Below are 56,982 nucleotides of genomic sequence, written 5' to 3'. Positions count from 1 at the left end.
CTCCTCCGCCACGGCCTCAAGGTTCGCGGGCTGGAGCTGCGGCTCTACTACCCCAAGCCCCGCTCTGCCGAGAGCGCCGCTGCCAGGAAACACGGCGAGAATCGCATTACCTTTCGCCCGCATTTCTATTTCGGCGAGACCAATCAGGAGATTGATTTCGTCTTCTTCCTCAACGGCCTGCCCATCGTGGCGCTGGAGTTGAAACACGAGAAGAACCAGACCGTGCATGACGCTGTCGCGCAGTTCGCCGCCCGCGACCACGCTCACAAGATCTTCCAGCATCCGTTCCTCTACCTCGCCGCCGACACCAGCGACGCAATGGCCGCCACCGACCCGCGCCGGGAACAGAACTTCCGCTGGCACAACACGGGCCTGACGAACACGCCGCAAACGGCGACTGAATACCCGGTGGAGTTCCTGTACCGCGAGGTGTTGGCGAAGGACCAGTTGCTCGAAGCGCTCGCTTTCTTCCTCGTCCGCGTGCCCCAGCGCGACGCGGAGGACGACAAGCCGGAGCGTCCGGCCTTCACCCTGTTCCCGCGCTATCACCAGAGCCGCACGGTGCGGAAGGTTACGGACGACATCTCGGCGCAATTCGCCGCGAAGGCCGATATCGGCCGCAAGTATCTGGTCAATCATTCGGCGGGCAGCGGCAAGACGCTGACCATGTGCTGGCTGGCGGACCGCCTCCACAGTCTGTTCAAGCCCGGCACGAGCGAGAAGCTCGTGGACCTGGTGTTCATCCTCACAGACCGGAAATCGCTCGATACGAATATCAAGGACGAGATCGAGAACTTCACTCACCTCAAGGATGTCGTTGGCCTGGCGCGGAAGGCTGAGGACCTGCCGCGGTTCCTGACGGGCCGCAAGCCGATCATCGTCACCACGCAGCAGAAGTTCGCCTGGGTGCTGGAGGAGATCGAGAAGAATTCCGAACTGAAGAAACTCCGGGTGGCTTTCCTGATTGACGAAGCCCACCGCTCGCAGGAAGGTCAGATGGGTGCGGCCATTCGATTGCCGTTCCGCAGAGCGGACGATCCTGATGCCGAGGCTCCCGAGCAAGATCTCGAAGAACAACTCGCCAGGATCATCCGCGAGCATGACCTCAATCAGATGATCGTCGCGTTCACTGCGACGCCTGCCCCGGCCACCGTCACCCTTTTCGGCGAGCCGTTCGACACCTACTCCGAGGCCGAGGCCATCGCCGAAGGCTACATCGTGGATGTGGCGGCCAGCATCATTTCCTACAAGACGCTCTACAACGCGCATTGCCCGGTCGTGCCCAAGCTGGACGAGGAGAAACTCTATCCCAAGGGGGTCGTGTCCAAGGCGCTCCAGAACGTGGCCTTCCAGGATGATGGCCTGATTCAGTACAAGGCCGAGGTGATGCTGCGCATCTTCGAGAAGGACGTGATGCCGCTCATCGGCGGACGCGCCAAGGCGATGATCGTGACCACCTCGCGCGTCGCCGGGCTGCGCTATTTCCAGATCATCAAGGAGAAGCTCAAGGAGCGCGGCGCGGCCTACAAGGCGCTCTATGCCTTCTCGGATTTCGTTCATCCGGAGACCAACGCGGCGATCTCCGAGCACGCAGTCAACGAATTGAAGGACGGTGAGTTGATCGAGCAGCGGTTCGAGGGCGACGACTACCGCCTGATGATCGTGGCCAACAAGTTCCAGACAGGTTTCGACCAGCCTCTGCTGGCCGGCATGTTCCTCGACAAGCCGGTCGCGGACCGCAACGCCATGCAGACGCTGTCGCGGCTGAACCGCTGCTACGAAGGCAAGGATCGTGTCGTGGTCGTGGACTTCACCAACAACGCCAAGGCGATCCTCAAGGCGTTCGTCAAATACCGAAAAGGCACGCCCTTCGAGCCGGAAGAGCCGGACCAGTACCTCTGCCCGAAATTGCACGCCGAGATTCTGGCTGCGGCGGTGTTCACGCAGAAGGATGCTGCTGATCTCGCAAAGCTGCTCGCGACCGGCACGGATGCCCAGGTGCAGTTCTCGGTCAACGCGCTGCGGACTCGCTTTCAGGCGAAACTCACCGACCCGGAAGAGCGCAAGGAATTCGTTTACCTGCTTGCCCGCTTCGTGAAGAGTTTTCACTTCCTCACTTGCTTCTTCACCTTTGCGCCGGAGATCAAGCAACTCGCCACGTTTGCCGAATACGTCGGCCCGCAACTCATCAAACAAGGCAGTGTGTCCGAGTTGATGAAGCAGATTCGCCAGACAGAAGTCATCAAGGCCGCTGTTGAATATCAGGGCGTAGAGAGGGGCGGTGGAACGGTCAAACTCAAACCGGGAGCTGGTAAGAAGGGCTCTGGCCCGCCCCCGAAGAAGGTGTCCGTTCAGGACATGATCGCAGAGATCCAGGCCAGGTTCGCTATCACTGACGAGGAGGCGCTCTACATCAAGCAGGTCACGGAGGAGAAAGCCGCGACCCAGCCATTCGCAGCACGGTCACCGCCCACCGGGACGACGGCATCTACCTCGAAGGCGCTTATCGCGGGCAGGTGAACGGCGAGATTCAAACCGCCTATGACGCGCGAGGACGCTACGAGGAATTGTCGGATCCGAAGTACACGGACCCCAGCGGCATCTTCGACATCATGGCGTTCACCGTGATCCAGCACCATCTGTCATTCGCGGCATGAGGCGATGAGCAAGACCATTCACCAGATGCCCGAAGCCGACCGGCCGCGAGAGAAGCTGCTCCGGAAAGGCGCGGCTGCCTTGAGCGATCGGGAACTGCTGGCGGTTCTGCTTGGGAAAGGCACGCCCGGGATGGATGTCATGACCCTCGCCGGGAAGCTGGCGCGGCTCATTGACGAGAAGGGCCTGGAAGTGAAGGCCGAAGACCTGACGCAGTTCGAAGGCGTGGGCGACGCGAAGGCCACCCTGATTCTCGCGGCGATCGAGTTCGCCCGCCGCCGCATCAAACCGGAGGGCGCTAAGATTGAAACCCCGGCCGATCTGTTGCCTCACATCCGGCACTACGCCGACCGGAAGCAGGAGCACTTTCTATGCGCCAGCATCAATGGCGCGAATGAAGTGCTGAACATCCGCGTCGTTTCGATTGGCCTGATTGACCGCAGCCCGGTTCATCCGCGCGAAGTCTTCGCGGATGCGCTGTTCGACCGTGCTTCAGCCGTCATCGTTGCCCACAATCACCCCAGCGGTGGTGTTGAACCGTCGCAAAGTGACATCAACATCACCGCTCAGCTCAAAGCGGCGGGTGAAATCGTAGGCATCGAACTGCTGGACCACATCATCTTCAACAGGATTGAATACTTCAGTTTTCTGGAAGCCGGAAAGCTGTAAGGACTCATAACGCGATAAGGCGAACCTGGATATTTTCTTGCTGAAAGATGGCGTGCTGGAGGAGTTCGCTAATCTATCCATGCCCCAAATTATCGCGCCGGACATTACGAATAACCTGGAAGATGAAACCCGACTTCGAAGAACTGGACTATTGCAATACGCCAATGGGCGAAATCACCCTGCGGCGGCGCACTGAGCCCAGGCTCCGCGTCGAGGTGTACGAAGTGAAACTTGGCGACGAGTTCCTGATGTCGAGCCTGTTCACCGATGGCGAGGTTGCGCTGGCGAGGCTCGCGCTGGCGGCATGCGAGGCCGGGCCGCTGGACGTTGCGGTCGGCGGCCTGGGACTGGGCTACACAGCGCGCGCCGTGCTGGACCATGTCGCCGTGCGCTCGTTGTTGGTGGTCGAGGCGTTGCCGGTGGTGATCGACTGGCACCGGCGCGGACTGGTGCCCCTGGGCGCCGGATTGAGCGCCGATTCTCGCTGCGAATTCCTCGTCGGCGATTTCTACGCGCGGGTGAATTCCAATGGCATCGATCCGCGGGTTCCGGACAAGCGGTTCCACGCGATCCTGCTGGACATCGATCACTCCCCCGGCCATGTGCTTTATCCGGATCACGCTGCGTTTTATTCGTCGGATGGTTTGCGCCGCCTCGCCGCCCACCTTCAGCCGCGAGGCGTTTTCGGACTGTGGTCGAATGACCCGCCGGACGAGACTTTCCAAGCGACCCTGGCCCGGGTGTTTTCTTCAGTGGAGGCGCATGTGGTCGGGTTCCATAATCCGCTGCAGGACCGCGAAGCGACGAACACGGTGTACCTGGCGTGGTGAGTGAAGGCTGGGGAAAGGTGAGGGGGCAGGTCTTGTTCTGGCAGGCGCTAACTGAAGCCCCGAACTTGCGGCCATGTGAGTCTGCATTTGGATGCATCGCGCCACAACGGAGAGCGGACATCACGGACGGGGTAAGGCAGAAAGCTTGAACATACCCAAAATGGGCATTAATATGCCCAATATGGGTACGAATGCAAAAACTCCGGTTTCCAAGGTCCGAGCAGGGACTAGCCTCGCCGACGCACTTTTTTCGTCGATCCAGCAGCGCGTCCTTGCTTATCTCTTTGGCCAACCCGAGCGCAGTTTCTTCGCCACGGAACTGATCAAGCTTGTCGGCGGCGGCTCGGGCGCCGTGCAGCGCGAACTTGCGCGTCTGGAGGACAGCGGCCTCGTGACGGTTACCAGGGTAGGGACACAGAAGCATTATCAGGCCAATCCGAAGTCCCCGATATTCTCCGAGCTTTGCGCCATTGCGCAAAAAACCGTGGGACTGGCCGAGCCATTGCGGGATGCGTTGAAGCCGTTGGCCAAACACATCTCTGCGGCATTCGTCTATGGCTCAGTCGCCAAGAAGCAGGACGCGGCGGCAAGCGACATTGATCTGATGGTGGTAAGCGGCAACCTGGCTTACGCCGATCTTTTCGCCGCGCTGGAGGATGTTTCGGCACGGCTTGGCCGGAAAGTGAATCCGACGGTGTACTCGCCGCAGGAGTTGGCAAAACGCATGAAGCAGGGCAATGCGTTCGTTACGCGGGTATGGGCACAGCCCAAAATCTGGCTCGTCGGTGGCGAAAGTGACATCGCCGCTTGAAAACTTGTGTGGCCCAAACAAGGCCCTGCGGCGGGAGCCGCTGCTCTCGACAAGTTACCGCCGCCCACTTGACGGGTAAAAGGGATGCCTGTAACCCGCCGAACACAAAAGTGCCAGGGTAGGTCTTGTTTCTTGCCGGCGTGAACTGAAGCCCGAACTGCGACCAGGTGAGTCGGATGTTGATTCATTGCACTCAGAAGCTCTTGGCGGAGATCCCGGATCGCATGATTGATCCGACCGCCTCCGGCGAGAGCTGGCACGCCAATGTATTGCGGTTCGATCGTCGCAAGTGCGTGCTATTCACGCACGACGTAACCTTGTACTCGGTATTCGTTCCGGGACTGAAGAAACCGGAGTTCGAGCATCTCGACCAAGTCTTTGGCCAGCGTCTGTTCAAGGCGCTGATGTGGGATGAATTTACCCAAATGCAGATCGAGCGGATGCTGGAAGCTTGCAGCGTGATCCGCTTCACCCGTTCCAGCAACCGAAGCGTGCTGGGTTCGATGAACGACATGCGGTTTCAAATTGGATGGCACGTGGAAGACGAAGGCGGCCTGGCGAACGTTGACCTGGCTCAATTCCACCACCGGTTGAACCGCATTCCCTTCGGTGCCATCGGCTACGGCTATCCGGTCGACAGGCTTCAGGAGTACCTGTCGCAAGCTGCAATAGACACACATAGACTGTGAAGAAACAATGAAGCAACCCCTCGTCCTTCTTCCTGGCCTGCTCTGCGACGCAGCACTATGGGAACCACAACTATCTGACCTCGCCGACATTGCCGATTTCTTTGTCGCCGACCTGACCGAGCACGAGACCATGAAGGACATGGCCGCGTCCGTGCTGCGCGATTCCCCGTGGAAGGAATTCGCGCTCGCCGGGCTGTCGATGGGCGGCTATGTCGCGCAGGAGATCGTGCGCCAAGCGCCGCAACGGGTAAAAAAGCTCGCCTTGCTCGACACACGCTCGCGTCCGGAGCAGCCCGAGGAAACCGAGCGCCGCCGTCAGTTCATGAAGCTGGCGCAGACCGAGCGCGGCTTCACGCCCGTAACCAATCGCATGCTGCCGCTGATGCTGCATCCGTCGCGGGTAAAAGACGCGCCTCTGGTAAGGGTGATCCGGGAAATGGCTGAGCGCACCGGCGTCGAGGGCTACATCCGCCAGCAGAAGGCCATCATTGCGCGGCCGGACTTCCGGCCCAACCTGCCGAAAATCCAGTGTCCCACGCTGGTGTTATGCGGCCGGCAGGACCAGCTGACTCCGCTGGAGAACAGCGAAGGAATGGCGACGGCCATTCCCGGGGCCGAATTGGTAATCGTGGAGGAGTGCGGCCACCTGTCCACCCTGGAACGCCCGCAGCGGGTCAACACGGCGCTGCGGGAGTGGCTGACTGGCTGAGCGTTCGACTACGTTTTCTTTGACTTGACCTTTTTCCTCTGCGGTGCCGGCTTGGCAGTCGTGGCTTTCCTGATCAGAGGCGTCGCCTTCTTCAGATCGTCCTCGGTGTCGAATCCGATCACCGCCGAATAGCGCTTGCCGATCACCTGTGCGACCAGGAATCCCAGGTTGATGCCGGCGTCCGCCAGCGACCCGGCTATTGCTCTTCCCAATCCCGCCCGGTTATCGCCTTCTACCACCAGGGTCGGGATGGCGGATGCGCTAAGTCCGGCGGTACCCGCAGCGGAGGTCAGTTTTCTGCCGGACACCGGGAAGATCTCGATCGCAGCGCGGCTTTCGTTGCCCGGAAACCGGTAGCCCATCACTATCTGCAGATTCGCCCCGGCCTCAGCCAGCGGTGCCAGCGTCCGGGCCAGGACTCCCGGCTGGTTGTCCACCTCTTTGCGCCAGAGAACCACTTTCTTCGTGCTGATTGCCATGTTCAATCCTCCTTCGATGCCTGTCCGAAGCCGATACCTGAATCTCGATTTATCCTTATTGTTAGATTTTTTATAGGACGACTGGGCGTCCGTTTCAAGGCGGTTCCAGGGTACTGCAATTTCCGGCTGCCGCGGCTTCGCCGAAGATCGGTGGATGAGGTCCAGTCGTTTGAGATGTTGCCGAGCCAGGGGAAGCCCCGTAGCCGCCGGACAGCGCTCGAGAGATCGACATGGTCGAGATTCAACCGCCGGTATGATGCGCGCTAATGAGCCTTCTCCGCAAAGAGGTAAAGCGCCACCGCGCGCAGGAGTACGTACGCTGGAGCGACGTGGACGCGAGCGGCAACATTCTTTGGAGCGCTTACACGCGGTTCGTCGAGTTGGCTGAAACCGAATTGTTTCGCGCGGCGGGATTCCCGTATGCAACGTTGTGGGACCGGCTGGACATCTGGCTGCCGCGCGTGCAATTCCATCTCGATTACCGGAGTCCGGCGCGACTGGACGATTTGCTCGATACGGAGATCTGGGTGGCCCGGATCGGGCGCAGTTCGATCCGGTTCGAGTTCGCCATGAGCAAGGCGGGCGCCGAAGTGGTCACGGAAGGTTACCTGGTCATCGTTGCGATCAGCCGTGCGGATGGCCGCTCCGTGGACGTGCCCAAGCTGCTGGCGGAAGCGCTGGTGTCTTACCGAACCGACCTGTGATGGCGTGCTAGGGGTTTTCTTTCAGATCGCGCAAAGCGTGCGTGGCGAAGGGGTTGGCGCATAAAGTTCTTCGACCAGTGTCGCGCGATGTTCCAGAACCGCTCTCTGGTTGATGGAACCTTTGTCGGTGACCTCGGAGGCGTCGATGGAAGGCGGAACGTCGAGCAGCAGCACACGCCGGATTCGCGTCGTGCCGCCAGTGGCTTCAATGGCAAGCTGATCGAGCAGCGCCTGGAAGCGCGTTCGCAGCAGATCGTGCACGACGATCTCGGACGCGCCGGCCTGTTTCTGCAGGCCGCACAGAGCACAGCATTCTTCCAGCCGCGGGAACACGAGCAGAGCGACGTAGTCGCGGTCGTGACCCGCGACGACGACGTCCTGTACGAACGGTGCCGCCGCAGCGAGAAACCGCGTGCGCAGCGGGCCGACACTCACCCAGCTTCCGCTGGACAGCTTGAAGTCTTCGGCCAGGCGGCCGTCGAACATCAGCCCCTTCTCCGGATGATCCGGATCGTCGAAACGCACGGCATCGCCCATCCGGTAGTAGCCTTCGTCGTCGAACGCCGCGCGTGTGAGTTCCGGTTGCTTCCAATAACCGGGCGTGATGTTCGGTCCGCGAAAACGGGCTTCGAACTTGTCGCCCGCAGGCGCGAGCTTCATCTCCTGGCCGGCGACAGGCAGGCCGATCATGCCGGCGCGCCCCGATTCCCAGTTTGCACAAGTTGCCAGTGGCGCGGTTTCGGTTGCGCCCAGCCCGGTGATCCAGAGAATGCGTTCACCGCAGGTCTGTACCGCGAGTTCTTCGAATGCATCCCACACCGGTTGTGGCAGTCCGGCCCCGGCATAAAACAGCATGCCGACGCGGCTGAAAAACTTCTCGCGCAACGCCGGTTCGCGCTTCAGATAGGTGGCCAGTTCCTCGAAACCGCGCGGCACGTTGAAATAGACGGTGGGTGCGATCTCGCGCAGGTTGCGCACGGTGTTTTCGAACAGACCGGGCACCGGCCGTCCGTCGTCGATATACAGCGTGCCGCCGTTGTAAAGCACCAGTCCGAAATTGTGATTGCTGCCGAAGGTGTGGTTCCACGGCAGCCAGTCGACCAGAACAGGGGGAACCTCGCGCAGGCACGGCAGGGTCGTCGCCAGCATTTCCTGGTTGCTGCATAGCATGCGCTGGGTGTTGATCACGCCCTTCGGCTGCCCGGTCGATCCGGAGGTGAACAGGATTTTGGCCACAGTGTCCGGATTTACCGTGGCATAGGCATCATCGACTCCGTTGCCGGCGGGTTGCTTGAGCAGTGCGTCGAACAACGTGACGTGGCGATTCGCGGGTGCCACCTCGGTTACAACCAGTTCGCAGCCTGGCGGCACGGCCGCGGCGATGGCCTTGGCGTAACGTTTGCCGTTTGCGGTGAATACCAGTCCCGGCTGGAGCAATTCAAGGATGTAACGCAGCTTGGCGTGGTCCGTCGAGACCAGCGAGTACGCGGGGGAGATCGGTGCATACGGCACGCCGACGTGCATTGCCGCGAGCGCGAGCAGCGCGTGCTCCAGGTCGTTCCCGGACAGGATCGCGAGCGGCCGTTGTGCGCACAGACCGCGATCGAGCAGCGCCTGGCCGAGGGTGCGCACCAGAGCGAGCGTCTGAGCGTAGGCGAGCGTACGCCATGTTCCGCCCGCATCGCGCTTGGCAAGGAATATTTTCCCGGGAGTTTCGCGTGCCCAGTGCACGAGGCGCTCGTTGAGCTTGGCCGGATGGGGGCCGAGCGCGTGCGGCGAACGGATCAGGATCGCGCCGTCGTTCCGGCGATCGAGGACCGTATCCGATGGACCCAGGGCGATCTTGCGGATCGGGAAGTGCTTCGCCGACATTGCCGGGCTGCCGCCGTCTCCGATCGCGTGTAGCGGAGTCATCTATTCAACGCGCGGCGTGCGGGCTGCCGGCGGTGGGCTCGCGCAGGCGCAACGCCATGCGCAGGGCGGTTTCGCGTCGGCGATAGTAGCCGACCGTCCAGCCGACTTCCTCGAAACCCAGGCAACGATAGAAATGCTGCGCTTCCACGTTGCTTGCACGCAACTCGAGTTTGACCACGGCAATACCCGCGGTCAGCGCGCTTTCCTTGAGCCAGTCGAACAGATGGCGGCCAATGCCGCGCCGGCGATGTGATGGATCGACAGCGAGCAGTGCCAGATGCGCGGCTTCCTCGCCAAAGTCCATGATCGCGAAGCCGATGATGCGCCTGCCTTCGCGCGCAACCAGTACCAGCGCCTCGGCATCGCGGATCGATCGCAGTACGCGTGTCGCTGTCCATGACCAGCCCAGCCCGGTTTCGATCAGGTCGCGCGACATCCGCGCGATTCCAAGCGCGTCCGTCTCCGCGGCGAGCTCGAATGTGACGCTGCCTGCGGTGGATCCGGTCACGTCAGGAATATCCAGTAGAACAGTCCGCCGAGTATCGCGTATTTGAGGGCGTAGTGAATGAAAGTCTCGTCTAACAGCACGTCTTCGCCGTCCTTCCAGAAGTAAGGCTCTCCGTCGATTTCCGGAGCGACCACGACGGCGGGCGGCACGCGAGGCGCCCGCTGTCTGGGGTCAGAAATTAACAATTCACAGTCTAGCGTGTCGGCGTGCCTCGATCCAAGCGTGATGGAAACCGCAGCGGCCTCGTGCTACCGGAGCAGATCCTTCACCAGGATATCGTGGCGGCCGACCTTCACCGCGAGGAAGACTTCCCTCAGCAACATCCACAACGACCCGATCAGCGCAAACATGGCCAGGATGAACAAGGTGCCAATCAACCTGGCGATATCGACTGTGACAAATACGCCAAGGAAGGCGCTGGCAACCAGCAGGCAAATGAACAAGGCGCAGACGATGGCCAGCACGATCGCGTGGTAGATCAGACTGATGCGGCGGGCCAGTAGTTCCAGCTCGTAGAGATCCTCCTTCCCGGGCTGTTCGCCTTCGGGAAGGCTTTTGCGCAGGCGTTCTTCGAGTACCCGCCGCCGGTCGACGATGCGGCCGAGCCGGTTGTTGAGCGCCGAGAGGATGGTGCCGATGGCGGTGAGAAGGAACACCGGCGCCACGGCTAGCTGAATGATGCGGGTGATGTCGGATACGTGTTCCATGTGGGTTTATCCATGACAGCTTCGGACGATGACGTTCACAGCGGTTCGAAGGCCAGGTTCTGCATCAGCATCGCGGCATCCTGCGAAAACTGGGGGTCGACGTCTTCGGGAAAATGCCGGTGCGAGTACGCCATGTTGATTCCACGCAACGAATCCTTCGGGTGCGGGCAGATGAGCGTCAGTGTTTCCAGCATCATGTTGACCGGCGAGCCGGTGCCGTCCGTCGTGGTTCGCTCGGCCGCTTCAACGCGCGAGAGCGCGCAAGCCTGGCCATGGATTTTCTGCTGGCCGACTTCGAGCTTGAACACCCTGTAGCGCTTCGGATCGAGTTCCTTGCGCTGTGTGGATTCCACATGCCGCACCAGTTCATCCGTAGATTCGGCCGGCGGCAGCTTGATGATCGTCGCCTGCATCGTGAACGTTTCCCCGGAGAAGCGGCCCGGCTTGCCAATGACCGTCACGTCCGGACTCTGTTTGGCGATAATCCATTCCTTTTCGTTGGGCGGGGCGATGGAAAAACCGTCCATCATGATTCGTGGCGGTTCTTTCGGTTGCGAAGCGCAGGCGCCGAGCAGCGCCAAGAGTATCCAGGCAATCCATCCGTGCAGTTTCATTTTCAGGGACATCTCCGGTTCCAGTGTGTCGCAATCGTTTTCAAACGATGGCGTGGCACGGCGCTCAAGGCGATGCCCGGCATGCCGTTATTCCGGTATTGAAAAGGCGGAATATTATGCAGCACCCCGAGCCCATGACCAGCACGACCCATCTTCCAGGCACGCAGTCCCCAGCCCGGCGCACGGTGCCATCCTACCCCCAGATCGTCAAGATCATGAATCTGGTCAGCAAGGAAGTGGAAATCGCCGAAATCGAGGACCAGTTCAAGGCCGATCCGGTGATTTCCTACCGGCTGATGACTTACATCAATTCCGCCGCCATGGGCTTCCCCCGCGAGATCAAGTCCTGCCGCCAGGTGATTACTATCCTCGGCTACCATCAGTTGTATCGCTGGCTGACCATGCTGCTGGTGACCGCCGACCAGCGCGCCGGACGCTCGGTCACCGGCATGAATGCCATCATCCGCGGTCGCTTCATGGAGCTGCTCGGCAAAGTTCATTTTGGCAAGCCGCAGGCCGATGACTTGTTCGTGGTCGGCGTATTTTCGCTGCTGGATGTCCTGTTCGATGAGCCCATGGAAAAGCTCCTGGAACCGCTGAACATCGCCGCCACAATGCGCGATGCCCTGGTCAAAAGGGACGGACCCTACATGCCGCTGCTGTTGCTCGCCGAAGCCATCGAGAAGGCCGACGAAGCGCGCATTGACACCATTCACCGGGGCCTTCGCATCAATATCGAGACCGTCCACGATACCTACACCGACGCCCTCGCCTGGGCGGAAAAATTCGTCTGAAGGTTAGCACGGATGAAACCGTGCGCGGTGGCCGCGGTTTTCCGACCAGAAGAGCAAGTTTGTACAAGCCCGCGCGCGTCAACTGCGGGCAACATCCGACCGATGCCGATAATCCGGGCCTGATTCCACCGATTTGCTATAGGATTACGCCCACACAAAACACAAGCATCCATTCCGCGGCGAGCGCCAGATCCCGTTCGATCTCGTCCTGTCGTCAGCATCGTGGTGCATTACGTAAAAACGAGAATGTGCTCTCCCGATGGCGATCGCATTGCCACGGGAGCCGGCAAGCCTTCCTGAGCAGATTTTTATGCGGATTCCCGTTCGCTGCACTGCCATGTTGCTGATGGCCGCCGCCATGACCACCGTTGCTGCGCGCGCGCTCGCCGAAGATGCCAAGGTGTTCGAACTCGAACCCGAGTACGTCTACGGCAGGGATCGCCGGCCGCAGATCGGCTACCGCAAGCCCGAGGTATTCGATCCTCTGTCCGACCGCCTCTATCAATCCGGCTATCGGAATTTCGCGCCGACCGCGATTCCGGACGAGCTGAAGACGGTGCCGGCGATGGAACGCGTCCAGAAAATGCGCCGCATCCTCGCCTGTGCCGATGCCTGGTTCTGGCCGTTTTCGCGAACCGCACACAATAATGAGCCGGCCGGCATCGAGATCGAAATCCTGCAGGCGATCGCCAAAAGGCATGGCTGGGACGTCAGCATCGCCTGGGTCAACACCGGCATGCGTTTCGGCGTCGGCGTTACCTTCGGTACCTCCGTCGACAAAGGCATCTGCGACATTTTTCTCGGACTCACGATCACCAACGACGACCATCACATGCCGAGGCACAAGATGGCGTTCACAAGGCCGTTCATGAGCACGGGCTACGTGCTGGTGACCCAGGGACCTGCGAGCGACGTGAAGACGCTCGACGATGCCAAGGCGCAGAACGTCAAAGTCGGCGTTCCGGCGTACTCGCCAATGAGCGAATACGCCGACGAGCACGACATCCCGCACGCAACCTTCTTCCAGAATTATCAGGTCATCGACGCGCTGATCAAGGGGCAGGTCAATGCCGCGATGATCTGGTCGGGCTCGATTTCGCAGGCGAAACTCGAACATCCGGAAGCGGAGTTCGAGATGGTGAAGGGCTACCGGCCTCCGGACGAGATGCGCTTCGACAACGCCTGGGGCATCAAGGAAAAGGAAGTCGAGCTGCTGAAGTTCATCGACGAGGAATTCGCGGCGATGTTGAAAAGCGGGGAAACCAGGCGTATTTCCGAGCGCTACGGCGTGCCGTTCTATCCGCCGATCGAACAGTGAACGGTGACCAGTGAACAGTGAACAGTGAATGGTGAATAGTGAAAGACAATGGCTCCACGAGTCGCGTTTTCTAAATCACTGAATCACCAAATCACAGTTCGCCCAGATCAAACAGGGAGAGAGCAACAATGATGGACAAACTGATTCAACTGAGCGTGATGTCCGGCGGCCTGCTGCCGCTGATGGGCGTGCTGCTGCTGATCACACTGGCGGTGATCGTCGAGCGCTCGTACTTCTTCTTCAAAGTGCTGAAGTCCGGCGAGGCCATGGAGCACGACCTGCAACTGGTCGAATACCAGAACTGGGAGAAGCTCGAACAGCTCGCCACGCACTACGACGGCTCGCTGCAACGATCGATCATCACATCGGCGCTGGCCTCGCGCGGCGAGGATGCCCTGACCATGGACCGGCATATCGACGAAGCGATCATGTGGCAACTGCCGAAAATCGATCGCCTGATCTGGGTGCTCGATACGTCCGTCACGCTGGCGCCGCTGATGGGCCTGCTCGGCACGATCATCGGCATGGTCCACGCCTTCGACATCCTCGGTACCGCAGGCTCGAGCGGCGCGGCGACGCAGATGGTGACGGGTGGCATCGCCGAGGCGCTGGTCGCCACCGGTGCCGGCCTGTTCATCGCCATCTTCGCGGTGCTGTTCCTGAATCACTTCAACAAGCGCGTGAGGCTGGCCGTGCACCAGATGGATCTGCTCAAGGTCATGGTGCTGAACCGTCTCTATGGCGGCGGATCGACGCACCAGGGCATGCCGGTGCGCGAGGCGCACAGCAGCGGGGTTGCGGCGATACGCGGGAGGGCGTCATGAGCGCACGCACCCGGTCCGCCTACTTCGAAGCGAACCGGCCGCGCGTGGAAGTGATTCCGATGATCGACATCATGATGTTCCTGCTGGTGTTCTTCGTCGTGATCTCTCTGCGCATGATCGCCGGCACCGGCGTGCCGATGGAAATACCGAGTTCCAAGACCACGCAGACGATCAAGTCCTCCACCGTTACCGTCGGCATCACCAAGACCGGCGAGGCCGTCATCGACGGCAAACCCGTCACCCAGGAAGAACTGAAAACGAAGCTCGTCGAGTTGAAAAAGCAGAAACCGGTCGACGTAGTGCTGGCCGGCGACAAGGACGTTCCGCTGCAGTCGCTGTTGCAGGTGATGGATGCGGTTCGCGGCGCCGGCATCTCGTCGGTCGGCATCGCCGCGAAGGCGGAAAAGAAGTGATTCCAGCAGGCGGTCGCGGCCGATGAGCGCCACAGTCGTAAGCCGGGGTCCGCTGTGGGCGCAACCCGGGGACGCCGAGCAGCAGACGCTGCCGCTGTGGCGCGCGCTGCTGATTGCGCTCGGCATGGAGATCATCCTGCCGTTCCTGCTGCTGGGCGTGAACTGGTCGGTGCTGCAATTCTGGCAGGAGCCGCCGCCGGAGCCGGTGATGTCGGTGCGCCTCGAGCAACCCCCGCTCGAGGAAATACCGCCGCCGGAGCCGCCGAAAAAGCAGAAGCCCAGGCCCGAGCGCGAGATCAAGCAGATACCGATCGTCGTGCCGAAGCCGCTGCCGAACGAGGTGCAGGCGAAGATCGTGCTGCCGAAGCTCGAGCCGAAACCGAAGCCCGAGCCTAGACCGAAGGAAGAAGAGAAACCGCCCGAGCCGGTGCCCGAACCGAAACCGGAGGCGCAGCCGCTGCCGTCCGTGTTCCGCGACGTCAAGCCGGTGAAGAAAATAAAGCCGAAGTATCCGCCCGACGCCGAGGCGAAGCACATCGAGGGCCGGGTGCGGGTGCGGCTGACCGTCGAAGTCAACGGCAGCGTGAGCGATGCCAAGATCCTGGCTGCGGACCCGCCAGGCGTGTTCGACGCGGCGGTCATGGAGGCGGTGGTTCAGTACATATTCAAGCGCGACGGCACCAGCTACCAGGCCGACCAGGAAATCATCTTCAAGCTCGATTGAAGCGGAGCAGTGCCGGGCAAGAATGTCCGGATGCACTTCAGGAGGGCTGCTGTTTAGTTGGCCGGCTTGTCTGAGCGGTACTCCGAGAATATGCCCAGTTCGACGTGGCGATCCACCTTGCCGAAACCGGCACCCTCGAGCGTGTGCATCACTTGCGACGGCGGTGCGCAAGCCGCGATGGTGTCCCAGTAATAATTCCACAGTACCGGTGTTTCCGAGTTGCGCGAGGTCAACCGGGCAAGCCAGGGCACAACGCCGCGCAGATAGCCTTTCAGCAGCGTCGCGTGAAATTTTTTATCGGGATGGGTGATCTCGAGGATGCAGTAGCGTCCGCCGGGCCGCAACACGCGGGCACATTCTACGAATGCGACCGACAGATCCGCAATATGCCGCAACGCATAGCCCATCGTTAAGAAATCGAAGCTGGCATCGGCGAACGGCAGGTGTTCGACGCCGCCTCGCACCAGCTTCACGCCGGCGGGTACCCGCGCATTCTGCAGCATGCCGGGGCTCGGATCGATGCCGGTGACCAGTTCGGGGGCGGCGACGATGCGCGCGACCTGGCGCGACACCAGCCCGGTGCCGACGCCGATGTCGAGCACTTTCATGCCGGGCTTCAGTCCCGCGCGCAACAGAGCGGCGCCGCGATACCACGATCCGGACCCCAACCCGACGAAACGCTCGATGCGATCATAGTCCGCAGCGGTGCCGTCGAACATGCGCCGCACCCAGTTGCGGCGTTGCGCTTCGTCCGGATAGTACTCGGTCAGCGGGGGGTGGGGTGCGTGCAGGACGTCGGCGGCAGAACCGCTTCGATCGACCATCGGAAAGCTCCGGTCCGCGTTTGGATGCCGGCAGCTTGCCTGACTATGCAGCGGCAGTCGACCCTTCTTTGCGGTGTCGCAAATGAACGGCGGCCCGCGAGGGCCGCCGGAGGGGCAGGGGAATCTGATGCCGGATCAGCCGGCCGGTTGGCCGATGGCGCCGTGGGGCGCGTGGGTTTCGATCGCCTTTGGTATGGCCGTCGCGTACTTTCCGCAGCCGAACAGCACGCCCGCCACGCCCAGATAAGCGAGCGCGACCACCGGCGATTGGGCCAAGCCGATTGCCTCGCCGTGCATGAAGCCGAAGAACGTGAATGCCGCACCGATCAGTGCGAACACCGCCGCTTTGGAGAATGCGCGGTCGATCACGAATACCGCGATCGAAGTCAGCACCAGGCCGCCAAGGATGGCGCCACCACCGATCACCTGAAGTCCGTGGTAGAGGACGCCGACCTGACCGAGTTTGTCGAGTCCGACGGCTGCGGCATTGGTGCCGGCCGCGCCCAGCGCGCCATCGATCTGCAGCTTGCCCCATGCCGCCACATGCGGTACCAGGCCGAGAATGATCGCCGGTGCATGGCTGCGCGGCGTTTCCTGGAAAGCTTGCGAGCCGATCAGCATGCCGATGTAGAGCAGGATCGGCGCGATCGCAACGACTGGAATCAGGGCCATCATGACCGAGATGATGCCGAACCAGGCCAGCAGGATCACCATGATGCCGGTCGCGGCGGAATAACCGATGCGGCCGCCAATGGACTTCCAGCCGGGATGGCCGATGTAGACGGCGAGGATGAAAGGGTTGCCCATCAGGCAGCCGATCAGGCTGATGATGCCGTCGGCGGTCAGTACGCGCGTGGTGGGAAAACTGTCGCCGGCCGCGGAGGCACTTTCGACGTTGTCGATGGCTTCCACCAGATCATAGATGCCGAACGGGATGGCGGTCACCAGTATGATGCCGAGAAATTCGAAACCGGCGAACACGTGACCGAATGCCGGCATGGGAATGGAGAAACCGAAATTCGAAACCGAGCCGGCGAGCTTGTCGAGGCTCATGCCGCCATAATTCAGGCCCAATGCGGTGGAACCCCAGGCGATCAGCGTGCCGACGGCGATGGCGACCAGGCCCGCCGGAATGCCCTTGAAGTAACGCACGCCGCCAAGCCAACTGACCATGATGATCGCGAAACAGACGATGCCGATCAGCGGTGTCATGAACATTTCCAGCGCCGGGCGCATCGAGATGAATGCGATGGATACGCCGGCCAGCGTGCCGAGCAGCGCGGCACGCGGCGTGACTTTGCGTATCCAGGGCGCGACGAAGCCGCCGATCATGAGCACGAAGCTCTGAATGAATACCCAGGTCAGTCCGGCTTCCCAGCCCTTGATCGGATCGCCGGTCTTCAGTGCGATCGGCAACATGATGACGAATACCACGACGAACATGTGCGGCACGCTGGTGCCCGACGGCAGCGCGGTGACATCGTTTCGGCCGGTCTTCTTCGCCAGTTGATAGGCGAGCCAGGCGTAGTACATGGTGCTCATGAACAGCATCAGGCCGCAAGCCGGAAGGATGCGACCGAAGACGATGTCGTCGGGCATCTTCAGCACGAATCGCAACAGTCCGGTGAGAACGAGCAGGTTGAGCAAAATATTGGTGCCGAAACCGAAGAAGGCGTTCCAGTCCCCGGGCACCCAGATGGCAGGCTTGCTTGCGTTCATGATCGGCTCCCTATGGTTGCGCAGCGCGCGTTGAGGCATGACAGCGCAATAAGCGGACCAACGATCGGCGGACATCGGGATTTCCGCCGGAACGCTTTTAATTCAGGACATTGACGGCGATACATGATCCGGGGGCCGGACCATTCCGGCACCGGAACAGTGAGTGGACTGCTCGAAGCCAGTGCACGGCCGGAGCCGCACAGTCACGCGAGCGGCGTCGAATCCCTTTCAGGATTTAAGCGCGCTGGCCAGCAGCGCGGGCATGGGTAGCTCGACTCGTCCGTCGGCATGCGAATACTTGCTGGTTTCGCGTTCCACTGCCGCGCGGATCTTCGCCAGATTGTCCGGCGTCTGCGCGCGCAGCAGGGCGGCGGTGCGAACGGTGCTCGCGCTGATGCCGTCGAAGAAAGCGGCGGGCGAGGGGAAGCGCCATACCTGCGGAACCTCGGTCATTTTCACCTGCCCGAAGCCGGCCGCGGCGATTGTCTTGCTGCATTCCGCGACGTCGCTGAAACGGAAGAACGGCGGCCCGGGTGGCAGCTTTGCATCGGTGCTGCCGTGCTGCTCGACCGCGCGCATGACGATGCCGAAGCCAGCGGCCTTGTCCGGACCCGCCCAGACGGTGAGGCCGAAACGTCCGCCGCTGTGCAGAACGCGGAACGCCTCGCGCAACGCGCGATCCGGATCGGGAAAATGAAGGATGCCGAAACCGATCACGACCGCATCGAAGCTCGCATCGGGAAACGGAAGATTGCCGGCATCGCCTTCGCGGAAGCTGATGCCCGGATGAAGCGCGGAGGCTTCGGCGATCATCGCCGAAGAAAAATCCAGTCCGGTGACCCTTGCGCCGCGCCGCGCGGCTGCGGCGGCGATGTAGCCGGGGCCGGTGGCGATGTCGAGCAGAGCATCGCCGGCATGCACATCCACGGCGTCGAGCAAAGGCTCGATGCATTGCGCGGTCAGCGTGCCGAAATAATCCTCGTAAAGCTTGACCACGCTCTGCCAGGCGCGGTGTTCGAATTCCCGGAAAGTGGCGGGAGCGGCGTCGGCGGGTTTCATGTTTTCCGATGCTATGTGGCGGGTACGAAAAATCATCCACGATTATCCCGGGGAATTCGGCGCAAAGCTATCGGGCGCAGGAAAACCTGCGCCTGGAATGGCTTTCCGGTTTGCGTTTTCCTTGTTGCGGACGATATTTGGCGCAGGCCATTGCTTTTGGCGATGACCAGCAAGTCTTTCGGTGCAACGAACTGCATCACGGCTTCGAGGGCTTCAAGCGAGGAATACGGCGAGGGTGTGACCGCCGGCAGATCCGTTCCCGGCAATTGAACGACGGTGACGAGGACGCCGCCTGGATTCAGAAAATCACGCATTCTGCCGAGCGTCACTTCGACATTCACGTACTCCAGAACCAGTGCCGCATACATCAGGTCGACCGATGCGAATGCGACTGCGTCGGTCTGAATGTCGCCCTCGACGAGTTCCAGCCGCTCGAATTTCGCTCCGAATCGCGCGCGAACTTCATTCAGGTATTGGCCATTCAGATCCACGCCGACGACACGCCGGGTCACTTCAGGAGCAATTCGCTCGAATCCGTTACCGCCGGCACAGCCGAGCATCGCCAGTGACCGGGGCTTGTGGATTTCCAGTTGCCCGGCAAAAACGTCGGCCAGCAATCGCGCCTGCGCGACTTCCGGCAACGCCATGTGGCCTTCATAATCGGAAAGCGGAATGCCCAGCCATGGATTTTTCATGCGAGAGCCCGGGTTCTTCCCAGAGGAAGACCTACGCGGTGCGCCGGGCGTCCGCTGCCATCATGAAATTCTTTCGCAGCAACAACGGGTCGGAGATGTTCTTGAACGGCGCGCTGTGCACACCGGTGCCGGATATCACGACGGAACCGAAATTGAACAGGCGACCGAGGACGCTCTGGTCGACCTGGATGCTTTCAATTTTTTCCAGGAACATTTCGATGGTGCGGCGCTGGATCAGTCCCGTTTTGGCGATGACGCGCTTGTTCGTGATCGCCAGCTCGGTGGTCGCGTAAACGATCCAGGCCCAAAGCCAGAACAGCAGTCCCATGCCGTAGACGGGGAGCAACAGCGCTCCGAGCAGAATGAAAGGCCACAGCGACCATTTGCTGATCCTGGCGCGATACATCACCCGCTCGTCATTGATCAATACGTCGTCGACGTAGGAACTCATGGTCGTTCCCGAAGAAAACAGAATAATGCCGATGAAACGTGCTCACCGGCAACGAAAGATAAGCGCCAATCAGTTCGCAGGCTTGGCTGTTGCGTCCGATTGCTTCGACTGGGTCGGAATTGCCAGGGAATTGCTTTCGACCTTTCCGCCGGATGCTGCTTTACGCGCTGCGTCCACTTCCGGGCGATCCGTCTTCGTCGTCTCCGGCGTGACGCCGGCTCCGGATGGTTCGCGGCCAGGTGCGATCGAGGACTCACTGTCTTGCCGTGCTCATGTTGACATTGGGAAATTCGCTCTCTGTCGAGTTTGACTGTCGAGCCAGGCGAGCGCCCCGGCCCCGGCGGCATGGCCGCTGCCGAAGCAAGCGGTAAGCAGATAGCCCCCGGTGGGCGCTTCCCAGTCCAGCATCTCGCCGGCGCAGAACACGCCCGGCACTGCGCGGAGCATCAAGCGTTCGTCGAGTGCCTCGAAGGCGACGCCACCCGCCGTGCTGATTGCCTCGTCGATCGGGCGGGTCGCGACGAGGCGCAACGGCAATGCCTTGAGTGCGGCGGCAAGGCGGACCGGATCAGCGAAGTCTTGTTTCGGCAGGGCTTCACGCAGCAATCCCGCCTTCACTCCTTTGATGCCCAGGCGGCTTTGCAGATGAGTGGACAGGGATTTCGCGCCGCGCGGATGCGCGATCTCCTCGATCACGCGCCGCGGTTCGCGTCCGGGCAGCAAATCGAGATGAACGACCGCAGCGCCTTTGGCGGCGATCTCGTCGCGCAAAGACGCGGAATGCGCATAGACCAGGCCGCCTTCGATGCCGGTGTCCGTGATGATGCATTCTCCCTGCCGGCGATGCGCTACGCCCGCTGAGTCCGTGAAAGAGGCAACCACCGATTTGAGCGGCTGGCCGGCGAACCGCGAGCGGAAGTGTTCGCTCCAGCCGATGTCGAAGCCGCAGTTGGATGGTTGCAGAGGGGTAATCTGAACGCCGCGTTGTTCGAGCATTGGGACCCATGCGGCATCCGAACCGAGCCGCATCCAACTGCCGCCGCCGAGCGCCAGTACCACAACATCCGCACGAACCGAATGTTCACCTTGCGGCGTAGCAAAGCGCAGCGCGCCGCGGTCATTCCAACCGAGCCAGCGGTGACGGACGTGGAACTTGACCCCGGCTTCGCGCAGGCGATGCAGCCATTTACGCAACAGCGGCGCAGCTTTCATGCCTGTGGGGAATACGCGTCCGGAACTGCCGACGAAGGTTTCCACTCCCAGACCGCGCACCCATTCGCGCAGCGCACTGGAATCGAACGCATGCAGCAGCGGCTCGATGCTGGCCTGCCGCGCGCCGTAACGCGTGAAGAATGGTTCGCGCGCTTCAGAGTGAGTGAGGTTGAGGCCACCCTTGCCCGCCATCAGGAATTTGCGCCCGAGCGATGGCATGGAGTCGTACACATCGACCTGGGCGCCGGCCGCGCTCAGCACTTCCGCGGCCATCAAACCAGCCGGACCGCCGCCGATCACGACGGCCTCCAGCGCGCGCTCATTCATGCGCATCCGTTCGGCTGGTCAGGCAGGTGGCAATACCTTCCGCGATCGCCTGCGCAATGTTCTCCCTTGTCTCCGACATGGCCAGCACCTGTTCCGCTTTGCGATTAACGATGACACCTGCCTCGATCAGAACGGCCGGCTGTTTCGCAGTATGCAGCACGACCAGTCGATCGTAGTAGTGCACGCCGTTGCTCCTGTCCGCGAACGGACGGTTCTCGCCGGGTATCGGCTCCGCGTGATAGTACGAAGGCGGAAAGCCGCTTGCCTGCAGCGCGGCGCCGATCGCGGAGGCGCACTGCAGGCTCTTTTCCGGGAACGGATTGTCGCGCGAGACGAACAACGAGTAGCCGGAAAACCGGTCGCTGTAGCCGCGGTCCGCTCCTTCGAATTCCCAATTCTCGAGATAGTGTGGTTGCACCGAGTCATGATGGATCGAAACGAATAGCCGGGCATCGCCTGCTTTCGCGGTGCGATCCCTGAGCGCGGGGATATCCCCATCCTCGTTGACCATCGCGACCTGACAACCTTTTGCCTCGAGAGAGGTGCGAAGTGTCTTCGCCAAAGCCTGGTTGAACTGGAACTCGGGAATTCCCCGTGCGCTCGTGGCGCCCGGCTTGCTCACGAGGTGACCGACATCCACTGCGACGGAACAAGTCTCCTTCGCTGCGATCGGGGGTGCGCCAAAGAGAAGTGCGACCGCCAGTCCGTGCACGCAGGCGTTAAGGCGCACAGAGACAGCACCGAGTCCATATGGCGGCATATTCGATATACATCAACCGGAATCCCACAATATCGGCTTCAATGACGCTTTGCGGCTGAGTCTTGTGCTGGGGATTCGCCAGTTTGTTTGACGGTTTCCCGCCACTTCTTTTTTCCGTTCAGAAACAGAATGCTTTCGAACGGTGCCGATGTGCCACTTTTTCGACACTCCCCACTGGCATGGCCATTGCAATATGGGAAATGCGCCGGGGACAACCGACGAGCAAGGGAGGTCGTGTGTGTTATGGCACTCGGCACCGGCAAACCCCGTGCGCACCCGTCTTGACCGCACTTGTCTGCAGCCAGGCGCGTGCAAGGTAGGCATAGGATACACAGCGGGTTCAGACCAGAGGAAATATGGAAGACACGGTTGTACGTATTCCTGATCGTTTTGTTCGAAGCACGAAGGCAGACCTGTTGTTTGGGGCTTTGAAATTGATGTTGCTTGCGAATATGCATTGGCTGTGGCTCTCGCTCAAACTCGGCAGTCTCAGCATGTTTGTTGTCGGATTGATCCCTGTGTCCTGGATCGTCACTGGCCCGGTGGGACTCTGGGCATTTGTATTCGACGTTCCGAAATGGGTATTGAACACTTTCACCTAGGCAAGTCGACTCGGGCGGTCGAATCGCGCCGGGCGTAGACGACGATGTATTCCGGAACGAGTGGGCCTGCTCCGCTTTTCAGCGGGAAGTGAATCAGGACCATCCGATCACTCCAGTGAATGGAGAGGCAACAATGACCATTGAAAAGCGCGGACACCCTGTTGCCGTTTGCACGCTATGCAGACGCTTCGAGTATCAAGTGCAGAATATCAATGGGCGATGTTCGGCTCAATACGGCAATAAGAGGTGCAGGGGTGTCTCTAGCGGCGCATTGGACCTGAACGACTGGAAAGAATGCGGCGATTGCGTTACCACCGGCCGCCGTGATGACGCCGAATGCTCAAGCTGCAACGGCTCGGGCTGGCATTACCTGAGACCGAGAATTGGCATTTTTCGTTAGGCCTTTCAACTTCGATCGATTGCCAATCTGATCCGATTGCTCGGGAGGGTACTCACTACATCGGACTGGCGCCGATAGTTGCCACGGGAGAACCTCACGGTCGACAGATCTGGAGCAGAGTGTCCGGCAGGCACAGCCGGACATCGTGGCAGGACGACGGCATAGATATAATGGCGTCTCCGGGATGGTTTGATCAGGGGGACCCATGCTGAAGCAACTTCGCCGATTGCTCTTCTCGTTCAACGGTCGCATCTCGCGTTCGACATTCTGGTGGACGCTTTTATTGCTCGGATTCGTGTTCATCGTTCTGTTCGTATTTCTGGACAGGACTGCCGGTTACGCGAGCACGCTGATCTTGTATCCGCCGCTCCTGTGGGCATTGGCGGCCCTGGCCACGAAGCGGCTTCGCGATCGTGGCAAATCTCCTCTCTGGTTTCTTGTCGCGCCGATTCCGGTCTTCGGCATTCTCTGGCTGTTCGTCGAACTGGGGCTGCGCAAGGGATCTGCCGGCGAGAATCAGTATGGCCGGGATCCCCTGGAGGAAGATCACGATTACTTAACCGTCAGTTAGGCCAGCCCATGAAGATGACCCAGCAAACCATCGTCAATGACGTCACCCGGCTCAATCCGGTTGCCGTATGGGCGGTCGCCATGCCGACCAGCATGGAAGAAGTGCGGTCGGCGCTGTCGCGTACCAACGGACCCATCTCCGTCGGCGGAGGGCGCTTCAGTATGGGCGGGCAGACGGCGAGCGCCGGCAGCCTGCATCTGGACATGCGCCGCTTCAATCGGGTGATCGAGTTTTCCCCGCTGCACAAGACTATTCGCGTGCAGACCGGCATCCGCTGGTGCGATATTCAGCGGTTCGTCGATCCTCATGGATTGGCGGTCAAGATCATGCAGACCTATGCCAATTTCACCGTCGGCGGCTCCCTGAGCGTCAACGTGCACGGCCGCTATCTCGGTCTTGGCCCGTTGATCCTCTCGGTGCACGCGATCAAGGTCATTCTCGCGAGCGGCGAACTGATCGAAGCCAGCCCGGCGCAGAACAGTGAAGTGTTCTACGGTGCGATCGGCGGGTACGGCGGCCTCGGCGTGATCGTCGAAGCGGAGTTGGAACTGGCGGATAACACCCGCGTCGAGCGTGTCGCGGTCAAGATGCCGGCGAACGAATATGCGGCCTGGTTTCGCAGGGCCGTTCGCGAAGATCGCAAGGCTGTGTTCCACAATGCCGATCTTTACGCGCCGGACTATACGCGTGCCCGCGCCGTCACCTGGGTGGAGACCTGGAAACCGGTGACGACTCCCTATCGGCTGCAACCTCATCGCCATGCCTACCCGCTGGAGAATTATTTCCTGTGGGCGATTTCGGAGACGCCGCTCGGAAAATGGCGACGCGAGTACCTCATCGATCCCGTGCTCTACCTTTTCTCCAAAGTGCACTGGCGTAACTACGAGGCAGGTTACAACGTCGCGGAGCTTGAGCCGCCGTCGAGAACGCATCGCACTTACGTACTGCAGGAATACTTCGTCCCGGTGGACAAGTTCGACGAGTTCCTGCCGAGGATGGCGGAGATCCTGCGCCGCCACCGCGTCAACATGCTGAACATCTCGGTGCGCCACGCGCTTTCCGATCCCGGGACCCTGCTCGCCTGGGCCCGCGGCGAGACCTTCGCTTTCGTTCTCTACTACAAGCAGCGCACACGGGAGAATGCCAAGCACCGGGTTGCGGTATGGACACGGGAACTCATCGATGCGGTGATCGCGGTCGGCGGCACGTACTATCTGCCGTATCAGCCGCACGCAACGCCGGAGCAATTTCACCGTGCCTATCCGCGCGTCGGCGAGCTGTTCTCGCTGAAGCGGCGACTCGATCCGGACTTCCGTTTTCGCAACGTTCTGTGGGACAAGTACTATGCCCCGACGCTGCAACCGCCTGCCGTGGCGACCGCGAAGAATTCGGAGTTCCACGCGGTTTACTCGGATGTGAAGTGGGCCGATGCGTTCTACCGCTTCCTTCAAAACGTCTACCGCATCTATCCGGAAGACCGCTTCCACACTTTGATCAAGGAGGCTTGCTCGGTACACGCGGACGACGAGTCCATCTACCGCTACATCCAGCACAACCTCGCACGCATCAATCCCGCCCTCTCCGAAGTCTTCTACGCGTTGCCGTCACTCGCTAAACAGAAACGCGAGATGACCCGCCAGACCCTGCTTCTGCTGGGCGACAAGCGCGACATAGAGGGCTATGTCGAAATCGGAACCACCGGAAGGTATGTCAGTGACCTGCGCAAGCATCTTCGCTTGCGCGGGCCGCTAGTGCTGGTAAACGACTTCGCTCCCACCAACTCGCCGGTCGATATTGTCGAGAGGGGACGCATCGGCAAGCTCGGCCGTTTCGTGCCGATGAACAATTACGCGCCCATCAGTCCCGACAGCGTGGCGGATGAGTGCGCAGAGCTGGTGACCTGCTACATCGGCCTGCATCACATCGATCCGCCGGATCTCGAAGGATTCATCCGCTCCATCGTCCGCATCTTGCGGCCCGGCGGCACATTCATCCTGCGCGATCATGATGTCGTCACACCGGAAATGGACACTTTCGTGTCGCTCGCGCACACGGTCTTCAACGCCGGACTGGGTGCGCCGTGGGAAGTGAATCAGGCGGAGCTGCGCCACTTCGTCGCGATTGCTGAATGGACGAAGCGGCTGCAGGCGGTTGGCCTCAAGGATGCCGGGCAGCGCCTGGCGCAAGCGCACGATCCTTCGGACAACCTGCTGATGGCCTTCGTCAAATGAGACCGGCACAAGCGGCGATGGAGGGACGCTCGCTCCGGGTCGCTGCATGCATAGCCGCCATCGTGCTAGTCGCGCCTGCGGCGCACGCCGAACAGCCGGTGAATGTCGAAACCACGGTGATTGCCCCGCAGGAACACCGGCGGGGAACGGAGCAGACTTTCCTTACGTTTCCCGAGTGGTACTTGGTCCACAGTCCGGCCGAGTACGCGGTTTACGTCAAGGATCATGCGCCGACGCAGTTTCCCTTCCTCGGCCACATCCGCCAGTTCTGGCAAAGCTACCATGCCGTGTACGACGCGACTCGAACCGGCTATCCGTTCAATGCCGGGTATCACGTGATGATCATGGTGATCGGGGTCAGCACGACGGTCGAGTATGCCCTCAGATCGGCGTACGAAACCCTCATCGGCAGATTGAGCGGACTGACGGCGACCCATGGCCTGACCGCAGAAGATCGTTACGGCGCCCGGATCGCGCAGGATTACGTGGACTTCATTCGCGTGCTTCCCTGGTACGAGTATGACTTCCGGCAAAAGCTGGCGGGCCTGTGGAAGGAGACCAGTTGGTGGGGGCCGGACATGCTGCGCAAGTGGGAACGCAAGTACGCGTTGACCACCGAATACGCGTTGAAGGCCACTTACGGCTGGCTTATCAAGAAGGCCACGAAGGCGAGTTACGAGACGCCCTTGCTGGTGACGACGATCGTCGTGGATCGGCTGCCACCAGGGATTGAATCCGAGCTGCCTGAACTCAAGGTGCTGCAATCGCTACCGGATGGCAGGGCGCTGATCACCGTGCCGCGTTACGACGCCTTCACGCATCACGCGGCGACGCTCGCGGGGCGCGGCGCCGGTTTCTGTGAGATCGCCGGCAATCGTTCGATCATCTTGTTGAGTGCATTGGTTTCCAGTGACTGGCAACCCGAAGCCGGCGGTGTAAAGCTGCTGTTCACCCAGCCGATCATCACGCAGCCGGGCAAGAAGCGCGTTGCACTGGTGGTGACCGTGGGTTCTCTGGCGGTTTCGCTCAACACGTTGCGCGAACACGGATTCCAAATCGAGCACGTGTACGACTACTAGCGTGGTTCCGGCGGGCGCCTTATGGTAAGGGATTGGTTGGCCACCCGGGCGCCCTTCCCAGTCTATCCCGACGAATCGATCACGGGGGGTGAGCGGATCGCGTAACCTGCGATCCTCGGGTGTCCGTATGTCGCGTCTTCGAATGACGAACGCCCATCCGGTCCGGCCGGAGGTTGTAATAGTCACGAATAACGAGGAGCGTTGAATGGACTGGGGCTTCATAGAAGGCAACTGGGCGCAAATGAGAGGAAATCTGCTGAGACAGTGGGCACGATTGACCGATCGCCAGCTCGACGCGATTGCAGGACATCGTGAAAGGCTCGCGAGGACCATCCGGGAGATCTACGGCATTACCGGTGAAGAAGCCGAAAACCAGATCAAGATCTTTGAAAACTGCGACATGGATTTCCGTACCTGAAATACCGCACACGGAGTTTTCGCGGGGCGTCGGCGACATGCTTTTGATCGAATCATAGAGCTTCATGGGCACTCATGCGATGCCATTGCGATTCAGGCGACTCTGGATCATCTGCGGGCTCGGCTTTGTTCTGCTGGTTGTCTATTTGTCACTGACGCCCGATCCGCCGGATCTTGGTGCACCCGAGGGTTTGAAGATTGGCCACTTGGTCGCGTACGGCTGGCTGATGATCTGGTTCGGGCAGATCTACCGTACGACGGGTCCCCGGATTTTGTTGGCCGTCGCATTCAGCGCACTTGGCATTGCGCTCGAGTACCTCCAGGGGATGACTGACTACCGTGGATTCGAGTATTCGGACATGCTGATCAACTCAACCGGCGTGGCTCTCGGTCTGGCTATGGCGACCACCCCTTTGCAGAACTGCCTTCGAGCGCTCGAAACGATGCTGCAGCCACGGTGATAGTATCAATTCGACGACAAGAACCCCTGATGGCCACGCAAACCGGATCGATCAAGGACATCAATACGCGCAAAGTAGGCGGGGGGAGATATCAGTACGAGGCAAAGTACTCACCCGGCGAGCGCGTGGTGTGGAACGCGCGCGTTTACCGGGACGGGGTTCTGAAAGGAACGCCGAGCGGGTTTGAGACCGATAACCGCCTTGAAGGGGAAGCATTGCGCCAAAGCATCGTCACGCTCGTTGAAATAGCCATCGAGGGAATGCAAGGCATCAGGGAATAGCTCGACGGGTGCCCTTGAGGGGTACATGGAGGAAACCTCGAATCTCACCACGAAACAACTGTACGAAATCCTCAGCTGCCTAGCGGCATACCCTTGCGCAGGCGCAAGCCTATTTGCCGCAGCCGCCATAGCGCATAGATGAGCATGACGCATGCAATAAAGCGGGCCATGGAATAGACAAGTGGACCAGCGGAGCCAGCCGTCCATGAGGAAACCGCGAGATATAACCAGAAGCCGGCAAACAGCGTATAGGGAATCAGGGCGAGCAGAAGAACGAAAGAGCCGAGCTGAAGTACCGAACCGAAAGATTTCATGATGGATTGACTATGCATGTATGCAGGCCGGTCACTCGTAGAAAACATGCCCGCCGATGCGCGCGACGGGTTGCAGGCCGCGTGCCCAGCTCGGTCTGATGTAAGTCGCGTGATAGTGCAGGGCGCCGTTCAGTTGCGGCGGTTGCCGTCCGAAGTAGATAGCTTCAGCTACTTCCCTGGCCCGATGCCACTGTTCGCCTTCCGGGTGGGGAACGACGTCGAACTCCGTCCATGAGAATGCACCGACATAACGCTTGCGCAACCGGTCCCATCTCTTCTCGTAGACGACTTCGCAGACTGTTCCCGGGTAACGGCGCGAGACCACACGGTTCATCGTGACTTCGGCCACCGCGTATTTCCCGGCAAGGGGCTCGCCCCGGGCTTCGTAGTAAACGTTCAGCGCAAGACAGGTCAGTTCGCGCTTCTCCGAACTGTTCGACTCGAGCCAAACCGCGATTGCACCGAACGTCGTGATGGCCACGCCGACAATCAAAGCGGCGGCCCACGGAGCCTTGTTTGTGGTGTGCCAGAAAAAGCGTGCATCGTTCCACCAGCCGGACAGCAGCGGAACGCGGCGCGCATTACGTCGCATGTAAAAGAGTTTTCGCAATATTTTCCGGGATCGATGGTCGGCGCGTTGCGTCACATCTTCGCGCAATGCAGTGCCATTGCGGTTCTTTGACGCAAGAATCGGACCGTTCCGGACGGCCGTCCTGTCTATCAACAAGCGCCGGAATACTCAGGTCCAGCATGGCGATTTTACGTCGCGCGGGATCGGCGAATCCCATGCAAGTTCCGCTGCTGTCCAAGGCTGAGACATACGGTGCCGCGTAACGACAGTCGAGGCAAGGAACAGGCCAATACAGGACCTGTACATCAATCGTCCGGCCCCCGATGGGATGTCGCCTCTTCGTCCACCCAGTCTTCTTCTTCCCAGACTGTATTGTTTCTGCCGGGAACCTTGCGGTTCGGACCGGCCTGATACTTCGGACAGGATTTCGGTCCGTAGCAGAACGTTTCCCGGCGATATTGTTTTTCTTTGGGATTCCATTGATCGAGGGTGATTTCAACCGGCATCCGGCATCCCCAGATGCACGAGAGGCAGAACGATTCGTAGGTGGACTCCGCGAGACGTCGATGGCCGCGCTCCCGGTAGATTGCGAGTTCGGGCGGCACACTCAACCACGGAGGCGGCGAGGTGGTCTGCGGTTCGCCCGGCGTGAACTGGATCCTTGTCGCCTTGTAGTAGTCGACGGTTTCGAGTTCCGGGTTCGCAACCGATTCGACTTCCGCGGAGAAAGTTCCTCCCGCGCAAAAGCGGTACTTGGCATGGGCGGCGGGCCCGACGCCGACCCAGAACGGCGAGGCGTCGGATTCGATCAGAAGAGCGTAGCCGGAATAGTTGTGCTGGCGCTGATCGAAGGATCGTAACAGCCGGATGCGAGGTTGAACCGCGAGGATTCGCCCTGTGATTGCGGTCTTCGTCATTTTTTGTGCGGCAACCGGTTACCGAGCGTCGGTTAGACGCCGCATCAAACGCTGCCGAAAAAGTTTTCGAACAGACGTTCCGATTCCTTCAGCCCGCGCTCTGTCAGCGTGACAGACTTTGCCTTGCTGACCGGATCCGAAATCAGGCCTTTCTCGTGCAACCGGTTCATCGCATCCCAGTCATAAGATTTCCATGCGCGATTGCCATCATGGAGGGTCAGATAGAGAAGCGCGAGAACGGTCTCGTCGATCTTTCCGGTGTCGATGTTCATTGAACTGTCCTTGAGAATACTCCACAAGGAAAATGCCGGAACGCAATAGCGATGTCAACGGCCGGTCGGCCGATTCGCGCCATCTTTAGTTATGCGCACTGCAGGCCTGACCCGCTAGACACGCTCTCACCGCCTTCTCATCTGCGTCCAGTTAATTACGTCGCGGAGCCGCTCGAATTTCAAATTCAGTTGCGAGACCAACCATTCGTGCCGTTGGTTGAAGCTGTGCGCAAAATGTGCTGCCGGAACAAAACCCAGCCTATCGAAATGCAATTGATCTGCTCTCGTAAAAAATGCTCTGTTTTCGAGCTTGGCGCTCACTCGCTCGCACCACGCCTTAAACTCTGCCTCCCACTGAGCAACCTCTGATTCATTTGCGACGGGCCTGTTGAGCAGGTGATGTATTGCCCACGACAAGTCCTCAGCCAATTCGTCAATCGCCTCTTGACGCAGCGACCAAACGTTGAAATGCAGAGAAACGCCGATGAGAAATAGCCCGATGACTACTAGGGTCAGTTTGAACCACGGATTCGTTAGCCACAGAGGCAGGTGTGCAAGCAGATCGGCCATAGCCTGCCCCGGTGCTGCGCCATAGGCTGCAATAAATATTCCGACGACCAAACCTGTGCCAGCGACACGGGTTATCGCGCCTCCAATCCACATCCAGAGCCATTTGATCTTCATATGATGTGCGGCGGACGATCGAATGTTCCGCTCTAAGCTGCCCAACGTCCTAGCTCAGGGCCACGAAGCCGGCTTGCCGGCGTAGTGTCCTTCTGGGGCGAAGGGTTAGCCACCTTGGTGTTCACTGGAGTACTGCCAGAGTGCCATATCCAACTCCCGAACAGTGAGGCGATGCTTTGCAGCCACGGCACGACAGAGCTGAACGTATTCCTTCCAGAAGGCGACTATGTACTGCGAAGGCTGCTTAACACCGAGGCTCCATATGGCTCTGAAGTCCAGGATTGGATATGACTGATCAACGCAGAAATGCAATATAACCGACGCAGTTGGGAACTGGACGCCAGAGAGGAGCGTGAGCGCCCCGAGCCTCGACTCTTCGCACTTTGCGGAGAAGGAGAAGGCAGTAATTTCGCGGACGAGTGCTTCTGAGTTCGAAAGCGCGAGGTCGGCACGGCGCTTCGACTTCCATTGACAGATTTCGTGTAGTTGAGAAACCGTGAGGTAGCCCTGCTTTGGACCGATTTGGTGGTACTTGTCTAGGTTCGCTTCGGCGCTGAAGTCGTACCGTTCTTGGTAGTACCTGAGCTTCCCGGGCGGAATGCGTAGCGAGTGCTTGATGGTCATGAGACGGCTAACGTATCGTTGTGCGGCGGGCCACGACGACAGTTGAATTGGCACGGCGCAAGCTCCCTGTCCGCAGTAACAAAGGGTTAGACGTCGCGTTCATTCCGCCTCTTCCGCGTACTCATCGAGTACAGTATCGGAGAGGTGCGACAGGTGCTTCTGTGATGACAACTCTCGCAGACTGTCGTATGAGACGTACGTGCAACTCTCAGAGAGAGGACCCTTTTCAAGCAAGGAAAAGACGGGACGACGAATTTCCTGAAATACCTTTTCTCGCTTCGCAACCGGCGCAACGATGTGAAGCTTGATGTCCATGTTCGGTTGAAGCGCAAGGAGATCCGCCATCCGCAAAATCCCGGAGTAGACGGCGGTGGTGTGCTCGACTTCGAGCGCTCGCACGATTGAGCGGCCACGTAACCATATAACGTCGATCTGCTCGATTGTGCGCAGTGTTGTATCGTCGTAGTTAAGCGGAAGGCGATCAAGAAGTGGCTGCTGGTCGTTCTTCCACTCCCGGAGTACGCCGCCTCGGTCGGCGCGTGGTATCCAAATAGACATTCCCATGCGAGCGCCGATCTGAGCTATGAGGGACTGAATTTGGATTGACTCACGCGATTCCGCTTCTTGCGGAGGCATTGTCTCCTCTGAAGCGGGAGTGTCTTCAGGAACAGAAACGCTGACCACCTTGTCAGAACGATTGATCGTATGCGTCGTGAGTTTCTTTAAGTCCAGTTCATCCAGAGCATAGACAATCGGTGCTTTAACTTGGGCGGACAGGGCGTCGGCCAAAAACTTGCCGTCTTTGTCGTCCAGACGCACAAGGCTCCCTCGGACCTTTCCCGTCCAAGCGATGGACCCCTTTTCGAGGGTGCGCGTAAACGACAGGCCTTGCCAGATCTTGTCGTCATGAATTGGTAGTGCTTGATCGATGGCCAGCCATACCTTGGTCCGGACGCGAAACCGGACGACAAAGGGGTCGCTGTCCGGAACAAAGATCGGCTTGCTGTCGATGAAGGGTCCCTCGATGACCTCCAGCAATCCACACCAGCGCGATACGCGGGTCAGATAACAGACAAAGTTGTCACCAGTTTTGATGCGCTCGGCCATCCCCTTGTGACGCATACGGAAACCCGACACGTCCTGCGGCGACCGACCAAAAGCCTCGTACGTTTCTGGTGAGAACAGATCAATGAAGTACGACATGGTTGTATTGGGCGACGTCTAGTGTGAAGTAGACTTCCTAAAAGACGCTTTAATTTTGCGTCATTTAGGACGCCTGATAATTCAGGTTGAATGCAATCAGCATGTTAATCCGATTTAGTACCTCATAACGTTAAAAACGAACTTGTCATCAATGGCTGGCCCATCCATTTTGAATGGCTGGCTGGTGCATTGACCCTGTGTACGGCGCCGTGATATAAAGCGCTTGACTATTAGATACTTAGAGACGGGCACGCCGGCCGGTGAAGCCCGCTTTTTGATTCCCGAGGAGAGCAGTTCATGCCCGCCATTTCCCGCCGAGCGAACGAACTCGGTACCGAAAACGCTTTCGTGGTTCTTGCCGAAGTCAGCGCCCTGCAGCGCCAGGGCAAGGACATCATTTCCTTCTGCATCGGCCAGCCGGATTTCCCGACGCCGAAGAACATCCGCGAAGCGGGCATCAAGGCGATCAACGAAGGCAAGCACGGCTACACGCCGTCCGCCGGCATTCTGGAACTGCGCGAAGCCGCGGCGAATTTCCTGAACCGCACGCGGCATATCAGTATTCATGCGGATGACGTTGTTGTCGGTGCCGGTGCGAAGCCCTTCATCGCGTACGCGATCGTTTCGACGACCGATCACGGCGTCGGCGACGAGGTGATCTATCCCGTCCCCGGTTTCCCGATCTACGAGTCGCAGATCAAGGCGATGGGCGCGGTGCCGGTGCCGATCTATCTGCGCGAGTCGCGCAACTTCAGTTTCGATCCCGCCGAACTCGAAGCCAAGATCACGCCAAAGACCAAGTTGCTGATCCTCAATTCACCGCAGAATCCGACCGGGGGGATCATCCCGAAGAAGGATGTGGAAGCCATCGCAGCGATCCTGCGCAAGCATCCGCAGGTCTGGGTATTCGCCGACGAAATCTATTCGCAGCTTTGCTACGACGGCGAATTCTGTTCGGTGACCCAGTTCCCCGGCATGCTCGAGCGCACCATTCTGTGCGACGGTGCGTCGAAGACCTGGGCGATGACCGGCTGGCGGCTCGGTTTCGCTGCGAACAAGGCGCTGGCGCCGGTATTCACGCGCTGGGTCACCAACACCGATTCCTGCGCATCGCAGATTACTCAATGGGCCGCGGTGGAAGCGATGAACGGCCCGCAGGACGATGCGAAGAAAATGCGCGACAGTTTCTTCGCTCGCCGTAACCTGATCGTCGGCCTGCTCAACAAGGTGCCGGGCGTGGTTTGCCAGAACCCCGGCGGCGCCTTCTATGCCTGGCCGAATGTGACCGAGGCCTGCAGGCTGATCGGCGCGGCGGACTCGGAAGAATTCCGCAAGCGGTTGCTGAATGAAGCCGGGGTCGCTGTTCTCGCGGACATCCACTTTGGCCCGCGGGTGCCGAACGAAGGCCAGCACATCCGCTTCAGCTACGCCGCTTCGAATGAAGCGATCGAGAAGGGCGTTGCACGGATGAAGGATTTCATCAATAAGAACACGCGCAAGGCGGCGTGATGGCCCGGGACTAGGAGAAAACCATATGCCTTACGCGATTCAGACAGTAGATAGGAAGGGCAGCAGCCAGATTCGGGCGGACAATCGCGCGGTGCATATCGAATATCTGACCGCCAACAAACATCTGCTGCTTGCGGCGGGTGCGCTGATCGAGGACGACGGCAGCGGTGGCAGCGGCGGCCTTCTGATCGTCGACACCGACGATCGCAAGGAAGCCGAGCGTTTCATCGCCAACGATCCGTTCGCCAAGGCGGGATTGTTTGAGAAAGTGACCATCACACGCTGGCGCAAGGCCTTCTTCAACAAGGAACGATTGATCTAAGGCGAAATACTGGTCTAGGGCGAAATGCGTTAGGCACAGAGCAACCGCGCGCTAATCGCTAGAAGCGATGGCTTAAACCCGCCGCGACCGACCAGTCGGCTACGAGTTGCACGCCATTCACCCTCTGATAGAGCGGCACCTGCACGAATCCATATAACTGGGTTTTGTCGCCGAGTGCCACGCTCACCCCGGGCGAGAGATGCACGAATGTGCCGCCGGTGTCGTCCGGTTCGGCATTGGCTCCGGAGTCCCGGTCTTTCCAGTGTGTGTTCAACTGCAGTTGCAGGGCAACGCGCCCGGTCCATGGGTAACTCGCACCGATATCGAGGCCTACCCGGCTGCCCGGTTTGTATTCGTCGCGCTCATTGAGCGGTGCCTGCCAGTTGACGTCGGCAAACCAGGTTGCGCGGTTGCCGAGAGGGCCGCTGAAGAAGGCGCCAAGGATCGCGTCGGTGGTGCCGCTGCCTGGCTGCAGCGAGCGTTCGGCCACTTCGCCGTCGTCGTTTGCCACATCGATCTTCCCGGTCGGCAGCTTTACGCCGAACTGCAGGCCGAATGCGCCGGCATGGGCTTCCGCCGGAGTGAAACGGTAGCGGCCGACCACGCGCGCGTCGCCTATCTCGGTAAAGCTCCAGGCCTCGGGCATCTGTCCGCCGGCGTCATTGTGGATGTGCGAGTGGCTGCGGTTCACAACCGGCAGTTGCACGCCGATTCCCCAGTTCGGATCGAAGGTGTAGTCAAATCCAGCGATGATGTTGCGGTTGATGGTACGGACTTCGTCGTGATCCCTGGGAATCTTGCCGACACTCACATTTTCAGTGCCGGCGCGCGGCTGATCCTGATCGATGAATTCATAGCGCAGGTCGAAGCGCCCGCCTGATTCAGTCCATGCGCCTTGGGCGCTCCAGTTGGTATTCAGTGAACAGAATGCCGACCCGCAGCCCGCGTTTGCGTCGACTGCGGTGGCCAGCAGGGCAGCCACGAGCATGAACCGAAAAGATTGCGTGAGGTTCTCCAAATTCGCTGGCGCTGATCGCAATGGCGCTGATTGCGGTTCTGATGCCTTGGGGTACGTCGCCTTAGCGTTTGTTGAGGGTATTGGTCGGATTGCGCTCGAGCAGGATGTCTTGCATGCGCATTTCGATCGCCGGCTTGATTTTCTGGTGGGGAAGAATGTAGAACTTGTCGGTCTCGATTGACTGGAATACGAGATCGGCGACCTGCTCGGCGGAGATGCGCCCCGATTTCACTGCATGCCGAAGCTGTTCCTCGCGCTGCAGATCGGCTTGTGATTTTTCTTTTTCATCACGCAATGCGTCGGGCCGGTTTCGTTCCGAATCGGAAATGCCGGTGGGTACGAATGCGGGACAGAGCACCGAGGCCTTGAGTTTCGCGCCAAACTCGATCAAATCGTGATGCAGACATTCGGTCAGTGTAACGACCGAATGCTTCGATACGCAGTACATTCCCATTCCCGGAGGAGAAAGCAGTCCCGCAACCGACGCCGTGTTCACCACGTGACCCTCGACGTTCTGTTCGATCATGCGCGGCACGAATACCCGGATGCCGTGGATCACCCCCCAGACGTTGACGCCCAGCGTCCATTCCCAGTCTTTCTCGCTTTGTTCCCAGATGGTGCCGCCGGGTGCGACGCCGGCATTGTTGCAGAGCACGTGTACGCCGCCGAAAGTCTTGAACGTCTTATCGGCGAGAGCTTCGACTTCACTTCCCTTGGACACGTCCGTGCGTACCGCCAGAACCGGATAGCCCGATCCCTTGAATTCCTTCTCGGTCCTGCTCAACGCGTCCTTCTCGACATCGGCGAGCACGATCTTCATGCCCTCGCGCGCAAAGCGCAGTGCCATGGCGCGACCGAGTCCGCTTGCCCCTCCGGTGACGACCGCGACGCGATCCTTGAAAACTTTCATGGGGGAATCTCTGAATAGATGACCTTCACCCGATTCTAGCATGTGGAATCAGGAGTCTCCGCGCATTGCCACGCCCTCTCGCGAAGGGTGGTATTCTCGCCGCAGCCTGAGGGGGAGATAAAGAAACATGCAGGACGACTTCATCGGCACGATGCCGGTACCGGAGCGGCATCGCTTCGACCTAACGAGTCTCGAGCGCTATCTGCGCGAAACCGTGGAGGGCTTTTCGGGCAAGCTCGACGTGGAGCAATTCAAGGGAGGGCAGTCCAATCCGACCTTTATGCTCAGAGCAGGCGAGCGGCGCTATGTGTTGCGACGCAAGCCGCCCGGCAAGCTGCTTCCGTCAGCGCACGCGGTAGACCGCGAGTATCGCGTCATTACTGCGTTACACGCCGGCGGATTTCCGGTTGCGAAAACCTACTGCCTGTGTGAAGACGACGCAATCATCGGCACGGCGTTTTATGTGATGGACTACGTCGGGGGACGGGTTTTATGGGATCCGTCGCTGCCGGGCATGGACAAAAAGCAGCGCGGCGCCTGCTTCGACGAACTCAATCGCGTGATCGCCATGCTCCATTCCGTGGACTACGCGAGCATCGGGCTCGGCGATTACGGCAAGCCCGGCAACTATATCGAACGCCAGATCAATCGCTGGATCAAACAATATCGGGCCTCCGAAACCGAGCGTATCGAAGCGATGGAGAATCTGATCGAGTGGCTGCCGAAGAATATTCCACGAGGCGACGAGACAACGATCGTCCATGGCGACTACCGCATGGACAACGTCATGTTCCATCCGACCGAGCCGAAAATCCTGGCGGTGCTCGACTGGGAACTGTCCACCCTCGGACATCCGCTCGCCGATTTTTCCTATCACTGCATGACCTGGCACCTGACGCCAGGGCAGTTCCGCGGCATGATGGGCGTGGACTTCAAGGCACTCGGCATTCCCACGGAGCAGGAATACGTCGCCGCTTACTGCCGCCGGACCGGGCGCGATCACATAGCCAACTGGGATTTTTACATGGCGTACAACATGTTCCGCCTGGCGGGAATTCTGCAGGGGATCATGGGCCGGGTGAACGACGGCACCGCGGCGAGCGCGCATGCGCTGGAGCAGGGCAAGCGCGCCAGACCGATGGCCGAGGCCGGCTGGCAACAGGTCGAAAAAATCCTAAGAAACTGATACGCGCTAACACGAAGGAACACGAAGGAAAGCACGAAGAAACACGAAGGAAGGCTGAGACACTGCTAAATTTCAACGTACTTCACATGCGTCAGGGTATAAAGAGGGTTGTAGTGTAGGTTCTCCTTCGTACCTTTCGTGATTCCTTCGTGACCCTTCGTGTTAAGAGAGGTGTAGTTCCAAATGAAAGCAGTTCTTTGCAAAGAATACGGTCTGCCGGGCAAACTCGTCATCGAGGACATCCCTTCGCCAAAACCCGCGTATGGGCAGGTTGTGGTGAGCGTGAAAGCATGCGGCGTGAATTTCCCGGACACGCTGATCATCCAGGGCAAATATCAGTTCAAACCTGAAATGCCCTTCTCCCCTGGCGGAGAGGTGGCCGGTGTGGTCAAGGAGATCGGTGAAGGCGTCACGCGCGTAAAACCGGGCGATCGCGTGATCGCATTCAACACCTGGGGTGGGTTCGCGGAAGAGATGGTAGTCGATGCGGATCGCACCATTCCGATGCCGGCGAGCATGGATTTCATACCTGCGTCCGCGTTCGTGCTGACTTATGGGACTTCGTATCACGCGCTAAAGGACAGGGCGGATATCAAGGCCGGTGAATCCCTGCTGGTGCTGGGCGCCGCGGGGGGCGTAGGGCTCGCAGCGATTCAGCTCGGCAAGGCAATGGGCGCACGCGTCATTGCGGCCGCATCCAGCGACGCCAAGTTGAAGATATGCCGGGACAATGGCGCCGATGACGTGATCAACTACGGCTCGGAAGATCTGCGCGCAAGAGTGAAGGCCATCACCGCGGGCAAAGGCATGGATGTCGTCTACGATCCGGTCGGCGGGCCTTATTCGGAACCGGCGCTGCGCGACATGGCGTGGAAAGGCCGCTTCCTGGTCGTGGGATTTGCCGCTGGCGACATTCCCAAGGTTGCGCTGAATCTAACCTTGCTGAAGGGTTGCTCGATCGTCGGTGTGTTCTGGGGCGCGTTCACAAAAAACGAACCGGAGCGCAATCGCGAGAACAACTGGGAACTCATGGCGATGTACGCCGCAGGAAAAATCAAGCCGCATATTCATGCGGCCTATCCTCTGGAACGGGCGGCGGAAGCGCTCAACGAGGTTCTCAACAAACGGGTTAGCGGCAAGGTCGTGCTCACAACGTGAAGGCAGGGACCGAGGACTCCGGGCCGGGAGAGAACCAGATGTATCACCAGTAACCGAAAACTTACAAAGACAAAAGAAGGGGAGAGGAGATGCTGAAGCTCTACGAAAATCCGTTATCGGGGTATGTGCAGAAGGTCAAGATTGCCTTGCTCGAAAAAGGCATCGCATTCGAATCGCTGCCCGCCGAAGGGTTGATGTCCGGCACCGCGGGTGGTGCCTTCGTAGACGCCAACCCGCGTGCCGAGATCCCGGTTCTGATAGATGGCGACTTCAGAGTGTTCGATTCCACGGTAATTCTGGAGTACCTCGAGGACAAGTGGTCAAATCCGCCGCTGCTGCCGAAATCGTCGGCGGAGCGGGCGAGGGTGCGAATGATCGAGGACGTGATGGATACCCAATACGAACCGAACAATTGGGGCACCATGGAAGTCACACGCTTTAAGCGCGCGGACGGAGCACTGGCCGAAAAGATCGTGGCCTATGGTAAAAAGAACATCGAGGGTTACCAGGCTTGGCTCGATCGGCAACTGGGTTCGCGGCCCTGGTTCAATGGCGAACAGTTTGGCTGGGGCGATGTTTGCATCGTGCCGTTCGTCAATCGCTCGGCGATGTACGGCTACCTGCCGCCGAAAGAATCACGACTCGCCGAATGGTTGGTGCGCGTGAACCAGCGGCCGAGCGTGGACAAAGTCAGGAAGCAAGTGGAGGACGTCGTGGCGAAATTGCCCGATCTTGCCGACATGCTCAGCAAGGGCCAGATCAAGCGCCAGTATCGCGACCATCGTCTGGAATGGATGATCGCGGCAGGCGGTCTCCCGGTCGTGCTCGAGGGAATCGAGAAAGGGACGATTCGTTTCAGCCGCGACATTCGATAAGGGCACGGTTTGGAGATTGTTATGAACGAAGCGGTGATTCTTGACGCAGTGCGCACGCCATTCGGACGGCGGGGGGGCGCTTTGCGGGAGCAGAGACCGGACGCTTTGCTGGCGCATGTGCTCGACGGCCTGCTCGCGCGAGCGGGGGTCGATTCCCGGAAGATCGAAGACGTGATCGATGGCACCGTGACACTTGCCGGAGAACAGGGGGCGAACCCGGCGCGACTTGCCGTGTTGTTGTCAACGCTTCCGGTAGAAGTGCCGGGGGTATCGTTGAATCGCATGTGCGGCTCCAGCCAGCAAGCCGTGCATTTCGCGGCACAGGCGATTGCCGCCGGTGACATGAACTACGTCATCGGCTGCGGCGTCGAGAGCATGAGCCGCGTGCCGATGTTTCTGGATATCGGACTGGGCGGTCCGGTCAACGGGTTCGAAAAGCTCGATCCCGAACTGTTCAAGCGCCACGAATTGATCCATCAGGGAGAGAGCGCCGAGCGTGTCGCGGACAAGTGGGGATTGTCGCGGCAGGTTGTCGACGAGTTTGCCAAGGAAAGCCATCGTCGCGCTGTCCTTGCACAAAAAGCCGGGCTGAACCGGGAACTGCTTCCGGTGACTGGTGTATCGCCGGATGGCCAGCCCTTCGTGCTCGATCGCGACGAGGGCGTTCGGGTGCAAATCGACGAAGCCAAAATGGCATCGTTGAAACCGGCTTTTCGACCGGAGGGAAAAGGCGTGGTAACGGCCGCGAATTCAAGCCAGATTTCCGACGGTGCATCTGCGGTACTGGTCGCCAGCGCCCATGCGGCACGAGCTGATGGCTTGAAGGCGAAGGCACGCTTTCGCTCGCGGGTCGCCATTGGATCCGACCCGACCATGCAATTGACCGGCGTCATTCCTGCCACGCGGCTCGCACTGGCGAAGGCCGGAATTACGATCCGGGATCTGGACTGGATCGAGATCAACGAAGCGTTTGCGACCGTCGTACTGTCATGGGCCAAAGAATTGAATCCCGACATGGCCAAAGTCAATCCCTGGGGGGGCGCGATTGCCCATGGGCATCCATTGGGCGCAACCGGCGCAGGCCTGATGGCGAAAATGCTCGCGGGCCTTGAAGCCACTGGCGGCACGCTCGGCCTCCAGGTCATGTGCATCGGTCACGGACAGGCCACCGCCACCATCATCGAACGCGTCTAAGAGCCCAACGCGATTAACACGAAGGAGAGGCGAAATACGGTAAACAATCAACAGGAGGTTAGAAATCCGGAGTCGTTTTCAACCCTCTCACCGATCTCGATTGTACAAAGTATCGCGCACGCTGCATATCACGATGACCGTCATCCGGCTGCTGCCGGCCTCGAAATCCGGCGCAGGTGCAGCGGACTCGGCCTTGCGCAGAAATTCAGCGATGGCCGATTGGGCATATGCCGAACCCAGCAGGGCCAGCAAAATGGTGGCGATCAAATTTTTCATGAAAACTCCGGTTGGCGCGGGATGGCAGGTGAACCTATCATAGCGGCTCATTCTCCCATTCCGAGATCATGGCCGACAACCACGACAAGCGCGGCATCCGCCGCAACCTCACCAACTATGGCGATCCGGAGTTTGCCGCCTACCTGAGACGTTCCTTCGCCCGGTCGATGGGTTACTCGAAGGACATGCTGGGACGTCCGATCGTCGGTATCGCGCAGTCGGCGAGCGGCTTCAACAATTGCCATCGCTACGTACCGGAGCTTGTCGAGGCGGTCAAACGCGGGGTGCTCAGGTCCGGTGGGCTGCCGGTCGACTTTCCGACCATTTCGCTCGGGGAGGTGTTCCTGAGCCCCACCAGCCTGATGTTCCGCAACCTCATGGCGATCGACGTCGAAGAGATGATACGGGCGCAGCCCATGGATGCGGTCGTGTTGATCGGCGGCTGCGACAAGACGGTGCCCGCGCAGCTGATGGGTGCAATTTCAGCCGACGTGCCGGCGATCCAGCTGGTTACCGGTCCGATGATGGCGATGCCATTCCGCGGCGAACGGCTTGGTGCCTGTACCGATTGCCGGCGCTTCTGGGGGAAATATCGCGCCGGTGAAGTCAGCGACGAGGGCATCGACGAGATCGAAGGCAATCTCGCCACCACCGCCGGCACATGTGCCGTCATGGGGACTGCCAGCACCATGGCCTGCGTTGCCGAAGCGCTGGGCATGAGCCTTCCGGACACCGCAACCATTCCCGCAGTGCATGCCGATCGCATTCGCGCCGCGGAAGCAACCGGAGTCTGCGCAATGGAGATGATCAAGACCAAGGGGCCGCGGCCGTCCGAGATCATCACCGCAAAATCGGTCGAAAACGCGCTGCGGGTGTTGCTCGCCATTGGCGGTTCGACCAACGCCATCATTCACCTCACTGCGATCGCCGGGCGGCGTGGCATCAAGATTTCGCTGGAGCACCTCAATCGATTGTCCGACGAAACCCCGGTGCTGATCGATCTCAAGCCTACGGGCAGTTACTACATGCAGGATTTCCACGCGGCTGGAGGCATGAGTGCCTTGCTTCTCGAATTGAAGGACTTGTTGCATCTCGATTGCATGGCCGTCACCGGAGAAACACTGCGTACGCGGTTGGCGCGCGGTGTGCCGTTCGTCGACCGCGGTGTCATCCGTTCTCGATCCGAGCCGATCACGCCGGTAGGCGGCTTGGTCGCGCTGTTCGGCAGCCTGGCGCCCGGAGGGGCAATTTTGAAACGAGCCGCGGCCGATGATAGCCTGTTCGAAAAAGAGGGCAGGGCGGTGGTGTTCGAATCGTTGGAGGATTTGTCCGCGCGGATCGACTTGCCGGATCTTGATGTTACCAAGGATGATTTTCTGGTGCTGAAGAACGCCGGACCGCGCAGCCCTTCGGGCATGCCGGAGGCGGGCTACCTGCCCATTCCGAAGAAGCTGGCGCAAAAAGGACTGAAGGACATGGTGCGCATTTCCGATGCCCGCATGAGCGGTACCGCGTTCGGCACGGTGATTCTGCATATTACGCCGGACGCAGCATCGGGCGGGCCACTGGCGCTGGTGAAAAGCGGCGATCGTATCCGCTTGTCCGTGAAGGACAGGAAACTGGATTTGTGGGTCAGCGAAGAGGAAATGAACAGGCGTCGCGAGGATTTCAAGAAGCCGCCCCTGCCGCCAAGAGGTTATGCACGGCTCTACAACGAGCACATCCTGCAAGCCGACGGCGGTTGCGACTTCGACTTTCTGCGCGGTGGCTAGCTGCGGGGGAGCATCTTCAGAATTTCTTCCTCGGGCACTGGCGGGCTGATCAGATAACCCTGGATCTGGTGACAGCCGAGCGTGCGCAGCAGGTCGCGTTGCGCGCGCGTTTCAACTCCCTCGGCGACGGTGCTCAGCCCGAGCGATTGTGCCATGGAAATGATTGCCGAAGCGATTTCGACGTCATCCTGACGCTCGGTAATGGTGCTGATGAAGGAGCGGTCGATTTTCAGCGCGTCGATCGGCAGTCGTGCCAGATAACTCAACGATGAATAGCCGGTACCGAAATCGTCCATGGCGATTTTGGCGCCCGCATCGCGCAGTGCGCGCAGGATCTCGGCGCTGCGCTCTATGTCCTGCATCACCATGCTTTCGGTAATTTCGATGTCGATACCGGTCTCGGGCCCATAGTCATTGAAGATTTGACGGACGAAATCCACGAAATCGCGTTGCCGCAACTGGATCGGAGAGACATTGACCGCAATGCGCTTGGCGGAGACGCCTTCCCCTTTCCATTTTCGGTATACGCGTGCCGCTTCCATCAACGCCCATTTGCCGACTTCCAGGATCATTCCGGTTTCTTCCAGTATGGGAATGAATCGTGCCGGTGGCACCAGGCCGCTATCCGGGTCGTTCCAGCGGAGCAGCGCCTCGAACCCCTCGATCTCGCCGTTCGCCAGGCTGACCTTGGGCTGGTAGTGCAGCACGAAGCGGTGTTCCTCCAGCGCCTGACGCAGCTTGTTTTCCAGGGCAAGCCGTTCGGCGACGTCGGCGTTGAGTTTGGGGGTGTAGTACACGGCGGCTTCGCCTGCCTGCTTTGCCCGCGTCAGCGCCGCCTCGGCGTTTCGCATCAACATTTCGGGATCGCTTCCGTCATCCGGAAAAATAGTAACCCCGCAGCGGGCCGCCACCCGCAAGTCGCGCCCGTCGATCGTGAACGGACTCAGCAGCAGCGCCTTGCGCTTTTCCTCGACCAGGCGTGAAGCATGGATCTCGTCAGTCACGTTGGGCAATACAATGGCGAAACTGTTCATGCCGACCCGACCTATCCGCTCGCTTTCGTGGGTCTCGCGAAGGCGGTCGGCGAGCGCTTTGAGCAGGCTATCCCCGGCCCCGCGACCCATGGATTCGTTGATGAATCTGAATCTTTCGATATCCAGAATCATCAATGCGAGTTTTCTGTTATTTCTTTTTGCCTCGTGCAAGAACTGCTGCAGACGTTCCAGGAGCAGTGTGCGATTGGCTATACCAGAAATGGTGTCATAGTAGGAAAGGTAGTCGATGCGGTCCTGCTTTTCCATGCGTTCGAGCGCAATCGAGGCGTCGGCGGACAGGTCTGCAAGCAGCTTGATCTGGTCCTCGTTGAAGAAATTTCCTTCCGCCGCGAAGAGAACACCTACCGCCGCAACCCGTGTCCCGGACATAAAGGGCAATGCTGCCGCGGCACGATATCCGCGCCGTAACGCATGCTCGCGCCAGATTTGTGGTGTTGCGGAATTTTCGATGTCGTTGACGACTTGTTGCGCTTCCTGGCGCACCGCGACCGCAGCCAGAGTATCCCGCGCCGGTGATTTCGGCACGATCGAGAAGTCGAGCATGTCGAGAAATCCTTCGACCGCTCCATGGGAGGCCACTGGGCGAAGAGACATCGCATTTTCATCGATCAGTCCCGCCCAGGCCATGTGCATTCCGCCGACTTCCACGGCAATCCTGCAGAATTCCTGCAGCAATTCTTCGCGTTGTTGCAACCGGATGATCGCGGAAGAAAAACTGCCCAGCACATCGCGAATGCGCGACAACCGGGCCAGCTTCTGCTCCTGCAACACGCGCTGGGTCACATCACGATCGGCACCACGGAAACCGGTCAACGCCCCATCTTCGCTGAACAACGGCATGCCGTTGCTCTCCAGCCATCTGATGCTGCCGTTCTTGTGGCGTGCCTTGATCACGACCCCGCGCCAGCCCGATCGCTCCGCGGTTCGCAAATCCATCGCCTGCTTCTGTATTTCGCCTTCCTTTTCGTCGAGGATCTCGAACGAACTTCTCCCGAGCATTTCGGCGGGTTGGTAGCCGAGGATCCGGGTCAGCGCCGGATTGTTATAAGTCATCCGCAATTGCACATCGCACTCCCAGACGCGTTCCTCCGTGGTCTCGACGATGCCTCGGAAGCGCTCTTCACTGATCTTGAGCGCCTGCTCCATGTGCAGGCGATCGGTAATATCGAGAGCGATGCCGCCCAGCATCGCCACCCGGCCGTCGTCCTCCAGAATGGGAAATTTTGACACCAGGAAGAAGCGATCCGGCCCGCCGAATGTCACCCTTTCGATCGTGCGATAGGGTTGCTTTTCCTCCATCACTTTGCGATCGTTGGCGGCGATCGCCTCGACGTAGTCGGGCGGATAGAGATCCGCGCTCGTCTTGCCCAGCATTTTATCGGCGTGCCTGCCGGCTAAGGACTCGAAAGTCGGATTGACGAATACGAACTTGCCCTCACTGTCCTTGGCGAACGCCGTTGCGGGAAGGTGGTTCATGAACATCGAAAACTGCGTTTGCAGAGCCCTCGCTCTGTCTTCGGCCTGCTTCCTTGCCTTCCTTTCTTTGGCTTCCGATATCGCACGCCGGACCGCAGAGGGAAAACGTTTGAGATTCGTCTTGAGGACGTAGTCGGTAGCGCCGTTGCGCAGCGCGGCCACGGCATTTTCCTCGCCTATGGTGCCGGACACAAAAATAAAGGGAAGGTCCGGCCTCAGTTCGCGCGTGATGGTCAATGCCGCCATGCCACTGAAGCGCGGCAGGGAAAAATCGGACAGGATGATGTCCGGTCCGAAACTGTGCAGCTCGCGTCGAAAATCTGCTTCCGTCTCGACGATTCGCGCTTCGACAGTCAGGCCGCTGCGCCGCAGTTCGCGCAATTCGAGCTCGGCGTCGGAGGTCAGGTCCTCCACCAGAAGGATGCGCAGGTTATCGGTCACGAGGCATGAGCTTTCTGTTTGTTCGAGGTCAGCATCACCACGGGCACGCTCCTGGTTTTGGAACCCGTCTTGAGTTGGCAAGGATTTTCTTCCTGAGTGCGCGCACGGTCAATTCGGCATCCGCTGGATTGTCCTCGACCAGCAGAATCTCGGCGCGTTCAAACCCGGTCATCTTGTCCTCCTACCGGCACGGAAAAAAAGAAAGTGGCGCCCCTGTTCAATTCGGCTTCGGCCCAGACTCTGCCTCCATGGCGGGTGATCAGTCGATGAACGATAGCGAGTCCGACCCCGGTTCCGGAAAACTCGTCAACTCTGTGCAGGCGTTGGAATACGCCGAAGAGTTTGTCGTAGTAGCGCATGTCGAAGCCGACGCCATTGTCTTTCACGAAAAATATCAAATGGTCGAGAGCGTTCTCCGTCGTCAAGGATCCCACTTCGATTTGCGGCGACTCCCTCGTCGAACTGTACTTCAGGGCATTCGACAGCAGGTTGATCCAGACCTGCTTGAGCAAAGACCGATCGACGCGTGCTGCCGGAAGGTCGTGGATGACAGTGGAGGCGTTGGTGCCAAGACCTCCAGCGTGGACCTGGTCCAACGCCTCGAGCGCCAGTGAATTCATGTCAGTCTGTTCCGTGGATAGCGGCTGCCGGCCCAATCGTGAGAACGCCAGTAAATCGTCGATCAGCAGTCCCATGCGCCGGCTGTTTTCGCGAATGACCCTCAGCAGACGCCGTCCTTCGTCGTCGATCTGTCCGCCGTAGTCTTCCTCGAAGATCTTGGTGAATCCGTCGATCGCTCGCAGCGGTGCCCTCAGGTCGTGGGAGACGGAGTAACTAAAGCCTTCGAGATCCTTGTTGGCCGCTTCGAGCTGATTGGCGCGAACCTGCAGGCTGGCGTTGAGCGCCCGGATGGCTTCTTCCGCTCGCTTTGCCTCCGTAATGTCGTCCGATATTCCCAGCAGGTACTGCGGCCGGCCATAGGCGTCGCGAAGGCCTATCTTTCGCGTACGCAGGATCAGCGTGCCGTTGGCCGTAGTCAGTTTTTCTTCCGGAATTTCCACTACGCCGGGTGCTGCGAGCACTTCTCGATCCTTGGCAGTGAAGAGGTCCGCCTGGTCTTTTGGAAAAAGCTCGTGGTCGCTCTTGCCGATCAAGGCCTCGCGTGGCATGCCGAGCAGTTCTTCCTCTGCTCTGTTTATTCTGGCGAACCGCAGCGTCTTTGCTTCCTTGACGAAGATCATGCTTGGAATGTTCTCGACTACCGCATCGAGAAAGGCGTTGGCTTGCCTGTACTGGTGCTCCACTTGTTTCATTGCGGTGATATCGAACATCGTCGTGCGACTCATTACATAGTTACCGTCTGCATCAAGCAGCGGAACGGCATTGACGGAAACCGGGAATGTGCTGCCGTTCCTGCGGACCATCGTGTACTCGAGGTTCGTGGTTTTGGCGCCTTTCACGAGTTTGGGAAAGTTTTCCTGTACGGTTTGCACGCACTCCGGTGCGACCACGTCGATGAATTTCAATTTTCCGACGACCTCTTCGCGATCGTATCCGAGCCAGGCCAGTTCGGTATCGTTGATGCGCACGAAAGTACCGTGCTCGTCGACGGAGTGGTAACCGCATGGGGCCTCGTTGTACAAACTCTCGATCTCCGCGGCCGATGCCTGGGCGGCGTGCTCAGCGCGGGCGCGCTGCTCTATCTCTTTACGCAGAAAGACGAAAGCGACAACCAGCATCGTGAAGCTGGTCAGAGTACCGGCGACAATGATTGCGGTTGCCATGTTCGAACTGCGCTTTGAGTCTTGCGCGCGTTCAACCAGCAGCATTTCCTCACGCGTCCGCATGTTGCTCACGACATCTCGTATTTCGTCCATGGTCAGCTTGCCCTGGGCGATATGTTTTCTTGTCGGTTCGGACACGAGCATATGTTTAGTGCCGGCTGTCTTGAGGAAGAGGGCGGCCTGTCGCAGGCGTTGATCGACCAATTTTTCGAGTTCCAGAATTCGTTTCTGCTGATCGCCGTTGTCGGCGGTGAGTTCCTTTAGCCGGCGCAGCCGTGCCGGGATGCTGGCCAGCGCATCGACGTACGGGACGAGAAAAGATTCCTCGCCCGAGATCAGATAGCCGCGGTCACCGGTTTCCACGTCCTTCAGATCGGAGAGCACCGCGTCGGCTTCACGCAGTACGTCCTGCGTTTGCTCGACCCACCTTGCCCTTTCCACAAATTCCTGCAGACTGCGATAGGAGACGGCCGAGATGCCGGCGAGAATGGCGAGGGCGGCGCAGAAACTGATGACCGGCACGTTTCGGTTGACCGGGGAATTCATGCAGACAGGAGACTTGCGTGATTCAATTCGGTGCCGCAGTCGAAATGCGGTGCCGGCCGATTACCCGGATTTCGGGCAAGTAACAGGTTCGCGTCCCATATCGACCATGCATGTGCCATCTGAGGCGAAGCATTGGCCAAGCCACTTCAGCACACAATCAGCAGGCGTCTGACAGTTGAGTCAGTGTTAGTCCTACAAAACCGACAGCCCCGGCAAGGCTGATCCCTCAATAAATCAGATTGTTGACGACTGCGTAGTGGGTCAGTTCGGCGTTGTGCCGCAGGCGCAGTTTTTGCAAAACGCGGGCGCGGTACGTGCTGACTGTCTTGACGCTCAGGGAAAGATCTTTGGCGATGTCGCCGACCGATCTGCCGGATGCGATCAATCGCATGACTTCGAACTCACGGTCCGAAAGCGTCTCGTGCACGGACTGAACCGGATTGCGGTTCCAATCCTGCGCAATGCATTCCGCGACTTCCGAAGTGATATAACGCATGCCCGCCGTGACCCTGCGCACAGCCTCCAATAACTGATCGGGTGCGCTCTCCTTGGTTAGATAGCCTGCCCCGCCCGCGCGCAGTACGCGCAGCGCGTACTGATCCACCGGATACATGCTGAGTACCAGCACAGGCAGCGCGGGGCGTGCATTCTTGATGGATTTGAGCACTTCGAGTCCGCTGCGGTCCGGCAGGCTGATGTCCAGCATCACGATATCCCACTGCTGTGACATGATCAGTTCCATTGCCTCGGCGCCATTCGCAGCTTCGCCGACGATGATCGACTGGGCAGTGTCGGAGAGGATTCGTCGCAGGCCCGCGCGCGTGATGGTGTGGTCGTCGACAATCAGTGCTCTGGTCATGTTACACCGCCTCGCGATCGCGGCGCGCGCGCTTGGAAGCCTTGAAACGTGCGGGGAACTTCACAAGCACGCTGGTCCCGCCGCCTTCGGTTTGCTCGAACCTGACTTCGCCGCCAAAAGTCCTCGCGCGCTCGCGCATGCCCTGAATGCCACAGGCCTCCGGTTCCATGATCTTGCCGGGCGGCAGACCGGTGCCGTTGTCGCTGATCCTGACCAGTATGCCGTTACGATCAGGATGCAAGCCTACATGTACCCTGGTGGCGCGGGCATGGCGCGCAATATTCGTCAGCGCTTCCTGGAAAATGCGAAACACGGCGGTCTGCGCATCCTCTTCGAGAAGCATGCCCACAGGCGTCGGATCGATCTGGCAGGGTATGCCGAAATTGAGCTCGAATTCCTGCAGTTGCCATTGCAACGCTGGCCACAGACCCAGATGATCGAGAATGCTGGGGCGCAGTTCCGTAGCGATGCGCTTTACCGTCTGAATCGCGGAATCGACCAGCTCGACCGCCCCGGAAAGCTTGTCGGCGCGCGGCATCTGGCCGTCCGTAATGGTTTTCGTGATCCAGTGCAAGTCCATTTTTGCAGCCGTCAGCGTTGCGCCGAGTTCGTCGTGAATTTCTCTGGCGACAGCGGCACGCTCGGATTCACGCGCGGACTGCAGGTGCGCCGACAGCTTGCGCAGCTTCTCGCGTGAGGCACGCAGGGCCTTCTCCACGTGCTTGCGCTCCTCGATTTCTTCGCGCAGTGCCGTATTCGCATTCAGCAGGTCCTCCGTGTGAAGCCGCACGGCCTCCGCCAGCCGCACGTGGGACTGCTCCAGCACCGCGCGTGCTTGTTTCTGGTCATGGATGTCGGTGGTCGTGCCGACCCAGCGCAGGATCTCACCCTGATCATTGCGCACGGGCAGGCCGCGCGACAGGTGCCAGCGATATTCTCCGATGGAGCCGGCACGCAATCGCATTTCCACCTCGTAGCGTTCGCCGGTTGTCAGGCTGTGCGACCACCGCTTCAGGATATGGGGCAGGTCGTCGGGGTGCACGAACTGCTGCCAGCTCCATCCCTCGATGTCGCTGGCTTTCAGCGAAAGGTAATCCAGCGTGCGCTGATTGACGTAGTCGAGGTAACCGTCGGGACGTGCGGTCCACGCCAAATTGGGGATAGCTTCGAACAGATGCTGAAAATAGTCGCGCTCCGCCTGAAGGCGCTGATGGTCGGCTTCTTCCTGCAGGCGTCGCAGTTGGTCGCGCTGGAGCGCTATGCGCTCGGCGATGTCGCGCAGAATGACATGTGCCGCCGCGCGTCCACGGTAATCGAACAGCGTCGCGACGGCTTCGACGTCTATTACCCGGCCGTCCGCACGGATCATTTTCAATTCCTGGGGTGCAAGCTGTTCCCCGTCGGCGAGCAGTCTTTGCTGCCTGCCTTGCGCAATGGGGATCGAATCGGGGTGGAAAAAATCGAATACGCGCCGGCCGATCAGGTCTTCCGGGGACTGGACGCCGAACAGACGCGCAGTTGCGCGGTTGGCAAAGACAAAACAGCCGTCGCACCAGACGTAAATGGCGTCCTGGGACAGTTCCACTACATCGCGGTACCAATGCTCGCTCATCCGCAACCTCTTATCGTCGCGTCGCGGTTGATTCCGGCCGCCGGCTGCTTTGCGCGGCCCGTGATTGGCGGAATCAGGCTTTCATCGCGTCGTCGTAGAAGCGGTAGGTATTCCTGCCGGCTTGCTTGGCATGATACATCGCCTTGTCGGCAATGCGGATAAGAGTGCTGGCATCGCCCGCGTGATCCGGATAGATGCTGATGCCCAGACTGGGCGAAATGCGAAGTTTGTCGCCGGCTATGAAAAAGTCTTCATCCAATGCGCGTAACAGCTTTTGCGCAATGGTCGTGGCATCTTCGGTGTGACGCAGTTCCGGCAGCACCATGACGAATTCGTCGCCCCCCAGTCTGGAAACGGTATCCACTTCCCGGAGCGCACCGCGGATGCGCTCTGCCACCTGCTGCAGCAGCATGTCACCGACATGATGGCCAAGGTTGTCGTTGATTTCCTTGAAGTGGTCGAGATCCATGAATATGACTGAAGTCTTGGAATGGTTGCGCTGCGATATCGCCAGTGCCTGTTCCAGACGGTCCATCAGCAGAATACGGTTCGGCAGATTCGTCAGCGAATCGAAGTGCGCCATACGACGGATCTGTTCTTCCATGTTCCGTCGCGTCGTGATATCGATAAAAGCGCCCACGGCGCCATAGACTTTGCCGCCAGTGTCGCGTAATGGCGCTGCGTTGCCGATCAGGTGGCGGATGCTGCCATCGTCGAAGACGACGTCTTGCTCGAAATCGCGTACCTCGATGCCGCGGAAAGCAGCCATCTGCACCGGCAGCTCGTGCGCTTCCAGCGCGCGCCCGTTGCGAAACATGCGGAAGGTCGCCGGCTTGTCCCCTTCGATTTCCGTGACCGCCAAATTGCTGCCTTGGGGAAGGCGCAGCAGGTCGTAAGCCATGCGATTGCCGGTGATCGACTTGCATTCCGGATCGTTGGCGATGCAGACCGCCGCTGGCACTGCATCGAGTACGATCCTGAGTTCCGCGGCGCGCTGACGCTGTTTGCGCTCGCTTTCCATCAGTGCGCGCTCCATGCGCTTGCGCTCGGTAATGTCGTTGGCAATCAGTGACAACCGCACGACCTTATCGTTTTCGACAACCGGGGAGAAGCTCACCGCTACGTCGACAAACTTGCCATCCTTATGCTGCCAGACGGTTTCGCAGCTCAGCGAAGTCTTGCCGTCGATCAACTGCTTCATGATCTTGGCGTCTTCGCTTTTGAGGAACTCCGGAATCAGGCAGGCGCGGCTATTGCCGATCATTTCCGCTGCACTAAACCCAAAAATGCGTTCCGCGCCCTTGTTCCAGGTCAGCAGCACGCCGTTCCAGGTTTCGCTGATGATTCCAGCGTCTGCGGATTCCACCAATGCGGCAAGCAGTTGCGGATGGCTGGATACATCCAGCCGGCCGACGCGCTTGGCCTGCTGCGCGGCGAAAGCGGACTCGAGCTTCGATGGCTGCTCGCTGTCCACGGATTGAATCTGCTGGCGCACGCGCTTTTCCGCGAGGGAAGCCTGCAGCGCCCGGACGAGTTCCACCAACTCTGGACTGAGGTCAGAGTAATCCCTTGAATGTTCTTTACTTTGCACCTCGGCCTCCCTTAGACCGCCGGCTGCTTTTGTTTGTTGGCAACTACTACATCTGCTACAACTCGACAACTGTGATTCGATCTTATTTTGGTTTTAGGTTTTATGCGGCAAATTGAGCCATGAATCTCGGACCGCCGCAAGCCGCCGCGCCAGCCTTGGGGCTCCGGGCCGCTTGGGCCAAGGCTGCCGTTTCCCCGCCTGTTTTTTAGGCATCATCATACGCCAGGACCGGATCGGACCATGACATGGGTATTGCACCCCGACTGTTTGGCGTGATAGGCGGCCTGGTGGTTCATCACCTTGGAGCGTTCCTGCCAGGCGCCGTTGTTGGTGAAGGTCGCAGGCAAGCCTCATGCAATCGACGACGAAAATGCGATGCTCACCCGCCAGCAACTGGACCCACGGTATGGCGGCTGGGCGGCATATCAGCCGCTTTGCCAGCGCATCACCAGCGCATCGTCAAGGAACAGCCCGACCTGCTGGACTGAAGGGACGGTAGTTTCCGGAGCCCCGCAAAAGAAAAGGGCGGGCTGCCTAAGCAGCCCGCCCTTTTTGTCGAGAGCGAATCCGGTCAGCCGACCTGGACCGGCACGTACATCCGGTTTGCATCCCGCTGGATCAGCAGCGCAATCGTCTTGTCGGATTTCTTGACCAGGCTCTTCAGTTGTTCGACCGATTTCACCGGCGTGTCGTTGAACGCCAGGATCACGTCGCCCGGTTGAATGCCGGCGCGGGCCGCTGCACCGGAGACGTTCTGTACCACCAGTCCGCCTTGGGTGTTGAGTTGCGCGCGCTCGTCCGGCGCCAGTTCGCGCACCGTCAGTCCGAGCTTCGCTGATGTCTGCGAATCGCCACCATTGTTCATGGCGACTTTCTGTTCCATCAGCTCGGCGACTTTGACGTCGACGTCGCGGCTCCTGCCTTCACGCCATACCTGCAGGCGGGCGTTGTTACCCGGCTTGGTGGCGGCAATCGCGCCGGACAGTTCGGAGAGCTGGTTGATCTCCTTGCCGTTGACGCCGAGCACCACGTCGCCGGACTTCAACCCGGCCTTCTCGGCGGGGCTGCCCGGCTCCACGCCACTGATGAGCGCGCCTTGCGGCTTCGGCAGGCCGAATGAATTGGCAAGCGCCTGGTTCACATCCTGGATCTGCACGCCGATGCGTCCGCGGGTGACCTTGCCGTTATGCACCAGGTCATCCTTGACCTGTATTGCCACATCGATCGGAATCGCGAACGACAAGCCCATGAAACCGCCTGTGCGGCTGAAGATCTGCGAATTCACGCCGACCACTTCGCCGTCCATGTTGAACAACGGTCCGCCGGAGTTGCCGGGGTTGACCGCCACGTCGGTCTGGATGAAGGGCACGTAATTCTCATCCGGGAGCGCCCGTGCTTTCGCACTGACGATACCGGAGGTAATGGTGTTCTCGAAGCCGAACGGCGAACCGATGGCCGCGACCCACTCACCCACCCTCAGGTCGCTGGCATGGCCGATCTTCACGGCGGGCAGATTCTTGGCGTCGATCTTCAACACCGCAATGTCCGTGCGTTTGTCGACGCCGAGCACCTTGGCGTCGAATTCACGCCGGTCGGTCAGCTTGACCGTGATTTCGGTGGCTTCAGCCACGACGTGGGCATTGGTGATGATGATGCCGTCGGAACTGATGATGAAACCCGAGCCCAGACCGCGCTGAACCTCGGGTTCGCCCTGGGGTCCTTGCGGGCCGGGCTGGCCGAAACGGCGGAAGAATTCCTGCAGGGGATCGTCCGGGGAAAGTCCGGGAATCCCGGGCATCTGGCCCCGGGCGGCGACCGGCGTCGTGCGGGATATGCTGACGTTCACCACGGCCGGACCGTTCTCTTCGACGATTCGGGTGAAGTCGGGCAGGTGTTGCGATGAGGACTTGCTGGCCTGCGTGCTGGTTTGCGGGGCCGCGTTGGCCGTGGAATGGCCAGGCAGCGCGACTGCGTAGTACACGCCGAACACTGCGGGAATGACCGCGGCGATCAACAATTTTCTTGCTGTGAATCTGGAAAACATTGTGTTGGCCTCCTGAAATACAAAGCGGGCAGGTTGCCCGCGATGGAAGAAGAGTGTGCTTACCCGGTTTCAGACCCGGCTTGCGGCGCCGAGTTCACTGCTGTTCCGGGCATCGGATGCGGATTCTGGGCGAGGCCAGCCGGCGAAATACCGCGTGGAAACGCGGCATCGCCTGCTCGGTTGACATGAGCTACGGGGATGACCACCCGTTTGGCGAGCGGGGACCCGGGAAATAAGCACGGGAGCCCGTCTCTTACGGATCGACTCCGGCAGAAGGTAGTATGCCAATGTCCCTCCTGTGCGCAGGGCCGGGAGGCGAGGGGCGAGGACTATCGAGCGAAACATCGCTGGCCGCTGCCGGTCAGCGACCCAGCCTGTTTCAAAAAAAGGAGTGAGCATGAGCGTAGTGAGCGAGTTCAAAGAGTTTGCGTTGAAGGGCAACGTGATGGATCTTGCGGTCGGCGTCATCATTGGCGGCGCGTTCGGCAAGATCGTGGATTCCATCGTGAACGACCTGGTCATGCCGCTTATCGGCAAAGTGACGGGGGGCTGGATTTCAGCAACTATTACATCGGGCTGAATGGCCAGGCGGCGGGATTGCCGCTGGCCGAAGCGAAGAAAGCGGGCGCGGTGTTCGCCTACGGCAATTTCATCACCGTCCTGATCTATTTCATCATTCTTGCCTTCATCATCTTCATGATGATCAAGCAAATGAACAGGCTCAAGAAAGAGGCTCCGCCCGCTCCTGCTGAACCGCCGGCGACGCCCGAAGACGTGTTGCTGCTGCGTCAGATCCGCGACAGCCTCAGGAAGTAGCTCCTTGTCGTCCCCGGCGGCCTACTTGCCCGGGAAAGACTGGGTCTCGGAGAACCCGAGCGCGCTCTTGATCGCGTTGTTCCCCACCGGGCGGATGCCGGTGTTGTCCAACTGCCATTTGTCCATGTATTGGCCGGGCTTGAGCAACTTCACGCCGGATTTAGCCAGGTAGTCTTCATCGGCCGCATCGGAAAAAGGCCAGGGCATGCCGGTTTCGAACGGCTGCCACAGGCCATCCCAGTGGATCGGGATATGGGCCTTGGGCTTGATGACCGGCACCACCAGTTGCGCGACCGGCAGGCCACCGGTGCCGATCCATAAATCCACCGATTCCAGTCCAGCATCGCGCATCGCCTTCTTGAGATTGTCGATGGGCGCACCGTAGTCCACGCCTTTGATCACGATCGGCACGTGCAAGTCCACCGCGCTGGCCGAGTTCTGATAAAACCAGCTATAGCGGCCCTGCGGTCCGTCGACGGTGAACAGAAAGCCGCGATTGCCGCCGCCGTTCGGAAAGTCCTCGGCCACGCCGGCTTTCAGGCCGCCGGTCGTGGGATCCTGGCGCGGAATATCGTCCAACTCGACCGGGTCGTGCTGTTCCCAGTTCTTCGCCGGATCCCCGCTGTGGTTCCAGCGCATCACACGCATCGTCACACCCTCGGTGATGGCTATTTTTTCCAGACCGTATACCGGCCTGCAGCGCTCGGCGGGCAGGTTCTCCGCCATCACTTCGAAACAGGTGGTCTGCGAGCCGATGATCGGCGCACCGGTCAGCCGCGACCAGGTCGCGGTGTCGAAGGAATGGTCCCAGTGGCTGTGGCCGGTGAGCAGCAATTTGACCTTGTCAGCACCGCCGATCGCGTCGAGCACGCGGGATACCGCGGCGACGTCCGGCTTCCAAGGTTTGTTGGTATACGCATATCCACCGCCGCCGCCGTGAAATTCGCTCTCCGGGATGCGGGTGATATAGCCGTCGGTGAGCACGCCGAACGATCCCATCTGGTAATGGATGTTGGCGATCGACATCCAGGTGATGTCGACGTGATCCGGGCCGGCCGCGTGTGCCTGTGGCACAAATGCTGCAGTCAGCAGTGCGACGATCGTCGCGGTCAGTTTCTTTCTCATCACGGGCTCTCAATCCACAGGATCAAAAATTTCACCACGAAGGCACGAAGACACGAAGGAACGCAAGGGCTCACCAACACAGATTGCCTTACCAAATGTCCCTGCTCCCTGGATATCGTAGACTTTCCAATTCCTGGATCCCATATTGTCCATCCGTCTTTTGTCTTTCTTCGTGTTCTTGTATGTTCGTTTTGTTGGTGTAAGTTGTGTTTGTTCTCAAGCGTAGTTTGGCTTGAGGACGGGGAAGCGGCAGATCGATTGTGTCCTGGTTTAAATCGTCACGAAGCCTGGTCGCCGCCTCCTGCTTTGCGTGAATCCGAGCAGTTGCCTGGGCACGAGCCCGAATTATTGCAAGATAGGATCGAGTGAAGCCATGA

The 56,982-nt window shown here is 59.7% G+C and carries 55 protein-coding genes and 3 pseudogenes (1 of these 58 only partly in view); 27 read left to right on the top strand and 31 right to left on the bottom strand.

Annotation, left to right across the window (positions count from 1 at the left end):
* From HY067_01455 to HY067_01430, 6 genes and pseudogenes are all read left to right on the top strand, one after another.
* A pseudogene (locus tag HY067_01455) lies at positions 1–2,657 on the top strand (type I restriction endonuclease subunit R); it begins 261 nt to the left of the window's first position.
* A gap of 4 nt (positions 2,658–2,661) precedes the next feature.
* Positions 2,662–3,324, top strand: a complete 663-nt coding sequence (gene radC, locus HY067_01450) for a DNA repair protein RadC (GenBank protein MBI3526615.1) — start codon at positions 2,662–2,664, stop codon at positions 3,322–3,324.
* A gap of 122 nt (positions 3,325–3,446) precedes the next feature.
* Positions 3,447–4,154 (top strand): spermidine synthase, encoded by a 708-nt coding sequence (locus HY067_01445; protein MBI3526614.1) that lies wholly within the window; start codon positions 3,447–3,449, stop codon positions 4,152–4,154.
* A gap of 181 nt (positions 4,155–4,335) precedes the next feature.
* Entirely contained in the window at positions 4,336–4,965 is a 630-nt protein-coding gene (locus tag HY067_01440; GenBank protein MBI3526613.1) for a helix-turn-helix domain-containing protein, read from the top strand.
* 224 nt (positions 4,966–5,189) lie between these two features.
* Positions 5,190–5,654, top strand: a complete 465-nt coding sequence (locus HY067_01435) for a hypothetical protein (GenBank protein ID MBI3526612.1) — start codon at positions 5,190–5,192, stop codon at positions 5,652–5,654.
* A gap of 7 nt (positions 5,655–5,661) precedes the next feature.
* The gene (locus tag HY067_01430; protein ID MBI3526611.1) at positions 5,662–6,363 is read left to right on the top strand and encodes an alpha/beta fold hydrolase; all 702 of its coding nucleotides are present in this window, start codon (positions 5,662–5,664) and stop codon (positions 6,361–6,363) included.
* An 8-nt stretch (positions 6,364–6,371) separates the two neighbouring features.
* On the opposite strand, the gene HY067_01425 is transcribed toward HY067_01430, so the two are convergent.
* Positions 6,372–6,842: a hypothetical protein gene (locus tag HY067_01425; protein MBI3526610.1), complete on the bottom strand. Its 471-nt coding sequence runs from the start codon at positions 6,840–6,842 to the stop codon at positions 6,372–6,374.
* Between the two features lie 266 nt (positions 6,843–7,108).
* Between HY067_01425 and HY067_01420 the strand changes: the two genes are divergently transcribed.
* Positions 7,109–7,546: an acyl-CoA thioesterase gene (locus HY067_01420; protein MBI3526609.1), complete on the top strand. Its 438-nt coding sequence runs from the start codon at positions 7,109–7,111 to the stop codon at positions 7,544–7,546.
* A gap of 21 nt (positions 7,547–7,567) precedes the next feature.
* On the opposite strand, the gene HY067_01415 is transcribed toward HY067_01420, so the two are convergent.
* From HY067_01415 to HY067_01395, 5 genes are all read right to left on the bottom strand, one after another.
* Positions 7,568–9,418, bottom strand: coding sequence for a feruloyl-CoA synthase (locus HY067_01415; protein ID MBI3526608.1), 1,851 nt, complete (start codon positions 9,416–9,418; stop codon positions 7,568–7,570).
* Positions 9,419–9,464: 46 nt separating this feature from the next.
* Positions 9,465–9,968: a GNAT family N-acetyltransferase gene (locus tag HY067_01410; protein MBI3526607.1), complete on the bottom strand. Its 504-nt coding sequence runs from the start codon at positions 9,966–9,968 to the stop codon at positions 9,465–9,467.
* Positions 9,965–10,117 (bottom strand): hypothetical protein, encoded by a 153-nt coding sequence (locus tag HY067_01405; GenBank protein MBI3526606.1) that lies wholly within the window; start codon positions 10,115–10,117, stop codon positions 9,965–9,967. The genes HY067_01410 and HY067_01405 overlap by 4 nt, the downstream gene beginning before the upstream one ends.
* Before the next feature lie 99 nt (positions 10,118–10,216).
* Positions 10,217–10,675, bottom strand: a complete 459-nt coding sequence (locus tag HY067_01400) for a DUF2721 domain-containing protein (GenBank protein ID MBI3526605.1) — start codon at positions 10,673–10,675, stop codon at positions 10,217–10,219.
* Positions 10,676–10,710: 35 nt separating this feature from the next.
* The gene (locus tag HY067_01395) at positions 10,711–11,289 is read right to left on the bottom strand and encodes a hypothetical protein (GenBank protein ID MBI3526604.1); all 579 of its coding nucleotides are present in this window, start codon (positions 11,287–11,289) and stop codon (positions 10,711–10,713) included.
* 134 nt (positions 11,290–11,423) lie between these two features.
* Here HY067_01395 and HY067_01390 point away from each other — a divergent pair, with 134 nt between their 5' ends.
* From HY067_01390 to HY067_01370, 5 genes are all read left to right on the top strand, one after another.
* Complete coding sequence (locus HY067_01390; protein MBI3526603.1) at positions 11,424–12,083, top strand: HDOD domain-containing protein; 660 nt, start codon at positions 11,424–11,426, stop codon at positions 12,081–12,083.
* Positions 12,084–12,393: 310 nt separating this feature from the next.
* Positions 12,394–13,401 (top strand): transporter substrate-binding domain-containing protein, encoded by a 1,008-nt coding sequence (locus HY067_01385; GenBank protein MBI3526602.1) that lies wholly within the window; start codon positions 12,394–12,396, stop codon positions 13,399–13,401.
* 128 nt (positions 13,402–13,529) lie between these two features.
* Positions 13,530–14,225 carry a MotA/TolQ/ExbB proton channel family protein gene (locus HY067_01380; protein ID MBI3526601.1) on the top strand — a complete coding sequence of 232 codons (696 nt, stop codon included), beginning with the start codon at positions 13,530–13,532 and terminating at the stop codon, positions 14,223–14,225.
* A complete protein-coding gene (locus HY067_01375) occupies positions 14,222–14,638 on the top strand; it encodes a biopolymer transporter ExbD (GenBank protein ID MBI3526600.1) in 417 nt (138 codons plus the stop codon). The genes HY067_01380 and HY067_01375 overlap by 4 nt, the downstream gene beginning before the upstream one ends.
* Positions 14,639–14,660: 22 nt before the next feature.
* Positions 14,661–15,362: a TonB family protein gene (locus HY067_01370; GenBank protein MBI3526599.1), complete on the top strand. Its 702-nt coding sequence runs from the start codon at positions 14,661–14,663 to the stop codon at positions 15,360–15,362.
* 53 nt (positions 15,363–15,415) lie between these two features.
* On the opposite strand, the gene HY067_01365 is transcribed toward HY067_01370, so the two are convergent.
* The 7 genes from HY067_01365 to HY067_01335 all read right to left on the bottom strand — a co-directional run bounded on the left by HY067_01365 (position 15,416) and on the right by HY067_01335 (position 22,409).
* A complete protein-coding gene (locus HY067_01365) occupies positions 15,416–16,186 on the bottom strand; it encodes a class I SAM-dependent methyltransferase (GenBank protein MBI3526598.1) in 771 nt (256 codons plus the stop codon).
* A gap of 135 nt (positions 16,187–16,321) precedes the next feature.
* A complete protein-coding gene (locus HY067_01360; GenBank protein MBI3526597.1) occupies positions 16,322–17,905 on the bottom strand; it encodes a regulator in 1,584 nt (527 codons plus the stop codon).
* A 228-nt stretch (positions 17,906–18,133) separates the two neighbouring features.
* Entirely contained in the window at positions 18,134–18,964 is an 831-nt protein-coding gene (locus HY067_01355) for a methyltransferase domain-containing protein (GenBank protein MBI3526596.1), read from the bottom strand.
* 32 nt (positions 18,965–18,996) lie between these two features.
* Positions 18,997–19,659, bottom strand: coding sequence for a class I SAM-dependent methyltransferase (locus HY067_01350; GenBank protein MBI3526595.1), 663 nt, complete (start codon positions 19,657–19,659; stop codon positions 18,997–18,999).
* Between the two features lie 31 nt (positions 19,660–19,690).
* Positions 19,691–20,110, bottom strand: a complete 420-nt coding sequence (locus HY067_01345; GenBank protein ID MBI3526594.1) for a PH domain-containing protein — start codon at positions 20,108–20,110, stop codon at positions 19,691–19,693.
* Between the two features lie 270 nt (positions 20,111–20,380).
* On the bottom strand, positions 20,381–21,655 hold the full coding sequence (locus HY067_01340) for a TIGR03862 family flavoprotein (GenBank protein MBI3526593.1): 1,275 nt from the start codon (positions 21,653–21,655) through the stop codon (positions 20,381–20,383).
* A complete protein-coding gene (locus tag HY067_01335; protein ID MBI3526592.1) occupies positions 21,642–22,409 on the bottom strand; it encodes an N-acetylmuramoyl-L-alanine amidase in 768 nt (255 codons plus the stop codon). The genes HY067_01340 and HY067_01335 overlap by 14 nt, the downstream gene beginning before the upstream one ends.
* 356 nt (positions 22,410–22,765) lie before the next feature.
* Here HY067_01335 and HY067_01330 point away from each other — a divergent pair, with 356 nt between their 5' ends.
* From HY067_01330 to HY067_01300, 7 genes are all read left to right on the top strand, one after another.
* The gene (locus HY067_01330; GenBank protein ID MBI3526591.1) at positions 22,766–23,011 is read left to right on the top strand and encodes a hypothetical protein; all 246 of its coding nucleotides are present in this window, start codon (positions 22,766–22,768) and stop codon (positions 23,009–23,011) included.
* 605 nt (positions 23,012–23,616) lie between these two features.
* Positions 23,617–23,982 (top strand): DUF805 domain-containing protein, encoded by a 366-nt coding sequence (locus tag HY067_01325; GenBank protein ID MBI3526590.1) that lies wholly within the window; start codon positions 23,617–23,619, stop codon positions 23,980–23,982.
* Between the two features lie 14 nt (positions 23,983–23,996).
* Positions 23,997–26,213, top strand: a complete 2,217-nt coding sequence (locus HY067_01320) for an FAD-binding protein (protein ID MBI3526589.1) — start codon at positions 23,997–23,999, stop codon at positions 26,211–26,213.
* The gene (locus tag HY067_01315) at positions 26,210–27,292 is read left to right on the top strand and encodes a hypothetical protein (protein MBI3526588.1); all 1,083 of its coding nucleotides are present in this window, start codon (positions 26,210–26,212) and stop codon (positions 27,290–27,292) included. The genes HY067_01320 and HY067_01315 overlap by 4 nt, the downstream gene beginning before the upstream one ends.
* 205 nt (positions 27,293–27,497) lie before the next feature.
* The gene (locus tag HY067_01310) at positions 27,498–27,710 is read left to right on the top strand and encodes a general stress protein CsbD (protein ID MBI3526587.1); all 213 of its coding nucleotides are present in this window, start codon (positions 27,498–27,500) and stop codon (positions 27,708–27,710) included.
* 64 nt (positions 27,711–27,774) lie between these two features.
* On the top strand, positions 27,775–28,170 hold the full coding sequence (locus HY067_01305; protein MBI3526586.1) for a VanZ family protein: 396 nt from the start codon (positions 27,775–27,777) through the stop codon (positions 28,168–28,170).
* A gap of 29 nt (positions 28,171–28,199) precedes the next feature.
* Positions 28,200–28,451 (top strand): hypothetical protein, encoded by a 252-nt coding sequence (locus tag HY067_01300; protein MBI3526585.1) that lies wholly within the window; start codon positions 28,200–28,202, stop codon positions 28,449–28,451.
* A gap of 71 nt (positions 28,452–28,522) precedes the next feature.
* Here HY067_01300 and HY067_01295 read toward each other — a convergent pair whose 3' ends face one another.
* From HY067_01295 to HY067_01265, 7 genes are all read right to left on the bottom strand, one after another.
* Positions 28,523–28,765 carry a hypothetical protein gene (locus tag HY067_01295; protein ID MBI3526584.1) on the bottom strand — a complete coding sequence of 81 codons (243 nt, stop codon included), beginning with the start codon at positions 28,763–28,765 and terminating at the stop codon, positions 28,523–28,525.
* A 31-nt stretch (positions 28,766–28,796) separates the two neighbouring features.
* On the bottom strand, positions 28,797–29,357 hold the full coding sequence (locus HY067_01290) for a cell wall hydrolase (GenBank protein MBI3526583.1): 561 nt from the start codon (positions 29,355–29,357) through the stop codon (positions 28,797–28,799).
* Between the two features lie 284 nt (positions 29,358–29,641).
* The gene (locus HY067_01285) at positions 29,642–30,253 is read right to left on the bottom strand and encodes a hypothetical protein (protein MBI3526582.1); all 612 of its coding nucleotides are present in this window, start codon (positions 30,251–30,253) and stop codon (positions 29,642–29,644) included.
* Positions 30,254–30,297: 44 nt separating this feature from the next.
* The gene (locus HY067_01280; protein ID MBI3526581.1) at positions 30,298–30,525 is read right to left on the bottom strand and encodes a hypothetical protein; all 228 of its coding nucleotides are present in this window, start codon (positions 30,523–30,525) and stop codon (positions 30,298–30,300) included.
* 126 nt (positions 30,526–30,651) lie between these two features.
* Complete coding sequence (locus tag HY067_01275; GenBank protein MBI3526580.1) at positions 30,652–31,209, bottom strand: hypothetical protein; 558 nt, start codon at positions 31,207–31,209, stop codon at positions 30,652–30,654.
* A 105-nt stretch (positions 31,210–31,314) separates the two neighbouring features.
* Positions 31,315–31,833, bottom strand: a complete 519-nt coding sequence (locus tag HY067_01270) for a hypothetical protein (protein MBI3526579.1) — start codon at positions 31,831–31,833, stop codon at positions 31,315–31,317.
* Positions 31,834–31,932: 99 nt separating this feature from the next.
* Positions 31,933–33,036 carry a hypothetical protein gene (locus HY067_01265; GenBank protein MBI3526578.1) on the bottom strand — a complete coding sequence of 368 codons (1,104 nt, stop codon included), beginning with the start codon at positions 33,034–33,036 and terminating at the stop codon, positions 31,933–31,935.
* 297 nt (positions 33,037–33,333) lie between these two features.
* On the opposite strand from HY067_01265, the gene HY067_01260 reads away from it, so the two are divergent.
* Together HY067_01260 and HY067_01255 are read left to right on the top strand one after the other, a co-directional pair.
* Complete coding sequence (locus HY067_01260; GenBank protein ID MBI3526577.1) at positions 33,334–34,545, top strand: pyridoxal phosphate-dependent aminotransferase; 1,212 nt, start codon at positions 33,334–33,336, stop codon at positions 34,543–34,545.
* A gap of 25 nt (positions 34,546–34,570) precedes the next feature.
* Entirely contained in the window at positions 34,571–34,867 is a 297-nt protein-coding gene (locus HY067_01255; protein MBI3526576.1) for a YciI family protein, read from the top strand.
* Between the two features lie 58 nt (positions 34,868–34,925).
* On the opposite strand, the gene HY067_01250 is transcribed toward HY067_01255, so the two are convergent.
* On the bottom strand, positions 34,926–35,849 hold the full coding sequence (locus HY067_01250) for a hypothetical protein (GenBank protein MBI3526575.1): 924 nt from the start codon (positions 35,847–35,849) through the stop codon (positions 34,926–34,928).
* A 97-nt stretch (positions 35,850–35,946) separates the two neighbouring features.
* Positions 35,947–36,795 carry an SDR family oxidoreductase gene (locus tag HY067_01245; GenBank protein MBI3526574.1) on the bottom strand — a complete coding sequence of 283 codons (849 nt, stop codon included), beginning with the start codon at positions 36,793–36,795 and terminating at the stop codon, positions 35,947–35,949.
* Between the two features lie 127 nt (positions 36,796–36,922).
* Between HY067_01245 and HY067_01240 the strand changes: the two genes are divergently transcribed.
* The 4 genes from HY067_01240 (at position 36,923) to HY067_01225 (ending at position 41,208) form a co-directional block, all read left to right on the top strand.
* Complete coding sequence (locus tag HY067_01240; GenBank protein ID MBI3526573.1) at positions 36,923–37,981, top strand: phosphotransferase; 1,059 nt, start codon at positions 36,923–36,925, stop codon at positions 37,979–37,981.
* Positions 37,982–38,164: 183 nt separating this feature from the next.
* Positions 38,165–39,139 (top strand): NADPH:quinone oxidoreductase family protein, encoded by a 975-nt coding sequence (locus tag HY067_01235; GenBank protein MBI3526572.1) that lies wholly within the window; start codon positions 38,165–38,167, stop codon positions 39,137–39,139.
* Positions 39,140–39,228: 89 nt separating this feature from the next.
* The gene (locus HY067_01230) at positions 39,229–40,014 is read left to right on the top strand and encodes a glutathione S-transferase family protein (GenBank protein MBI3526571.1); all 786 of its coding nucleotides are present in this window, start codon (positions 39,229–39,231) and stop codon (positions 40,012–40,014) included.
* A 21-nt stretch (positions 40,015–40,035) separates the two neighbouring features.
* Positions 40,036–41,208: a thiolase family protein gene (locus HY067_01225; GenBank protein MBI3526570.1), complete on the top strand. Its 1,173-nt coding sequence runs from the start codon at positions 40,036–40,038 to the stop codon at positions 41,206–41,208.
* An 87-nt stretch (positions 41,209–41,295) separates the two neighbouring features.
* Here the strand turns inward: HY067_01225 and HY067_01220 are convergent, their stop codons facing one another.
* Positions 41,296–41,484, bottom strand: coding sequence for a hypothetical protein (locus tag HY067_01220; GenBank protein ID MBI3526569.1), 189 nt, complete (start codon positions 41,482–41,484; stop codon positions 41,296–41,298).
* Positions 41,485–41,552: 68 nt separating this feature from the next.
* Between HY067_01220 and HY067_01215 the strand changes: the two genes are divergently transcribed.
* Positions 41,553–43,256 carry a dihydroxy-acid dehydratase gene (locus tag HY067_01215; GenBank protein ID MBI3526568.1) on the top strand — a complete coding sequence of 568 codons (1,704 nt, stop codon included), beginning with the start codon at positions 41,553–41,555 and terminating at the stop codon, positions 43,254–43,256.
* Here HY067_01215 and HY067_01210 read toward each other — a convergent pair.
* From HY067_01210 to HY067_01180, 7 genes and pseudogenes are all read right to left on the bottom strand, one after another.
* Complete coding sequence (locus HY067_01210; protein ID MBI3526567.1) at positions 43,253–46,228, bottom strand: EAL domain-containing protein; 2,976 nt, start codon at positions 46,226–46,228, stop codon at positions 43,253–43,255. The genes HY067_01215 and HY067_01210 overlap by 4 nt on opposite strands.
* A 73-nt stretch (positions 46,229–46,301) precedes the next feature.
* Positions 46,302–46,400 (bottom strand): annotated as a pseudogene (locus HY067_01205) (response regulator).
* Positions 46,387–48,534, bottom strand: coding sequence for a CHASE3 domain-containing protein (locus tag HY067_01200; protein MBI3526566.1), 2,148 nt, complete (start codon positions 48,532–48,534; stop codon positions 46,387–46,389). Before HY067_01200 ends, HY067_01205 begins: the two are co-directional and overlap by 14 nt.
* A gap of 250 nt (positions 48,535–48,784) precedes the next feature.
* Positions 48,785–49,417, bottom strand: a complete 633-nt coding sequence (locus HY067_01195; GenBank protein ID MBI3526565.1) for a response regulator transcription factor — start codon at positions 49,415–49,417, stop codon at positions 48,785–48,787.
* A 1-nt stretch (position 49,418) separates the two neighbouring features.
* Positions 49,419–51,029 carry a PAS domain S-box protein gene (locus tag HY067_01190; GenBank protein MBI3526564.1) on the bottom strand — a complete coding sequence of 537 codons (1,611 nt, stop codon included), beginning with the start codon at positions 51,027–51,029 and terminating at the stop codon, positions 49,419–49,421.
* A gap of 73 nt (positions 51,030–51,102) precedes the next feature.
* The gene (locus HY067_01185; protein MBI3526563.1) at positions 51,103–52,569 is read right to left on the bottom strand and encodes a diguanylate cyclase; all 1,467 of its coding nucleotides are present in this window, start codon (positions 52,567–52,569) and stop codon (positions 51,103–51,105) included.
* A 622-nt stretch (positions 52,570–53,191) separates the two neighbouring features.
* Positions 53,192–54,664: a DegQ family serine endoprotease gene (locus HY067_01180; GenBank protein MBI3526562.1), complete on the bottom strand. Its 1,473-nt coding sequence runs from the start codon at positions 54,662–54,664 to the stop codon at positions 53,192–53,194.
* A gap of 397 nt (positions 54,665–55,061) precedes the next feature.
* On the opposite strand from HY067_01180, the pseudogene mscL reads away from it, so the two are divergent.
* Positions 55,062–55,480, top strand: a pseudogene (mscL, locus tag HY067_01175) (large conductance mechanosensitive channel protein MscL).
* Positions 55,481–55,501: 21 nt separating this feature from the next.
* Here the strand turns inward: mscL and HY067_01170 are convergent.
* Positions 55,502–56,605 (bottom strand): hypothetical protein, encoded by a 1,104-nt coding sequence (locus HY067_01170; GenBank protein ID MBI3526561.1) that lies wholly within the window; start codon positions 56,603–56,605, stop codon positions 55,502–55,504.
* Between the last annotated feature and the right edge of the window lie 377 nt (positions 56,606–56,982).

This window comes from Betaproteobacteria bacterium (genome assembly GCA_016194905.1).
In the GTDB taxonomy this organism is placed as follows: Bacteria; Pseudomonadota; Gammaproteobacteria; order Burkholderiales; family JACQAP01; genus JACQAP01.
This window is presented reverse-complemented; position numbering and strand designations above follow the sequence as displayed.

Coding starts and splice junctions, on each gene's coding strand:
- HY067_01345 (MBI3526594.1), bottom strand. CDS start 20,110: ATGAGTTCCTACGTCGACGACGTATTGATCAATGACGAGCGGGTGATG.
- HY067_01260 (MBI3526577.1), top strand. CDS start 33,334: ATGCCCGCCATTTCCCGCCGAGCGAACGAACTCGGTACCGAAAACGCT.
- HY067_01360 (MBI3526597.1), bottom strand. CDS start 17,905: ATGAACGCAAGCAAGCCTGCCATCTGGGTGCCCGGGGACTGGAACGCC.
- HY067_01385 (MBI3526602.1), top strand. CDS start 12,394: ATGCGGATTCCCGTTCGCTGCACTGCCATGTTGCTGATGGCCGCCGCC.
- HY067_01220 (MBI3526569.1), bottom strand. CDS start 41,484: ATGAAAAATTTGATCGCCACCATTTTGCTGGCCCTGCTGGGTTCGGCA.
- HY067_01245 (MBI3526574.1), bottom strand. CDS start 36,795: ATGAAAGTTTTCAAGGATCGCGTCGCGGTCGTCACCGGAGGGGCAAGC.
- HY067_01290 (MBI3526583.1), bottom strand. CDS start 29,357: ATGCGACGTAATGCGCGCCGCGTTCCGCTGCTGTCCGGCTGGTGGAAC.
- HY067_01365 (MBI3526598.1), bottom strand. CDS start 16,186: ATGGTCGATCGAAGCGGTTCTGCCGCCGACGTCCTGCACGCACCCCAC.
- HY067_01275 (MBI3526580.1), bottom strand. CDS start 31,209: ATGAAGATCAAATGGCTCTGGATGTGGATTGGAGGCGCGATAACCCGT.
- HY067_01400 (MBI3526605.1), bottom strand. CDS start 10,675: ATGGAACACGTATCCGACATCACCCGCATCATTCAGCTAGCCGTGGCG.
- HY067_01435 (MBI3526612.1), top strand. CDS start 5,190: ATGATTGATCCGACCGCCTCCGGCGAGAGCTGGCACGCCAATGTATTG.
- HY067_01420 (MBI3526609.1), top strand. CDS start 7,109: ATGAGCCTTCTCCGCAAAGAGGTAAAGCGCCACCGCGCGCAGGAGTAC.
- HY067_01235 (MBI3526572.1), top strand. CDS start 38,165: ATGAAAGCAGTTCTTTGCAAAGAATACGGTCTGCCGGGCAAACTCGTC.
- HY067_01430 (MBI3526611.1), top strand. CDS start 5,662: ATGAAGCAACCCCTCGTCCTTCTTCCTGGCCTGCTCTGCGACGCAGCA.
- HY067_01300 (MBI3526585.1), top strand. CDS start 28,200: ATGGCCACGCAAACCGGATCGATCAAGGACATCAATACGCGCAAAGTA.
- HY067_01190 (MBI3526564.1), bottom strand. CDS start 51,029: ATGAGCGAGCATTGGTACCGCGATGTAGTGGAACTGTCCCAGGACGCC.
- HY067_01225 (MBI3526570.1), top strand. CDS start 40,036: ATGAACGAAGCGGTGATTCTTGACGCAGTGCGCACGCCATTCGGACGG.
- HY067_01255 (MBI3526576.1), top strand. CDS start 34,571: ATGCCTTACGCGATTCAGACAGTAGATAGGAAGGGCAGCAGCCAGATT.
- HY067_01270 (MBI3526579.1), bottom strand. CDS start 31,833: ATGACCATCAAGCACTCGCTACGCATTCCGCCCGGGAAGCTCAGGTAC.
- HY067_01355 (MBI3526596.1), bottom strand. CDS start 18,964: ATGAAACCCGCCGACGCCGCTCCCGCCACTTTCCGGGAATTCGAACAC.
- radC (MBI3526615.1), top strand. CDS start 2,662: ATGAGCAAGACCATTCACCAGATGCCCGAAGCCGACCGGCCGCGAGAG.
- HY067_01335 (MBI3526592.1), bottom strand. CDS start 22,409: ATGCCGCCATATGGACTCGGTGCTGTCTCTGTGCGCCTTAACGCCTGC.
- HY067_01330 (MBI3526591.1), top strand. CDS start 22,766: ATGGAAGACACGGTTGTACGTATTCCTGATCGTTTTGTTCGAAGCACG.
- HY067_01170 (MBI3526561.1), bottom strand. CDS start 56,605: ATGAGAAAGAAACTGACCGCGACGATCGTCGCACTGCTGACTGCAGCA.
- HY067_01230 (MBI3526571.1), top strand. CDS start 39,229: ATGCTGAAGCTCTACGAAAATCCGTTATCGGGGTATGTGCAGAAGGTC.
- HY067_01195 (MBI3526565.1), bottom strand. CDS start 49,417: ATGACCAGAGCACTGATTGTCGACGACCACACCATCACGCGCGCGGGC.
- HY067_01180 (MBI3526562.1), bottom strand. CDS start 54,664: ATGTTTTCCAGATTCACAGCAAGAAAATTGTTGATCGCCGCGGTCATT.
- HY067_01325 (MBI3526590.1), top strand. CDS start 23,617: ATGCTGAAGCAACTTCGCCGATTGCTCTTCTCGTTCAACGGTCGCATC.
- HY067_01310 (MBI3526587.1), top strand. CDS start 27,498: ATGGACTGGGGCTTCATAGAAGGCAACTGGGCGCAAATGAGAGGAAAT.
- HY067_01370 (MBI3526599.1), top strand. CDS start 14,661: ATGAGCGCCACAGTCGTAAGCCGGGGTCCGCTGTGGGCGCAACCCGGG.
- HY067_01215 (MBI3526568.1), top strand. CDS start 41,553: ATGGCCGACAACCACGACAAGCGCGGCATCCGCCGCAACCTCACCAAC.
- HY067_01240 (MBI3526573.1), top strand. CDS start 36,923: ATGCAGGACGACTTCATCGGCACGATGCCGGTACCGGAGCGGCATCGC.
- HY067_01390 (MBI3526603.1), top strand. CDS start 11,424: ATGACCAGCACGACCCATCTTCCAGGCACGCAGTCCCCAGCCCGGCGC.
- HY067_01350 (MBI3526595.1), bottom strand. CDS start 19,659: ATGAAAAATCCATGGCTGGGCATTCCGCTTTCCGATTATGAAGGCCAC.
- HY067_01305 (MBI3526586.1), top strand. CDS start 27,775: ATGGGCACTCATGCGATGCCATTGCGATTCAGGCGACTCTGGATCATC.
- HY067_01340 (MBI3526593.1), bottom strand. CDS start 21,655: ATGCGCATGAATGAGCGCGCGCTGGAGGCCGTCGTGATCGGCGGCGGT.
- HY067_01380 (MBI3526601.1), top strand. CDS start 13,530: ATGATGGACAAACTGATTCAACTGAGCGTGATGTCCGGCGGCCTGCTG.
- HY067_01425 (MBI3526610.1), bottom strand. CDS start 6,842: ATGGCAATCAGCACGAAGAAAGTGGTTCTCTGGCGCAAAGAGGTGGAC.
- HY067_01320 (MBI3526589.1), top strand. CDS start 23,997: ATGACCCAGCAAACCATCGTCAATGACGTCACCCGGCTCAATCCGGTT.
- HY067_01315 (MBI3526588.1), top strand. CDS start 26,210: ATGAGACCGGCACAAGCGGCGATGGAGGGACGCTCGCTCCGGGTCGCT.
- HY067_01265 (MBI3526578.1), bottom strand. CDS start 33,036: ATGTCGTACTTCATTGATCTGTTCTCACCAGAAACGTACGAGGCTTTT.
- HY067_01395 (MBI3526604.1), bottom strand. CDS start 11,289: ATGAAACTGCACGGATGGATTGCCTGGATACTCTTGGCGCTGCTCGGC.
- HY067_01445 (MBI3526614.1), top strand. CDS start 3,447: ATGAAACCCGACTTCGAAGAACTGGACTATTGCAATACGCCAATGGGC.
- HY067_01375 (MBI3526600.1), top strand. CDS start 14,222: ATGAGCGCACGCACCCGGTCCGCCTACTTCGAAGCGAACCGGCCGCGC.
- HY067_01280 (MBI3526581.1), bottom strand. CDS start 30,525: ATGAACATCGACACCGGAAAGATCGACGAGACCGTTCTCGCGCTTCTC.
- HY067_01415 (MBI3526608.1), bottom strand. CDS start 9,418: ATGTCGGCGAAGCACTTCCCGATCCGCAAGATCGCCCTGGGTCCATCG.
- HY067_01285 (MBI3526582.1), bottom strand. CDS start 30,253: ATGACGAAGACCGCAATCACAGGGCGAATCCTCGCGGTTCAACCTCGC.
- HY067_01440 (MBI3526613.1), top strand. CDS start 4,336: ATGGGTACGAATGCAAAAACTCCGGTTTCCAAGGTCCGAGCAGGGACT.
- HY067_01295 (MBI3526584.1), bottom strand. CDS start 28,765: ATGAAATCTTTCGGTTCGGTACTTCAGCTCGGCTCTTTCGTTCTTCTG.